At 69.1% G+C, this 53242-nt stretch carries 61 protein-coding genes and 1 pseudogene (2 of these 62 cut by a window edge); 38 read left to right on the plus strand and 24 right to left on the minus strand.

Features of this window, described 5'->3' with window-relative positions:
• Positions 1-778, minus strand: partial view of a phosphoserine phosphatase SerB gene (serB, locus tag ACYVIO_RS24855; protein WP_460653270.1) — the 5' portion only. 434 nt of this gene lie to the left of the window's left edge; 778 of the gene's 1212 nt are visible here — the first part of the coding sequence; its start codon is at positions 776-778; its stop codon lies beyond the left edge, outside the window.
• A 142-nt stretch (positions 779-920) separates the two neighbouring features.
• On the minus strand, positions 921-1655 hold the full coding sequence (locus ACYVIO_RS24860; protein ID WP_460653271.1) for a hypothetical protein: 735 nt from the start codon (positions 1653-1655) through the stop codon (positions 921-923).
• 232 nt (positions 1656-1887) lie between these two features.
• Here ACYVIO_RS24860 and ACYVIO_RS24865 point away from each other — a divergent pair, with 232 nt between their 5' ends.
• The 4 genes from ACYVIO_RS24865 (at position 1888) to ACYVIO_RS24880 (ending at position 5617) form a co-directional block, all read left to right on the plus strand.
• Positions 1888-2670 (plus strand): ABC transporter ATP-binding protein, encoded by a 783-nt coding sequence (locus ACYVIO_RS24865; protein WP_460653272.1) that lies wholly within the window; start codon positions 1888-1890, stop codon positions 2668-2670.
• Positions 2671-2862: 192 nt separating this feature from the next.
• Complete coding sequence (locus tag ACYVIO_RS24870) at positions 2863-3462, plus strand: NfeD family protein (protein WP_460653273.1); 600 nt, start codon at positions 2863-2865, stop codon at positions 3460-3462.
• 111 nt (positions 3463-3573) lie between these two features.
• On the plus strand, positions 3574-4725 hold the full coding sequence (locus ACYVIO_RS24875) for an SPFH domain-containing protein (RefSeq protein ID WP_460653274.1): 1152 nt from the start codon (positions 3574-3576) through the stop codon (positions 4723-4725).
• Positions 4726-4870: 145 nt separating this feature from the next.
• Positions 4871-5617: a sulfite exporter TauE/SafE family protein gene (locus ACYVIO_RS24880; protein ID WP_460653275.1), complete on the plus strand. Its 747-nt coding sequence runs from the start codon at positions 4871-4873 to the stop codon at positions 5615-5617.
• On the opposite strand, the gene ACYVIO_RS24885 is transcribed toward ACYVIO_RS24880, so the two are convergent.
• Entirely contained in the window at positions 5601-6248 is a 648-nt protein-coding gene (locus ACYVIO_RS24885; RefSeq protein ID WP_460653276.1) for a TetR/AcrR family transcriptional regulator, read from the minus strand. The genes ACYVIO_RS24880 and ACYVIO_RS24885 overlap by 17 nt on opposite strands.
• A gap of 75 nt (positions 6249-6323) precedes the next feature.
• On the opposite strand from ACYVIO_RS24885, the gene ACYVIO_RS24890 reads away from it, so the two are divergent.
• Entirely contained in the window at positions 6324-7277 is a 954-nt protein-coding gene (locus ACYVIO_RS24890; RefSeq protein WP_460653277.1) for a quinone oxidoreductase family protein, read from the plus strand.
• Positions 7278-7306: 29 nt separating this feature from the next.
• Positions 7307-7738 carry an organic hydroperoxide resistance protein gene (locus ACYVIO_RS24895; protein WP_460653278.1) on the plus strand — a complete coding sequence of 144 codons (432 nt, stop codon included), beginning with the start codon at positions 7307-7309 and terminating at the stop codon, positions 7736-7738.
• A 138-nt stretch (positions 7739-7876) separates the two neighbouring features.
• On the opposite strand, the gene ACYVIO_RS24900 is transcribed toward ACYVIO_RS24895, so the two are convergent.
• The 3 genes from ACYVIO_RS24900 to ACYVIO_RS24910 all read right to left on the minus strand — a co-directional run bounded on the left by ACYVIO_RS24900 (position 7877) and on the right by ACYVIO_RS24910 (position 9741).
• Positions 7877-8701 (minus strand): helix-turn-helix domain-containing protein, encoded by an 825-nt coding sequence (locus tag ACYVIO_RS24900; RefSeq protein ID WP_460653566.1) that lies wholly within the window; start codon positions 8699-8701, stop codon positions 7877-7879.
• Positions 8702-8902: 201 nt separating this feature from the next.
• Positions 8903-9439, minus strand: a complete 537-nt coding sequence (locus tag ACYVIO_RS24905) for a YbaK/EbsC family protein (protein WP_460653279.1) — start codon at positions 9437-9439, stop codon at positions 8903-8905.
• On the minus strand, positions 9439-9741 hold the full coding sequence (locus tag ACYVIO_RS24910; RefSeq protein WP_460653280.1) for a GNAT family N-acetyltransferase: 303 nt from the start codon (positions 9739-9741) through the stop codon (positions 9439-9441). The genes ACYVIO_RS24905 and ACYVIO_RS24910 overlap by 1 nt, the downstream gene beginning before the upstream one ends.
• Positions 9742-9879: 138 nt before the next feature.
• Here ACYVIO_RS24910 and ACYVIO_RS24915 point away from each other — a divergent pair, with 138 nt between their 5' ends.
• The 9 genes from ACYVIO_RS24915 (at position 9880) to ACYVIO_RS24955 (ending at position 18526) form a co-directional block, all read left to right on the plus strand.
• Complete coding sequence (locus ACYVIO_RS24915) at positions 9880-11493, plus strand: MFS transporter (RefSeq protein WP_460653281.1); 1614 nt, start codon at positions 9880-9882, stop codon at positions 11491-11493.
• A gap of 10 nt (positions 11494-11503) precedes the next feature.
• Positions 11504-12961 carry a cobyric acid synthase gene (locus ACYVIO_RS24920; RefSeq protein WP_460653282.1) on the plus strand — a complete coding sequence of 486 codons (1458 nt, stop codon included), beginning with the start codon at positions 11504-11506 and terminating at the stop codon, positions 12959-12961.
• A 30-nt stretch (positions 12962-12991) separates the two neighbouring features.
• Positions 12992-13555 carry a DinB family protein gene (locus ACYVIO_RS24925; protein ID WP_460653283.1) on the plus strand — a complete coding sequence of 188 codons (564 nt, stop codon included), beginning with the start codon at positions 12992-12994 and terminating at the stop codon, positions 13553-13555.
• A 108-nt stretch (positions 13556-13663) separates the two neighbouring features.
• Positions 13664-14539 (plus strand): RNA polymerase sigma-70 factor, encoded by an 876-nt coding sequence (locus ACYVIO_RS24930; RefSeq protein ID WP_460653284.1) that lies wholly within the window; start codon positions 13664-13666, stop codon positions 14537-14539.
• A gap of 33 nt (positions 14540-14572) precedes the next feature.
• Positions 14573-15694 carry a CaiB/BaiF CoA transferase family protein gene (locus tag ACYVIO_RS24935; protein ID WP_460653285.1) on the plus strand — a complete coding sequence of 374 codons (1122 nt, stop codon included), beginning with the start codon at positions 14573-14575 and terminating at the stop codon, positions 15692-15694.
• Positions 15695-15711: 17 nt separating this feature from the next.
• Positions 15712-16854 carry an acyl-CoA dehydrogenase family protein gene (locus tag ACYVIO_RS24940; protein WP_460653286.1) on the plus strand — a complete coding sequence of 381 codons (1143 nt, stop codon included), beginning with the start codon at positions 15712-15714 and terminating at the stop codon, positions 16852-16854.
• Positions 16855-16938: 84 nt separating this feature from the next.
• Positions 16939-17535 (plus strand): sulfite oxidase-like oxidoreductase, encoded by a 597-nt coding sequence (locus ACYVIO_RS24945; protein WP_460653287.1) that lies wholly within the window; start codon positions 16939-16941, stop codon positions 17533-17535.
• Positions 17505-18257 (plus strand): ferredoxin reductase, encoded by a 753-nt coding sequence (locus ACYVIO_RS24950; protein WP_460653288.1) that lies wholly within the window; start codon positions 17505-17507, stop codon positions 18255-18257. Before ACYVIO_RS24945 ends, ACYVIO_RS24950 begins: the two co-directional genes overlap by 31 nt.
• Positions 18254-18526, plus strand: coding sequence for a DUF6510 family protein (locus ACYVIO_RS24955; protein ID WP_460653289.1), 273 nt, complete (start codon positions 18254-18256; stop codon positions 18524-18526). Before ACYVIO_RS24950 ends, ACYVIO_RS24955 begins: the two co-directional genes overlap by 4 nt.
• On the opposite strand, the gene ACYVIO_RS24960 is transcribed toward ACYVIO_RS24955, so the two are convergent.
• Positions 18523-19263 (minus strand): MerR family transcriptional regulator, encoded by a 741-nt coding sequence (locus tag ACYVIO_RS24960; RefSeq protein WP_460653290.1) that lies wholly within the window; start codon positions 19261-19263, stop codon positions 18523-18525. The two genes, ACYVIO_RS24955 and ACYVIO_RS24960, sit on opposite strands and share 4 nt — an antisense overlap.
• An 88-nt stretch (positions 19264-19351) precedes the next feature.
• Between ACYVIO_RS24960 and ACYVIO_RS24965 the strand changes: the two genes are divergently transcribed.
• The 5 genes from ACYVIO_RS24965 to ACYVIO_RS24985 all read left to right on the plus strand — a co-directional run bounded on the left by ACYVIO_RS24965 (position 19352) and on the right by ACYVIO_RS24985 (position 25907).
• Positions 19352-20569 carry an acetyl-CoA C-acetyltransferase gene (locus tag ACYVIO_RS24965; RefSeq protein ID WP_460653291.1) on the plus strand — a complete coding sequence of 406 codons (1218 nt, stop codon included), beginning with the start codon at positions 19352-19354 and terminating at the stop codon, positions 20567-20569.
• Positions 20566-22710 carry a 3-hydroxyacyl-CoA dehydrogenase NAD-binding domain-containing protein gene (locus tag ACYVIO_RS24970; RefSeq protein WP_460653292.1) on the plus strand — a complete coding sequence of 715 codons (2145 nt, stop codon included), beginning with the start codon at positions 20566-20568 and terminating at the stop codon, positions 22708-22710. The genes ACYVIO_RS24965 and ACYVIO_RS24970 overlap by 4 nt, the downstream gene beginning before the upstream one ends.
• 127 nt (positions 22711-22837) lie before the next feature.
• Positions 22838-24118 (plus strand): ABC transporter substrate-binding protein, encoded by a 1281-nt coding sequence (locus tag ACYVIO_RS24975; RefSeq protein WP_460653293.1) that lies wholly within the window; start codon positions 22838-22840, stop codon positions 24116-24118.
• Positions 24115-25023: a carbohydrate ABC transporter permease gene (locus ACYVIO_RS24980; protein WP_460653294.1), complete on the plus strand. Its 909-nt coding sequence runs from the start codon at positions 24115-24117 to the stop codon at positions 25021-25023. Before ACYVIO_RS24975 ends, ACYVIO_RS24980 begins: the two co-directional genes overlap by 4 nt.
• Positions 25023-25907, plus strand: a complete 885-nt coding sequence (locus ACYVIO_RS24985; RefSeq protein ID WP_460653295.1) for a carbohydrate ABC transporter permease — start codon at positions 25023-25025, stop codon at positions 25905-25907. Before ACYVIO_RS24980 ends, ACYVIO_RS24985 begins: the two co-directional genes overlap by 1 nt.
• Before the next feature lie 42 nt (positions 25908-25949).
• On the opposite strand, the gene ACYVIO_RS24990 is transcribed toward ACYVIO_RS24985, so the two are convergent.
• Positions 25950-26480, minus strand: coding sequence for a YbhB/YbcL family Raf kinase inhibitor-like protein (locus ACYVIO_RS24990; protein ID WP_460653296.1), 531 nt, complete (start codon positions 26478-26480; stop codon positions 25950-25952).
• 145 nt (positions 26481-26625) lie between these two features.
• Between ACYVIO_RS24990 and cobT the strand changes: the two are divergent.
• The 4 genes and pseudogenes from cobT to ACYVIO_RS25010 form a co-directional block, all read left to right on the plus strand.
• Positions 26626-27783: pseudogene (gene cobT / locus ACYVIO_RS24995) on the plus strand (nicotinate-nucleotide--dimethylbenzimidazole phosphoribosyltransferase); the annotation flags it as partial.
• Positions 27784-27959: 176 nt separating this feature from the next.
• Positions 27960-29180 carry a uroporphyrinogen-III C-methyltransferase gene (gene cobA / locus ACYVIO_RS25000; protein WP_460653297.1) on the plus strand — a complete coding sequence of 407 codons (1221 nt, stop codon included), beginning with the start codon at positions 27960-27962 and terminating at the stop codon, positions 29178-29180.
• Entirely contained in the window at positions 29177-29356 is a 180-nt protein-coding gene (locus ACYVIO_RS25005; RefSeq protein WP_460653298.1) for a hypothetical protein, read from the plus strand. The genes cobA and ACYVIO_RS25005 overlap by 4 nt, the downstream gene beginning before the upstream one ends.
• The gene (locus ACYVIO_RS25010; RefSeq protein ID WP_460653299.1) at positions 29353-30204 is read left to right on the plus strand and encodes a TrmH family RNA methyltransferase; all 852 of its coding nucleotides are present in this window, start codon (positions 29353-29355) and stop codon (positions 30202-30204) included. The genes ACYVIO_RS25005 and ACYVIO_RS25010 overlap by 4 nt, the downstream gene beginning before the upstream one ends.
• A gap of 84 nt (positions 30205-30288) precedes the next feature.
• On the opposite strand, the gene ACYVIO_RS25015 is transcribed toward ACYVIO_RS25010, so the two are convergent.
• Positions 30289-30651, minus strand: coding sequence for an ACT domain-containing protein (locus ACYVIO_RS25015; RefSeq protein ID WP_460653300.1), 363 nt, complete (start codon positions 30649-30651; stop codon positions 30289-30291).
• A gap of 4 nt (positions 30652-30655) precedes the next feature.
• Entirely contained in the window at positions 30656-31720 is a 1065-nt protein-coding gene (locus tag ACYVIO_RS25020) for an erythromycin esterase family protein (protein ID WP_460653301.1), read from the minus strand.
• A 121-nt stretch (positions 31721-31841) separates the two neighbouring features.
• On the opposite strand from ACYVIO_RS25020, the gene ACYVIO_RS25025 reads away from it, so the two are divergent.
• Entirely contained in the window at positions 31842-32423 is a 582-nt protein-coding gene (locus ACYVIO_RS25025; protein WP_460653302.1) for a GNAT family N-acetyltransferase, read from the plus strand.
• Here ACYVIO_RS25025 and ACYVIO_RS25030 read toward each other — a convergent pair.
• Positions 32413-33450, minus strand: a complete 1038-nt coding sequence (locus ACYVIO_RS25030) for a LacI family DNA-binding transcriptional regulator (protein ID WP_460653567.1) — start codon at positions 33448-33450, stop codon at positions 32413-32415. The two genes, ACYVIO_RS25025 and ACYVIO_RS25030, sit on opposite strands and share 11 nt — an antisense overlap.
• A gap of 61 nt (positions 33451-33511) precedes the next feature.
• Here ACYVIO_RS25030 and ACYVIO_RS25035 point away from each other — a divergent pair, with 61 nt between their 5' ends.
• Positions 33512-34066 (plus strand): phosphotransferase-like protein, encoded by a 555-nt coding sequence (locus tag ACYVIO_RS25035; protein WP_460653303.1) that lies wholly within the window; start codon positions 33512-33514, stop codon positions 34064-34066.
• A gap of 3 nt (positions 34067-34069) precedes the next feature.
• Here the strand turns inward: ACYVIO_RS25035 and ACYVIO_RS25040 are convergent, their stop codons facing one another.
• Positions 34070-34540: a hypothetical protein gene (locus tag ACYVIO_RS25040; RefSeq protein ID WP_460653304.1), complete on the minus strand. Its 471-nt coding sequence runs from the start codon at positions 34538-34540 to the stop codon at positions 34070-34072.
• An 82-nt stretch (positions 34541-34622) separates the two neighbouring features.
• Here ACYVIO_RS25040 and ACYVIO_RS25045 point away from each other — a divergent pair, with 82 nt between their 5' ends.
• A complete protein-coding gene (locus ACYVIO_RS25045; RefSeq protein WP_460653305.1) occupies positions 34623-35843 on the plus strand; it encodes an NAD(P)/FAD-dependent oxidoreductase in 1221 nt (406 codons plus the stop codon).
• Between the two features lie 37 nt (positions 35844-35880).
• Here ACYVIO_RS25045 and ACYVIO_RS25050 read toward each other — a convergent pair whose 3' ends face one another.
• Together ACYVIO_RS25050 and ACYVIO_RS25055 are read right to left on the minus strand one after the other, a co-directional pair.
• On the minus strand, positions 35881-36333 hold the full coding sequence (locus ACYVIO_RS25050) for a hypothetical protein (protein WP_460653306.1): 453 nt from the start codon (positions 36331-36333) through the stop codon (positions 35881-35883).
• 29 nt (positions 36334-36362) lie between these two features.
• Positions 36363-36494: a hypothetical protein gene (locus ACYVIO_RS25055; RefSeq protein ID WP_460653307.1), complete on the minus strand. Its 132-nt coding sequence runs from the start codon at positions 36492-36494 to the stop codon at positions 36363-36365.
• A gap of 49 nt (positions 36495-36543) precedes the next feature.
• On the opposite strand from ACYVIO_RS25055, the gene ACYVIO_RS25060 reads away from it, so the two are divergent.
• Positions 36544-36963: a DUF3592 domain-containing protein gene (locus ACYVIO_RS25060; protein ID WP_460653308.1), complete on the plus strand. Its 420-nt coding sequence runs from the start codon at positions 36544-36546 to the stop codon at positions 36961-36963.
• Here ACYVIO_RS25060 and def read toward each other — a convergent pair.
• Positions 36953-37558: a peptide deformylase gene (def, locus tag ACYVIO_RS25065; RefSeq protein ID WP_460653309.1), complete on the minus strand. Its 606-nt coding sequence runs from the start codon at positions 37556-37558 to the stop codon at positions 36953-36955. The two genes, ACYVIO_RS25060 and def, sit on opposite strands and share 11 nt — an antisense overlap.
• 55 nt (positions 37559-37613) lie before the next feature.
• Here def and ACYVIO_RS25070 point away from each other — a divergent pair, with 55 nt between their 5' ends.
• Positions 37614-38183: a DinB family protein gene (locus ACYVIO_RS25070; RefSeq protein WP_460653310.1), complete on the plus strand. Its 570-nt coding sequence runs from the start codon at positions 37614-37616 to the stop codon at positions 38181-38183.
• A gap of 48 nt (positions 38184-38231) precedes the next feature.
• Here the strand turns inward: ACYVIO_RS25070 and ACYVIO_RS25075 are convergent, their stop codons facing one another.
• Positions 38232-39050, minus strand: a complete 819-nt coding sequence (locus ACYVIO_RS25075) for an LLM class F420-dependent oxidoreductase (protein ID WP_460653311.1) — start codon at positions 39048-39050, stop codon at positions 38232-38234.
• Positions 39051-39150: 100 nt separating this feature from the next.
• Between ACYVIO_RS25075 and ACYVIO_RS25080 the strand changes: the two genes are divergently transcribed.
• Positions 39151-39654 carry a DinB family protein gene (locus ACYVIO_RS25080; protein WP_460653312.1) on the plus strand — a complete coding sequence of 168 codons (504 nt, stop codon included), beginning with the start codon at positions 39151-39153 and terminating at the stop codon, positions 39652-39654.
• A 3-nt stretch (positions 39655-39657) separates the two neighbouring features.
• On the opposite strand, the gene ACYVIO_RS25085 is transcribed toward ACYVIO_RS25080, so the two are convergent.
• Positions 39658-39996: a winged helix-turn-helix transcriptional regulator gene (locus tag ACYVIO_RS25085; protein WP_460653313.1), complete on the minus strand. Its 339-nt coding sequence runs from the start codon at positions 39994-39996 to the stop codon at positions 39658-39660.
• An 89-nt stretch (positions 39997-40085) separates the two neighbouring features.
• On the opposite strand from ACYVIO_RS25085, the gene ACYVIO_RS25090 reads away from it, so the two are divergent.
• Positions 40086-40724, plus strand: coding sequence for an NADPH-dependent F420 reductase (locus tag ACYVIO_RS25090; RefSeq protein ID WP_460653314.1), 639 nt, complete (start codon positions 40086-40088; stop codon positions 40722-40724).
• Between the two features lie 9 nt (positions 40725-40733).
• The gene (locus ACYVIO_RS25095) at positions 40734-41714 is read left to right on the plus strand and encodes an SMP-30/gluconolactonase/LRE family protein (protein WP_460653315.1); all 981 of its coding nucleotides are present in this window, start codon (positions 40734-40736) and stop codon (positions 41712-41714) included.
• A 108-nt stretch (positions 41715-41822) separates the two neighbouring features.
• Here ACYVIO_RS25095 and ACYVIO_RS25100 read toward each other — a convergent pair whose 3' ends face one another.
• Together ACYVIO_RS25100 and ACYVIO_RS25105 are read right to left on the minus strand one after the other, a co-directional pair.
• Positions 41823-42605 carry a dioxygenase family protein gene (locus ACYVIO_RS25100; protein ID WP_460653316.1) on the minus strand — a complete coding sequence of 261 codons (783 nt, stop codon included), beginning with the start codon at positions 42603-42605 and terminating at the stop codon, positions 41823-41825.
• A 64-nt stretch (positions 42606-42669) separates the two neighbouring features.
• The gene (locus tag ACYVIO_RS25105; RefSeq protein WP_460653317.1) at positions 42670-44439 is read right to left on the minus strand and encodes a BCCT family transporter; all 1770 of its coding nucleotides are present in this window, start codon (positions 44437-44439) and stop codon (positions 42670-42672) included.
• A 143-nt stretch (positions 44440-44582) separates the two neighbouring features.
• On the opposite strand from ACYVIO_RS25105, the gene ACYVIO_RS25110 reads away from it, so the two are divergent.
• Complete coding sequence (locus ACYVIO_RS25110) at positions 44583-45437, plus strand: LLM class flavin-dependent oxidoreductase (RefSeq protein WP_460653318.1); 855 nt, start codon at positions 44583-44585, stop codon at positions 45435-45437.
• Here ACYVIO_RS25110 and ACYVIO_RS25115 read toward each other — a convergent pair.
• Both ACYVIO_RS25115 and ACYVIO_RS25120 read right to left on the minus strand, forming a co-directional pair.
• Entirely contained in the window at positions 45434-45934 is a 501-nt protein-coding gene (locus tag ACYVIO_RS25115; protein ID WP_460653319.1) for a DUF6328 family protein, read from the minus strand. The genes ACYVIO_RS25110 and ACYVIO_RS25115 overlap by 4 nt on opposite strands.
• 155 nt (positions 45935-46089) lie before the next feature.
• Positions 46090-46293, minus strand: a complete 204-nt coding sequence (locus tag ACYVIO_RS25120) for a cold-shock protein (RefSeq protein WP_012921273.1) — start codon at positions 46291-46293, stop codon at positions 46090-46092.
• A gap of 484 nt (positions 46294-46777) precedes the next feature.
• On the opposite strand from ACYVIO_RS25120, the gene ACYVIO_RS25125 reads away from it, so the two are divergent.
• Positions 46778-47050 carry a protealysin inhibitor emfourin gene (locus ACYVIO_RS25125; protein WP_460653320.1) on the plus strand — a complete coding sequence of 91 codons (273 nt, stop codon included), beginning with the start codon at positions 46778-46780 and terminating at the stop codon, positions 47048-47050.
• A 60-nt stretch (positions 47051-47110) separates the two neighbouring features.
• Here ACYVIO_RS25125 and ACYVIO_RS25130 read toward each other — a convergent pair whose 3' ends face one another.
• Together ACYVIO_RS25130 and ACYVIO_RS25135 are read right to left on the minus strand one after the other, a co-directional pair.
• Positions 47111-48736 (minus strand): beta-N-acetylhexosaminidase, encoded by a 1626-nt coding sequence (locus ACYVIO_RS25130; protein ID WP_460653321.1) that lies wholly within the window; start codon positions 48734-48736, stop codon positions 47111-47113.
• A gap of 58 nt (positions 48737-48794) precedes the next feature.
• Entirely contained in the window at positions 48795-49565 is a 771-nt protein-coding gene (locus ACYVIO_RS25135; RefSeq protein WP_460653322.1) for a fructosamine kinase family protein, read from the minus strand.
• A gap of 152 nt (positions 49566-49717) precedes the next feature.
• Here ACYVIO_RS25135 and ACYVIO_RS25140 point away from each other — a divergent pair, with 152 nt between their 5' ends.
• Positions 49718-50134, plus strand: coding sequence for a VOC family protein (locus tag ACYVIO_RS25140; RefSeq protein WP_184794550.1), 417 nt, complete (start codon positions 49718-49720; stop codon positions 50132-50134).
• Positions 50135-50195: 61 nt separating this feature from the next.
• On the opposite strand, the gene ACYVIO_RS25145 is transcribed toward ACYVIO_RS25140, so the two are convergent.
• A complete protein-coding gene (locus tag ACYVIO_RS25145) occupies positions 50196-50969 on the minus strand; it encodes a phytanoyl-CoA dioxygenase family protein (RefSeq protein WP_460653323.1) in 774 nt (257 codons plus the stop codon).
• A 94-nt stretch (positions 50970-51063) separates the two neighbouring features.
• Between ACYVIO_RS25145 and ACYVIO_RS25150 the strand changes: the two genes are divergently transcribed.
• The 3 genes in view from ACYVIO_RS25150 to ACYVIO_RS25160 are tightly spaced (at most 34 nt apart) and all read left to right on the plus strand, a layout consistent with a single transcriptional unit that may run on beyond the window.
• The gene (locus ACYVIO_RS25150; RefSeq protein ID WP_460653324.1) at positions 51064-51912 is read left to right on the plus strand and encodes a helix-turn-helix transcriptional regulator; all 849 of its coding nucleotides are present in this window, start codon (positions 51064-51066) and stop codon (positions 51910-51912) included.
• A gap of 16 nt (positions 51913-51928) precedes the next feature.
• The gene (locus tag ACYVIO_RS25155) at positions 51929-52825 is read left to right on the plus strand and encodes an alpha/beta fold hydrolase (protein ID WP_460653325.1); all 897 of its coding nucleotides are present in this window, start codon (positions 51929-51931) and stop codon (positions 52823-52825) included.
• Between the two features lie 34 nt (positions 52826-52859).
• Positions 52860-53242 carry the 5' portion of an ABC transporter ATP-binding protein gene (locus tag ACYVIO_RS25160; protein ID WP_460653326.1) on the plus strand. It continues 331 nt past the right edge of the window, so the window shows 383 of its 714 coding nt (coding positions 1-383); its start codon is at positions 52860-52862; its stop codon lies beyond the right edge, outside the window.

The raw sequence follows: 53242 nt of genomic DNA on the forward strand, positions 1-53242 counted from the left end.
CCCCCGGCGCGAGCTGGATCGCGGCGTACACCTCGTCGATCGCCGAGACCGGCAGCCCCTCCAGCGTGGCAACCCGGTGGTGCAGCGACTCGGCGAACTCGAGCTCCCCGCGCATCGCCTGCTCGGTGACCGCGGCAACCTCCGCCTCGCGCCCGGCGTGCGCCGCGAGCATCTCGATCACCTCGCCCTGGATCAGGGTCGAGTCGACATCCATCACGATCAGCCGCTTGGCGCGCCGGTACAACCCACCGGCCTGTACGGCGACGTCGAGCCCCTGCCGTACCCCTTCGAGCGCGAGCACAGTCCGCAGCGCGTTGGTGTCCGCACCGGACACGGCGATCTCGACGGCCGTCACCGGGTAGCGCGCCATGCGGCTGATCCGGTCGATGTTCGCGCCGGTGTCGGCGATCCGCCCGGCGATCGCGGCGAACCCCTCGGCAGTCAGCGGCGAACCGATCACCGTCACCTGCGTACGCCCCTTGCGGCGCGGTTCGTTGTCGCCGACACCCTTCTTCACGTCGATCTCGACGTCGAGCTGCTCGGCGAGGTCCTTCAGTTCCTTCTTCAGCTGCTTGTGATCCCGCGGCGCCGACAGCAGTACGCCGAGCACCAGCCGCCCCCGCAGCACGACCTGCTCGGCGTCGATCACCTCGAGCCCTCGGCTGGCGATCGTCGACAACACCGCCGACGTCAGCCCCGGTCGGTCCGTACCGGTCAACGTGACCAGCAGGGTCGGTCGATCCAACGGCGGCGTCTCGTGCTCAAGCTGTCCAGTCATCCCAGAACAGAAACCTATCCGAGCCGAGCCAATCTGTGGACGCCCGGTCCACATACCGACGCAGCCGCAGGTCCCCTCCCGTCGTCCCCAGCGGCTGGTGGGTGCACAAAGTGCGGTTCGGGGAAGGGATATGGAGGACGAGCTACTGCGGAGCGAACGGGCCGCAGGCGGCGACCAGGGCTCGGCGGGCGGAGGCTGCCAGTTCGGTGAGGGCTCGGCGGCGGGCGTCGGCTTCGGCGCCGGTGACGGCGGCGCCGTCGTCTTCGAGGGCGGCGTCGGCGATCGCCAGGCAGCGGCGAGCCGTGGCGGCGGCCTTGACCGCGCGGGCGTCGTACCCAGGGGCGAGGTCGTCGCCCTTGCCCTGGCCGATCTTGCGGATGTCGATCAGCGCGTCCGCGATCTCCGGCTTCCAGCGCGCGATGTCCAGCGCGGCCAGCGACTCGGCGGCCTCGATCAGCGCGGCCCGCAGTCCACGGTCGGCCTCACCGAGATCCGCCGGCGGCGGGCTCTGCGCGGTCAGCACCGACCACTGCACGGCCGGCCCGACGTACGCCGGAATGAGCCCGATCCCAGCACCGGACAGTACGACGGCCTCACCGGCCTCCAGCGCGGACTCGTTGAACGACGGGGGACCGGCCAGTCCGATCGGATCACCCGGCACGGGCAGCGCGAGATACGCCTCGCGCGCACCGGCGGCGCGCAGCAGATTGAGCGCCACCGGCAACGTCGCCGGCTCAGGATGCGCCGCAAGCCCGGCAACGTGGTGCCCGACGTCCGTACCGAGGATCCGGTGCGCGGCGGTGTCGGGATCGCAGGTCCCGGCAAGCATCGCGTTGGTCCACACGGTAAAACGCACCGAGGCGGCAGTGGTCAGCACGCCCACAAGTCTCCCACCCTCACCACACACTCCCGACATCCCCGCCCTCCCACCACCCACGACAGCCGACCCGCCCACCCCGCTGACTCTTCCAAGTACCGACCCTCGATCGGTGGCTGGTACTTGTTCCAGTTCAGGCCGCCACGCCATTCGCCCACGCACCCAGCCCGTAGGGCCGTCGCAGTGGAGGGTCCTGCCGCACCCCGAGCGACGACCCCGTAGGTTTTGCCTCATGACTGCAGTGGTGGAGCTGGCCGGCATCACGATCGTTCGGGGCGAGGCGCGTCTGCTGGACGGGATCGACTGGACTGTTGACGAGACCGACCGCTGGGTGGTGATCGGCCCGAACGGTGCCGGCAAGACCACGTTGCTGCAGGTGCTCGCGGCGCAGATGCACCCGACGGCCGGCGTCGCCGGACTGCTCGGTGAGGTGCTCGGTGCCGTTGACGTGTTCGAGCTGCGACCGCGGATCGGGCTGACGAGTGCGGCGCTCGCGGACAAGCTCCCAAGGTCCGAGCGGGTCTCCGACGTCGTCGTCTCGGCGTCGTACGCCGTGATGGGCCGATGGAACGAGGAGTACGACGAGCTGGACCACCAGCGCGCGAAAGAGCTGCTGACCGAGCTCGCCATCGACCACCTCGCCGACCGCACCTTCGGCACCTTGTCCGAGGGCGAGCGGAAGCGCGTACAGATCGCCCGCGCCCTGATGACCGACCCCGAACTGATGCTCCTCGACGAGCCCGCCGCCGGTCTCGACCTGACCGGTCGCGAGCAGCTCGTCCGTTCGCTCAGCTCGATCGCGACCGCCGAGGGCGCACCGGCGATGGTCCTCGTGACGCACCACGTCGAGGAGATCCCGCCCGGCTTCACCCACGCGATGCTGCTCAAGCAGGGCCGCGTCGTCGCCGCCGGGCCGATCGACCAGGCCCTCACGTCGGAGACCCTGAGCGACACCTTCGACCTGGCCCTCACCCTCCAGCACTCGGACGGCCGCTACACCGCCCGCGCCCTCTAGCCCGTACGGCGCCCGCCCGATCCCAGGACTCTCCCGACCTGCCGCATCTCGAGCGACGGGGGTTCTCCCCATCCCCGGAGTACTGTCGAACTCAGAGCATCTCAGTCACGGCTGGGGAATCCGGGAGACTTCGGGCTGCGTCCGACGGGTGGTGGACCTGCCAGAGGTCCCGATCGCGGATAGGGTTGGCAGATGATGGATTGGCTGCGCGAAAACGTCTGGGCCGCCTGGCTCGGAATCGCCGTCGTGCTCGGCCTGGCAGAGCTGGCCACGCTCGACTTCACCCTGCTGATGCTGGCGGCCGGCGCGCTCGCCGCGACCGGTGCCGCCGCACTCTTTCCCGGCCTGCTCTGGTTGCAGATCGTCGTCGGCCTGCTGACGGCCGGCGCGATGCTCGGCGCGATCCGCCCGCTGCTGGTCCGCAAGATCCACCACGGTGTGGAGATGAAGACCGGTTCCCAGCACGTGATCGGCCGGACCGGCGTGGTGGTGAAGGAGATCCACCCCGACAGCCTCGGCTCGATCAAGCTCAGCGGCGAGCTGTGGACGGCGCGGCCGTTCGACGACCTGACCACGATCCCGCCCGGGACGCGGGTCGAGGTGATGCAGATCGACGGCGCGACCGCCGTGGTGTACCCGATCGGCCTGCCGCTCGGTCACCACGAGCACGAAGCCATCCAGCACGAAGCCGCCCAGCACGAAGCGGTCCAGCCCGAGCCCGTCCAGCACGAGCGCACTCAGCCCGACGCGCAGGCGACCGACGGCAAACCGGACTCCGACCCGCCGCGCTGAGCGCCGTCCGGAGTTGGTCCGACCGACTCCGGATCGTGAGGGAACCGGGCTGGGCAGTGGCCCGTCTGTAGGAAAGACTGTCGATCCTGTTTCGTTCGAGTGGAGGGTCACGTGGAAGCGTTCCTCATCGTGCTGGCACTGGTTGCACTACTGGTGGTCGTCACGCTGATCAAGTCCGTCCGGGTCGTGCAGCAGCAGACCGTCGGCATCGTGGAACGGTTCGGGAAGTTCAAGGTCGGGCTGCAACCCGGGCTGAACCTGCTGACCCCGTTCGTCGACAAGGTGCGGTACACGATCGACATGCGTGAGCAGGTCGTCGCGTTCCCGCCGCAGGGCGTCATCACCGAGGACAACCTGATGGTGTCGATCGACTCCGTCATCTACTTCCAGGTCAACGACCCGGTGCGGGCGACGTACGAGATCTCCAACTACATCCAGGCGATCGAGCAGCTCACGATGACCACGCTCCGAAACATCATCGGTGGCATGGACCTCGAGCAGACGCTGACCAGTCGCGAGGAGATCAACGAGAAGCTGCGGTACGTGCTGGACGAGGCGACCGGCAAGTGGGGCATCCGGGTCAACCGGGTCGAGCTCCGCTCGATCGACCCGCCGCCGTCGATCCAGGACTCGATGGAGAAGCAGATGCGCGCCGACCGCGACAAGCGCGCGGCGATCCTGACCGCCGAGGGTATGCGGCAGTCGGCCGTCCTGTCGGCCGAGGGCCAGAAGCAGTCCGCGATCCTCACCGCGCAGGGTGACCGGGAGTCCCGGATCCTGCGGGCGCAGGCCGAGCGGGAGGCGCGGATCCTGAAGGCGCAGGGTGAGGCGCAGGCCATCACCACGGTCTTCAACGCGATCCACGCCGGCAAGCCCGACCAGGGTCTGCTCGCCTACCAGTACCTGCAGATGCTGCCGTCGATCGCCCAGGGCGACTCGAACAAGCTGTGGATCATCCCCAGCGAGATCGGCAAGGCGATGGAGGGTCTCGGCAGTGCCGTCGGCCAGATCGCCGGCATCCCGCAGAAGGCCGAGGGCCCGTTCCCGGAGCCGCACGAGGTCGAGCAGGCCGCTCCGACCCAGGAGCTGACCAGTACGCCGGATGCCGCAGTGGCCGAGGCCGACAACGCGGTGCAGGAGGCGATCGAGGCCGCGCAGAAGGCCGCGGTCAGCTCCCGCTCGCAGCAGTCGGCGCCGGCTCCGTCGACCTCGCCGACGCAGGACGTCGTACCGCCGACCACTCCGCCGCCCGCGGCCCAGTAGTCGGTTTCTCCTTCCAGACCAGCGCATCCGGCCCGGCCCTCACCCTCAGGTGAGCGCCGGGCCGGTGTGTCGTTGGCGACACTGAAGGCTCAACGACCGGACACGTGAGCCGCCTGAGGTGTCAGGTGCGTACAGTTTTCCAACGATGACATGGTTCGAGGCGCTATTCGTCCTGGTGGCGGGTGTGGGCGCGGGCACGATCAACGCGGTGGTGGGCTCGGGCACGTTGCTGACCTTCCCCGCGCTGCTCGCTGTCGGGATCCCGCCGGTGCTGGCCAACGTGAGCAACAGCGTCGGCCTCTCACCCGGTACGGCGGCCGGCGCGATCGGCTACCGGCGCGAGCTCGAGGGACAGCGCGGCCGGATGATCCGGCTGGTCCCCGCCTCGCTGGTCGGTGGTGTGGTCGGGGCCGTGCTGCTGCTGACGTTGCCGGACTCCGCGTTCCACGCCGTCGTACCGGTCCTGATCCTGCTCGGCTGCGTGCTCGTCGCTTTCCAGCCGTGGCTGTCGAAGTGGATCAGCGTGCCGACGCACACCCATCGCGGTGCCTGGTGGGTGATCCCCGCGGTCTTTCTCACCGGCGTGTACGGCGGCTACTTCGGCGCCGCCCAGGGCGTGCTGCTGATGGCGATCCTCGGCCTCGGCCTGGACGCGAACCTGCAGCGGATGAACGCGCTGAAGAACGTGCTGGCCACGTTCGTCAACACCGTCGCGGCGATCCTGTTCGTGATCGTCGCGGACGTCGACTGGCTGGCCGCGGGGCTGATCGCGGTCGGTTCGACGATCGGCGGTTTCGTCGGCGCGCGCTACGGCCGCAAGCTGCCGCCGATCGCGCTGCGCTGCCTGATCGTGGTGATCGGCGTCGTCGCGATCGTCACGATGCTGTTCTGAGGCCGCTGATCAGCAGGTCGAGTCCGTAGTCGAACTGCTCGTCGCCACCGGTCGTCCGGGCCAGCTCCGGCGCGAGCTCGACCACGGTCGGGAACTCGGTCGCCGACAGCGACTCCATCGTCGTCCGCAGCCGTCGCAAACCCTCCGGGTCGCGCTGCTCGGTCGCCATCTGGATCTCCCACGAGGTTGCCCCGAGCACGTACGTGAACAGCGTCGTGTGCGTCCGCGCGGCGATCTCCTTCTCGAACCCGGCCGAGTGCAGGACGCTCAGCAGTCCCTCGGCGACCCGCGCGGTCTCGTGCCCGATCAGCGGCCGGCTCGCGAGTAGTTGCGCGAGGCAAGGATGTTGGAGCATCAGGCGGCGCAGCCCGCGGCAGACGGCGCGGACCTGGTCCGGCCAGGCGGCGCCAGCCGGTACGGCGGGGAGCAGGCCCATCAGGTGGTCGCGGACGGCGTCGTACAGCTCGTCCTTGTTGCGGAAGTAGGTGTAGATCGCCATCGGACCGACACCCAGTTCACCGGCCAGCGCGCGCAGGCTGAAGCTGTCGAGGCCACGGCCTTCCATCAGCTCCAGAGCCTTGCTGATGATCAGGTCCGGGTTGAGGGTATTCCTCGGTGTCCGTGTCGGCATCGTCACCCTTCTCTCTCGCTAACGTACACTGTACAGTACGATGTAAGGAGACCAATTCGGAAGGAAGTGTCAGGCGTGCGTGCAGTGCAGATCACCGAGTTCGGCGGCCCCGAGGTGCTGAAGGTCAGTGAGGTGGACGCGCCGACCGCCGGCGACGGCCAGGTCCTGATCACCGTCGACCGGGCCGGCATCAACTACGCCGACACCCACCAGGTCGAGAACAGCTACCTCACCAAGGCGAAGCTCCCGCTGGTCCCCGGCGGCGAAGTTGTCGGCCGTACGGCGGAAGGCCGCCGCGTGGTCGCGCTCGTCGGCACCGGCGGGTACGCCGAGCAGGCGGTCGCCGCGAGCCAGTCCGTCTTCGACGTACCGGAAGGTGTGAGCGACGGTGACGCGCTCGCGCTCGTGGTCCAGGGCGCCAGCGCGTGGCACCTGCTGAGGACGTCGACCAACCTGCAGCCGGGCGAGTCCGTGCTGATCCACGCCGGCGCCGGGGGAGTGGGGTCGCTCGCGATCCAGCTCGCCAAGCTGTGGGGCGCCGGCCGCGTGATCGCGACCGCGTCCTCGGACGAGAAGCGCAAGCAGACCCTGGACCTCGGCGCGGATGTCGCGATCGACGGGACCCCCGACGGTCTGAAGGACCGGATCATCGAGGCGAACGGCGGCAAGCCGGTCGACGTCGTACTCGAAATGGTCGGCGGCCAGACCTTCGACGAGTCGTTCGAGGCGCTGGCGCCGTTCGGCCGGCTGGTCACCTTCGGTGCCGCGTCGGGTGAGGCCGCGAAGGCGCTCGCTCCCGGCCGGCTGATGAAGGGCTCCCGGACCGTGGCCGGCTTCTGGCTGGTCGACTGCTTCCGGCGGCCCGGGATGCTCGCCGACTCCCTGCAGGACCTGTTCGAGCTGGTCGCCGCCGGCAAGCTCCGCCCGATTGTCGGCGGCGAGTACGCGCTGTCCGAGGCCGCGAAGGCTCACGAGGACATGCGCGCCCGCCGTACCGTCGGAAAGCTCCTGCTCGACCCCACCCGCTGAACCCCTCTCTCACCAAGGAGAACACCCGCATGACCATCGCAGTCGAGAAGGTTCTGTACACCGCCCGCGCCACCGCTCAGGGCGGCCGCGACGGGCACACCGCCACCGACGACGGCAAGCTGGACGTCACCGTCGCGCCGCCGAAGGAGATGGGTGGCAACGGCGAAGGCACCAACCCGGAGCAGCTGTTCGCGGCCGGTTTCGCGTCCTGCTTCCACAGCGCGCTGAAGCTCGTCGTCCGCAAGGCCCGACTGGACAGCGAAGGCTCGACCGTCACCGCCGAGGTCGGCATCGGCCCGATCAACGGTGGCGCCGGCTACGGCCTCGAGGTCGCGCTAGTCGTCAGCCTGCCCGGGATCGAGCGTTCGGTCGCCGAGGAGCTGGTCGCGAAGGCGCACGAGGTCTGCCCGTACTCCAACGCCACCCGCGGCAACATCAAGGTCGACCTCAAGGTCGCCTGAGCCTCACCTCAGCCGCCGGTTGGTCAGAATACTGATCACCCGGGGGCTTCGCCGTTCCCGGCCGAGCGAGCGTGACCAACTGCTGTTTCGAGGCTGACGGTCAGGAAACTGGCGGCCGAACGATCAGGAAAGTGATCGTCAGTGCATGCGCTCGAGCGCGTCGAGCAGCAGCCGCTGGGTCTCACCGACCGGGGCCGCGGCGATGCTCAGCGCGTCCATGATCGCGGCGTACTCGTCGAGATCCTCGACCTTGTCGAGGTAGAGGGCACTGGCCGCGTGCTCGATGTAGACCACGTCCGGCAGGTCGCCCTCGGGGAAGCGCAGAATGCTGAACGCTCCGCCGGCACTCGGGTAGCCGACGCTGCTGAACGGCATCACCTGGAGGGTGAGGTTCGGCAGCTTGGTCATCTTGATCAGGTGCTCGATCTGCTCGCACATCGCCTCGCGGCCGCCGACCGGGCGGTGCAGGACGGCCTCGTCGATGACCACCCAGAGCTTGACCGGGTTGGCGCGGGTGAGGATCTGCTGGCGGGTGACGCGGAGGGCGACCCGCTGGTCGATCTCCTCCTGCGGCAGGTAGGCCTTGCCGAACTGGACGACGGCGCGGGCGTAGTTCTCGGTCTGCAGCAGGCCCGGGACGAACAGCACCTCGTAAGTGCGGATCAGTTTGGCGGCGACCTCGAGGCCGACGTAGTTGGAGAACCAGGCCGGCATCACGTCGCCGTACCGGGACCACCAGCCGGGGTTGTTCGCCGCCCGGGCCAGCTCCATCAGGCGTTCTTTCTCGCGCTCGTCGGTCAGCCCGTACAGCTTGAGCAGGTCGGCGACGTCGCGTTCCTTGAAGCCCACCCGGCCGAGCTCCATCCGGCTCACCTTGGACTCCGACGAGCGGATCTGCCAGCCCGCGTCCGCCCGGCTGATCTGCGCCGACTCGCGCATCCGGCGCAGGTGCCCGCCCAGCATGATCCGAAGGGCGGTCGGCCCGCCGTCGTCCCCGCCTGTCACGGTCACGACCTCATCACGCCTTCCCCAGCCTCCCTGCAGTCCCCTGTCCAGGGCAGGCAGCAGCTGCCTCTCACCCAAGACGCCCCCCGATGCTATCGCTCCCGAGCCGATCTGGCGCGGACTTCTTTCAGCCAGCCGCCCGTTGACCGAGCAGGAACCTCAGGCGGAGGGCGTCGCCAGGGCGAGGACTGTGGCGGTGGGGAGTTTGGCGAGGTCGGCGCCGTCGACGAGGAGTTTGGAGGCTCGGATGCCGCTGCCGATGACGACCAGGCCGGCGTGGGCCACCGACTCGTCGACGAGGACGGGCCAGTCGGTGGGGATGCCGATGGGGGTGATGCCGCCGTACTCCATGCCGGTGGAGGTGACCGCGTCGTCCTGGGCGGCGAAGGAGATCTTGCGGACGCCGAGGTGCTTGCGGACGACGCCGTTGACGTCGGCGCGGTCGGTGGCCAGGACCATCACCGCGGCGTACGTCGACTCGCCGGCGCGCTTGCCGTGCACGATCACGCAGTTCGCCGACGCGGCCATCGGTACGTCGTACTCGGCGCAGAACGCCGCGGTGTCCGCGAGGGACGGGTCGATCGCGACCGCCCACGCGGGCAGGTCGCCCAGCGCGTCGCGCACCGGCGCGGCGAGCAGTTCCGGTACGTCGGCCGCTGGCTGCCAGTCGAGCTTGCCGAGCTGCGGAATCGCCACTACGACGCCACCCCTTCCAGCAGGTCGGCGTACTCGGGGTGCTTCTCGAAGTACTGGATGTAGTACGGGCAGGCCGGCCGCACCTTGATCCCCGCCGCCCGCGCGTCCTCGAGCGACTTGCGGGCGACCTGGCCGGCGACGCCGCGGCCCTGGAACTCCGGCATCGTCTCGGTGTGCAGGAAGGTGATGTGCTCGCTGGTACGCCGGTAGGTGGCGATTCCCATCAGCGCTCCGGAGGCGTCGCGCGCCTCGTACCGGTGGTGCTCGGGGGCATCTGCGACGGTCACGTCGTCGTTGTCCATGCCGCCACTGTAGTCAGCCCGGCCGCTCCGACGGGAGCGATGCCCGCAGTCCGGAACCATCAGTGACGGATGAAAGGCCGACGCCTGGGTACCCGGTCAAACGGACAAATTCAAACCGGCCAGGAGGAGAGGCGGGGCATGAGCGAACACGCGTTGAAGGAGGGCAAGGCGATACCCAGCCTGGTGCCCGCCCGGATGGACCGGTTGCCGTGGACCCGCTTCCACTGGATGATCGTCGTCGGTCTCGGAGTCTCCTGGATCCTGGACGGGCTGGAGATCCAGCTGGTCTCCCTGGTCGGCAACGTGCTGAAAGAAGGCGCGACCCTCGGGCTGACCACCGCCGAGGTCGGACTGCTGGCCTCGATCTACCTCGCCGGCGAAGTCGTCGGCGCACTCTTCTTCGGCCGCCTGACCGACCGCTGGGGCCGCCGGAACCTGTTCATCATCACGCTCGTGGTCTACCTGGTCGCCTCCGGCGCGGCCGGCCTGAGCTGGGACTTCTGGTCGATCGCGCTCTGCCGGTTCGTGGCCGGGATGGGCATCGGCGGTGAGTACGCCGCGATCAACTCCGCGATCGACGAGCTGATCCCGTCGAAGTACCGCGGCCGCGTCGACATCGGCGTCAACGGCACCTACTGGGGTGGCGCGCTGATCGGGTCGGCGGTCGGTCTGGTCTTCCTGAACGACGACATCGTGCCGATCGAGTGGGGCTGGCGGCTGTGCTTCCTGATCGGGCCGGTGATGGGCCTGATGATCATCTACCTGCGCCGGCACATCCCGGAGAGCCCGCGCTGGCTGATGACGCACGGCCGGGTCGAGGAGGCCGAGCGGACCGTCGACCAGATCGAGGAGACGGTACGGCGCCAGGGCGGCGAGCTGCGCGAGGTCCGCGACGACGAGGCGATCAACCTGGTCGACTACCCGCCGGTGACGTACCGCGAGATCGCCCGCGTGATGCTGCGCGACTACCGCAGCCGATCGTTCCTCGGCTTCTCGATGATGGTCACGCAGGCCTTTCTGTACAACGCGATCTTCTTCACCTACGCGCTGGTGCTGAAGGCGTACTTCGGGCTGAACGACTCCAGCATCGCGCTGTACTTCTTCCCGTTCGCGATCGGCAACCTGGCCGGCCCGCTGCTGCTCGGCCACCTGTTCGACACGATCGGCCGGCGCAAGATGATCCTGTCGACGTACTCGATCTCGGCGGTCGTGCTGTTCATCACCGCGCTGCTGTTCAACGCGGGGTCGCTGAACGCGATGTCGCTGACCGCGCTCTGGTGCGTGGTGTTCTTCTTCGCCTCGGCGGGTGCGTCGTCGGCGTACCTGACGGTGAGCGAGATCTTCCCGATCGAGCTGCGCGGCCAGGCGATCTCGTTCTTCTTCGCGATCTCGCAGCTGACCGGTGGTGTGGTGGCGCCGTTCCTGTTCGCGTCGCTGATCGGTGAGGGCGACAACCCGGCGCGCGGCCCGTTGACGGTCGGCTACATCATCGGCGCCGCGGTGATGCTGATCGGTGGTCTGATCGCGTGGTTCTTCGGCGTCGACGCCGAGGGCCAGTCGCTGGAGAACGTCGCGACACCGCTGTCGGCCGCCGGCCGGGCCTCGGGAACCCGCTTCCAGGGCACGGCACCCCGGCTGCCGAGCACCGACGCGCAGGGGCGCCGGATCACGCCGGTCCTGCCGCCGGACGAGCAGGGCGAACAGCCCGCCGCCGACGCCACCGATCGGGACGACGGAGGGGACCGCACCTAATATCGCGGGTGTGAACTCGCTGCTGATCGCCGGTACGACCTCCGACGCGGGCAAGACGACCGTGGTGACGGGGTTGTGCCGGTGGTTGGCGCGTCAGGGCGTGCGCGTCGCGCCGTACAAGGCGCAGAACATGTCGAACAACTCGATGGTCTGCGCGGACGGCGCCGAGATCGGCCGCGCGCAGTGGATCCAGGCCGTGTCCGCCGGCGCCGAGCCCGAGGCCGCGATGAACCCGGTGCTGCTCAAGCCGGGCAGCGACCGCCGCAGCCACGTCGTGCTGATGGGAGAGCCCTGGGGCGAGCTCACCGCGCGCGGCTTCCTCACCGAGCGCGCGGAGCTCGCGAAGGCGGCCTTCGCGGCGTACGACGATCTGGCGAGCCGGTACGACGTGGTGATCAGCGAGGGCGCCGGCAGCCCGACCGAGATCAACCTGCGCCAGTCCGACTACGTGAACATGGGTCTTGCCCAGCACACGAAGGCGCCCGTTGTGGTGGTCGGCGACATCGACCGTGGCGGGCTGTTCGCCTCGATGTTCGGCACGGTCGCGCTGCTCTCGGCCGAGGACCAGCGGTTGATCAGCGGGTTCGTGGTCAACAAGTTCCGCGGCGACGTCTCGCTGCTCCAGCCGGGCATCGACATGCTGACGAATGTGACCGACCGGCCGACGTACGGCGTGCTGCCGTGGCTGCCCGAACTCTGGCTCGACTCCGAGGACGCGCTCGACATCCCCGCGCGCCGGACCGACCACGATCCCGACGTCCTGTCGATCGCGGTCGTGCGCTTCCCGCGGATCAGCAACTTCACCGATCTCGACGCGCTCGCGGTCGAGCCGACGACGAGCGTGTTCTTCACCGCGAGCCCGGCCGAGGTTCGCGATGCCGACCTCGTGGTCCTGCCCGGATCGCGCGCGACGACGTCCGACCTCGCCTGGCTGCGCGAGACCGGCCTGGCCGACGCTGTGCAGGCGCGAGTCGCCGCCGGGCGTCCGGTTCTCGGCATCTGCGGCGGCTACCAGTTGCTCGGCGGCGCGATCGACGACCCGTACGGCGTGGAGGGCGGCGGCCGGCACACCGGGCTCGGATTGTTGCCGGTGGCCACTGAGTTCGCCCGGGCCAAGGTGCTCGCGCGGCCGGCGCCCACGGCGTACGAGATCCATCACGGGGTGGTCGAGGTGACCGGCGACGCCGACGAGTTCCCCGGCGGCTGCCGGAGTGGAGTCGTCTGGGGAACGATCTGGCACGGGCTGCTGGACGACGACGCCGCGCGGCACGCGTTCCTCGCCGAGATCGCTTCCCTTGCGGGCAAGCGGGCGCCTGACGGGTCCGTCTCGTTCGCGGGGCTGCGCGAGGATCGGCTCAACCGGCTGGCCGACGCGATCGACGAGCACCTCGACACGGACGCCTTGCTCACGCTGATCGAGAAAGGCGCACCGAGCGGCCTGCGGTTCGTCCCTCCCGGTGCGCCCTGAATTGTCGGCGCTGTGGGTTAGCGTCCGGGCATGGACCTCAAGCCCGTGCTGCACGACTACCTGCGACACACCCGGGCGCTGATGCTCGCCAAGCTCGACGGGCTCAGCGAGTACGACATGCGCCGCCCACTCGTGCCCTCGGGGACGAACCTGCTCGGCCTGGTCAAGCACCTGATCGGCATCGAGCAGGTCTACCTCGGCATCAGCGTCGGCCGCCCGCCGGAGAACCGGCTCCCGTGGGAGGAGGACGGTTCGGTCTGGGACGGCGCGGACATGTGGGCGCTGCCGTCGGAGTCGAGTGAGTACCTGATCGGCCTTTATCAGCAGGCCTGTGAGCACAGCGATGCGTCGCTGGCGGCGCTCGACCTGGACACCGCGGCCGAGGTCCCGCACTGGCCGGAGGAGCACCGCAGTACTACGTTCGGCGCGCTGCTGGTCCGCGTCGTCGACGAGACCGCCCATCACGCGGGCCATGCCGACATCGTCCGCGAGCTCATCGACGGCAAGGGCGGCCAGGACGCCGACGCGCTGGACGCGGCGGGCTGGTCGGCGTACTACGTCAAGCTCCAGCAGGCGGCCGAGACGTTCCGCTGACCGGAGCCGCCGATCGCGAGGCGCCGACCCGAGCGCCAATCCCGATCCCGATCCGCTGACCGCGGACCGTTCGGCGGCTTCGCGCGCGTCGGCTGAGAGGATGGCCGGGTGAGTGACGACGTCTTCGAGCGGGAGCGTGGGCGGATGTTCGGCATCGCCTACCGGATGCTGGGCACGGTGACCGACGCCGAGGAAGTGCTGCAGGACGCGTGGTTGCGTTGGCAGGGCGTCGATCACGCGACGGTCGCGAATCCGACCGGCTTCCTGGTGAAGACCGTCACGAACCTCTGCCTCAACCAGCTCACCTCGGCCCGCGCCCGGCGCGAGACCTACCTCGGCGAGTGGCTGCCCGAGCCGGTCCTGACCAGTCGTCCCGGTCCGCTCGACGTGGTCGCCGAGCGGGAAGAGGTCTCGTACGCGCTGCTCACCGTGCTCGAACGCCTCACCCCGCCCGAGCGTGCGGCGTACGTACTGCGGGAAGCCTTCGGCTACTCCCACCGCGAGGTCGCCGAACTGATCGGCACCACCGAGGTGAACGCCCGCCAGCTCCACGCCCGGGCCCGCAAGCACGTCGCCGCCGAGGACACCCGCACCCAGCCGGTCGACCCCAAGCACTGGCAGAAGCTCGTCAACCGCTTCCTCGCCGCCGCCCACCAAGGCGACCTGGAAGGCCTGACCGAACTCCTGGCCGCCGACGTGGTCTCGCGCTCGGACGGCGGCGGCAAGGTCAACGCCGCGCGCAACCCGATCACCGGCGCGGAGCGCGTCGCCCGGTACCTGCTCGGTTCGCTGACGAAGTTCGGCGCCGACGTCGAGTTCACCTTCGCCGAGGCCAACGGCGAACCGGTCATGCTCGCCACCGACCCGACCGGCGTCCGCGCCGTCTGCTTCATCACCTTCACCGACGACCGGATCAGCACCCTCGACCTCGCGATGAACCCCGACAAGCTCCGGACGGTCGAGCAGCAGCTGACTGTTACTTGACGACTGTGACAGTGGGACTGTCACAATGGGGTCATGGGTCCACTGAGCGGGGTCAAGGTCGTCGAGCTGGCGGGGATCGGGCCGGCGCCGTTCGGGTGCATGCTGCTGGCCGAGCTGGGCGCGGACGTCCTCAGGGTCGAGCGGCCCGGCGGTGGGCTCGCGATGGGACCGCCGGAGTACGAGCTGGTGAATCGCGGGCGGCGCAGCGTCGCGCTGGATCTGAAGAAACCTGAGGCAGTCGCTGCGGTGCTGCAGTTGGTCGCGAAAGCTGACGTGCTCGTCGAGGGCTTCAGGCCTGGGGTCGCCGAGCGGTTGGGACTGGGTCCTGAGGACTGCTCGGCGGTCAATCAGCGGCTGGTCTACGGCCGGATGACTGGCTGGGGTCAGTACGGTCCGCTGGCGCAGTCGGCGGGACATGACATCGACTACCTCGGGCTCTCCGGCGCATTGCACGCGATCGGACGTGCGGATGGTCCGCCGCAGGTGCCGGCGAATCTGCTGGGCGACTTCGCCGGGGGATCGCTCTACCTCGTGATCGGCGTATTGGCTGCGCTGACCGAAGCGCGGACCAGCGGCCAGGGCCAAGTCGTCGACGCGGCGATCGTCGACGGCTCGGCGCATCTGACCACGATGCTGCTAGGTGCGTTGGCGAGCGGCGTATGGAAGCAAGAACGCGGTACCAACCTGCTCGACACCGGCGCGCCGTTCTACGACGTGTACGAGACGTCGGACGGCAAGCACATGGGCGTCGGCGCGATCGAGCCCAAGTTCTACGACGAGCTGATCAAGCTCCTCGGCATCACCCCGCCCGACCGGTACGACGTGACGACCTGGCCCGAGCTGCGCGAGCAGCTGACCGGCGCGTTCGCCCAGAAGAGCCAGGCCGAGTGGACCGAGATCTTCGACGGCACCGACGCGTGCGTTGCGCCCGTGCTCCCGCTGGCCGGCGAGCATCCGCATCTCGAGGCGCGCGGCGTTTTCGTCGAGCACCACGGCGTACGCCAGGCGGCTCCGGCCCCGAGGTTCTCCCGTACGCCGACCAGCCTCGGCGAGCCGCCGACCCGACCGGGGCAGCACACCCGTGAAGCCCTCACCGAGTGGGGTGTCGACGACGTGGACGAGCTGCTGCGCACAGGCGCCGCCGTACAGAACTGACCCCGAGGAGACCGCCCATGGAACGTCACCTGTTCGACGCCGACCACGACGCCTTCCGCGAGACCGCGCGCGCCTTCTGCGACAAGGAGATCGTGCCGCACCACGACGCCTGGGAGGAGGCCGGCATCGTCCCGCGCGAGGTGTGGACGGCGGCCGGCAGCGCGGGCCTGCTCGGGTTCATGATCCCCGAGCAGTACGGCGGGGGAGGCGTGCGCGACTTCCGCTTCAACGCGGTGCTGATCGAGGAGCTGACCCGCGCGCGGGCCAGCGGAGTCGGGTTCAGCATCCACACCGACATCAACTCGGCGTACCTGCTGGACTATGCGACCGACGAGCAGAAAGCGCGCTGGCTGCCGAAGTTCTGCAGCGGCGAGACGATCACCGCGATCGCGATGACCGAGCCTGGTGCGGGCAGCGACCTGCAGGGCATCCGTACGACGGCCATCCGCGACGGCGACGAGTACGTGATCAACGGGCAGAAGACTTTCATCTCCAACGGCATCCTGGCCGATCTCGTGGTCGTGGTCGCGAAGACCGATCCCGACGCCGGCTACCAGGGCATCTCGCTGCTCGTGGTCGAGCGCGGTACACCCGGCTTCGAGCGCGGCCGGAACCTGGACAAGATCGGCCTCAAGGCGCAGGACACCGCCGAGCTGTTCTTCGACGACGTCCGCGTCCCGGCGACGAACCTGCTCGGCCAGGAAGGCCAGGGCTTCGTCCACCTGATGGAGAAGCTGCCGCAGGAACGCCTCACGATCGCGGTCGTCGCCGCGGCCGCCTGCGAGAACATCCTCGAGTCGACCCTGGCGTACGTGAAGGAACGGACCGCGTTCGGCCGCCCGATCGGCTCGTTCCAGAACAGCCGCTTCGTTCTGGCCGAGCTGGCCACCGAGACCCAGATCGCCCGGGTCTTCGTTGACCGCTGCATCGAGGAGCTGAACGCCGGGACGCTGAGCGTCAGCGAGGCCGCGATGGCGAAGTGGTGGACCACCGAGCTGCAGAAGAAGGTCGTCGACCGCTGCCTGCAGCTGTACGGCGGCTACGGCTTCATGACCGAGTACCCGATCGCCAAGGCCTACCTGGACACCCGGATCCAGACCATCTACGGCGGCACCACCGAGATCATGAAGGAGATCATCGGCCGCACCCTGGGAATCTGACGACCAGGGAGTTGCCCAGGGTCTTTCCGCGTCCTGTCGTGTCAGACTGCTCCAGAGACGGTCTGATCCAGGGAGGTCGCGCTGATGGGAATCGTGTCGCCGGGGTTCACCGGGCGGCGGCGGAGCGGAACGGAACTGCCTCCGGGGCAGTACCTGACGCGGGACTTCCCGGTGCTGTCGGCCGGGCCGACGCCGCACGTGCTGCCCGAGCACTGGGAGTTCAGCATCGCCACCGAGTCCGGTGAGGTGCACAAGTGGGACTGGCAGGCGTTCCTGAAGCTGCCGGCCGAGGAGATCACGCGCGACATTCACTGCGTGACGCGCTGGTCGAAGCTGGAGTCGGAGTGGAAGGGCGTCTCGCTGGACACCCTGTTCGCCGACGTCGAGACCAGCGCGGACTACGTGATGGCGCACAGCTACGGCGGCTACACCACGAACCTGCCGCTGGACGACCTGCTCGACGGTCAGGCCTGGATCGCGTACGAGTTCGAGGGTGATCCGCTCGGCGCCGAGCACGGTGGCCCGGCCCGGTTGCTGGTGCCGCACCTGTACTTCTGGAAGAGCGCCAAGTGGGTCCGCGGCCTGGTGCTGTCCGACACCGACGACCTCGGGTTCTGGGAGACCGCGGGCTACCACGAGTACGGAGACCCATGGAAAGAACAGCGGTACGCCGGCGACTGACCTGGCAGGCCGGCACCGTCACGGAGATTCGCGAAGAGACCGCGACCGCCCGGACGATCGTGCTCGACCTGCCGGACTGGCCCGGGCACCTGGCCGGGCAGCACCTGGACGTCCGGCTCACCGCGCCGGACGGTTACCGCGCGTCGCGCTCGTACTCGATCGCCTCGGCGTGGACCGGTTCGACGGTCGAGCTGACCGTCGAAGTGGTCCCCGACGGTGAGGTCTCGCCGTACCTGGTGGAGGTCCTCAAGGTCGGCGACCCGCTGGAGGTGCGCGGACCGGTCGGCGGCTGGTTCGTGTGGCGCCCGGAGACGACCGGCTCGATCCAGTTGATCGGCGGCGGCTCCGGCGTCGTACCGCTGATCGCGATGCTGCGCGAGCACGCGCACGCTTCCAGTACGGCGCCCGCCCGGCTGCTCTACTCCGTACGGCGTCCGACGTCGGTGATCTACGCGGCGGACCTGAAGAAGCTGGCCATGTCCGACGACGTGGACCTGACCTTCGTCTACACCCGGGAGGCGCCGCCCGGCGAACCCCGGGTCGGCCGCGTCGACGCGGAGCTGCTCGCGGCGAAGTCGTTCGCCCCGGCCGACGACCTGACCACCTACGTCTGCGGCCCGACCCCGTTCGTCGAGGCGGTGGCCGACCTGCTGGTCGCCGCCGGCCACGACCCGGCCCGGGTCCGTACCGAACGTTTCGGACCGACTGGAGGACCGCGATGACCGCGGATGTCCCGACCTACCTGGACGGCAACGCGGCGGCGGGCGCGCTCAGCGAGGTGTTCGCCGTCGACCTCACCGCCGCGATCGGCCGCTGCGCCGGCTGCGGCCACACCGGCGTCTTCGCCGAGGTGCGCCTCTACACCGACGCGCCCGGCCTGGTCGCGCGCTGCCCAGGGTGCGAGGACGTGCTGATGCGCGTCGTCACGACCCCGACCGAGACCTACCTGGATCTGCGCGGCCTCACGTACCTGCGGGTGAGCAACAGCTAGGGCCGGCGCCGACGCCGTACCGTGTCGCGCTGGGTCTCGCCGACCGCGCGTTCGTACGCGAGCACGAGCCCCTGGATCGTGACCGGCTTGAAGCGCTCGACGAGTTGCTGGATGTACTCCGGCGGGCCGCCCGAGTCGCGGTAGTGCGGCCAGACCTTGGTGCGGAACACTTCGGTCAGCTCCTCGGCGACCGCCCGACCGTGGTCGGTGAAGATCCGCCCGGCCGCCAGCACGGCGTCCACTGGCAGATCGAGGTCGAGCAGTTCGACCCCGAGGCTGAGGTGTGCGGTCGCGACCTGGAACACGTCCTCGTCCGGCGTCGGCTCGACCACGCCGAGCGCGATCAGCATCTCGATGTCGTCGTCGTTCAGCTCCCGGCCGGTACGCCGTACGAGCGCCGGCCGGTCGAGCGTCTCGGGCAGGTCGCGCATCCACGGCGTCAGCAGCGTGCGGTGCAGGGCGATGTCCTGCGGCGACGCGTCGTCCGGGATCCGTTCGAGATAGCCCTCGATCGCCGACAGCGTGAAGCCGTGCGCCTGCAGTTCGCGGACCAGGTCGAGGCGGGCGATGTGCTCGGAACCGTAGTACCCGACGCGGCCGCGGCGGACCGGGGGAGGGATCAGTCCGCGGCCGGCGTAGAAGCGCAGCGTGCGAACTGTCATCCCGACCCGGGCCGACAGTTCGTCGACGGTGAGCGTCGCCTCGTCCGTACCGACCTCCGAGCTCGCTTCCGCCATGGTGCAGATCATAATCGCCCCGACTTGACGACTGTGACACCATCGCTGTCACAATCAGAACCGTCCACTCCAGACGACGGGACCCCCCATGACCGAAGCATTCCTGTACGACGCGATCAGGACTCCCCGTGGCAAGGGCAAGCCGACCGGCGCCCTGCACGAGGTGAAGCCGATCCAGCTGATCACCGGCCTGCTCACCGAGCTGCGCGCCCGGCACCCCGACCTGGACCCGGTCGCGATCGACGACGTCGTGCTGGGCGTGGTCACGCCGATCGGCGACCAGGGCATGGACATCGCCCGGACCGCCGTACTGGCCGCGGGGTACCCGGAGACCACCGGCGGCGTGCAGCTCAACCGCTTCTGCGCGTCCGGTCTGGAGGCGGTCAACCAGGCAGCGCAGCGAGTCCGCTCGGGTTGGGAGGACTTCATCCTGGCCGGTGGCGTCGAGTCGATGTCGCGCGTGCCGATGGCTTCCGACGGTGGCGCCTGGGCGATGGATCCGGAGACCGCGCTCGAGACCAACTTCATCCCGCAGGGCATCAGCGCCGACCTGATCGCGACGATCGACGGCTTCTCCCGGACCGACGTCGACACGTACGCCGCCGAGTCGCACGCCCGCGCCGCGAAGGCCTGGGCGAACGGCTACTTCACCCGTTCGGTCGTCCCGGTCGACGACCGCAACGGCCTGCGGATCCTCGACCACGACCAGCTCGTCCGGCCCGGTACGACGGTCGAGACGCTGGCCGGCCTGCCGCCGTCGTTCGCCGCGATCGGTGAGCACGGCGGGTTCGACGCGGTCGCACTGGAGAAGTACGTCAAGGTCGAGCGGATCGAGCACGTGCACCACGCCGGGAACTCGTCAGGCATCGTCGACGGCGCCGCTTTGGTGGCCATCGGCAACGAAAAGGCCGGCGAGGCGCTCGGCCAGGCACCGCGGGGCCGGGTGGTCGCGGCCGCGGTCAGCGGTGCCGACCCAACCATCATGCTGACCGGCCCGGCGCCCGCCGCCCGCAAGGCGCTGGCCAAGGCCGGCCTCGACGTGAGCGACATCGACCTGTTCGAGATGAACGAGGCGTTCGCCGCCGCGGTCCTGCACTTCATGGCCGACCTCGGCGTACCGCACGAGAAGGTGAACGTGAACGGCGGCGCGATCGCCCTCGGGCACCCGCTCGGCGCGACCGGCGCGATGCTGATCGGAACCCTGCTGGACGAGCTGGAGCGGCGCGAGCTCCGCTACGGTCTGGCCACCCTGTGCGTCGGCGGCGGGATGGGCGTCGCGACCATCATCGAGAGGCTGGCGGCATGATCTCCTGGCAGAGCGACAACGGGATCGTCACGCTGACGATGGACGACCCGGACGCGTCGGCGAACACGATGAACGACGCCTACGTGACCGCGATGGCCGCGACGGTCGAGCGCTTGCAAGCTTCGGCCGACGAACTCAAGGGTGTGGTGATCACCAGCGCGAAGAAGACGTTCTTCGCGGGCGGCAACCTGCAGCTGATCTCGCAGGCGCAGCCGGAGGACGCCGCGCAGGTGTTCGAGACGGTCGAGGAGGTCAAGCGTCAGCTCCGCGCGCTGGAGACGCTCGGCGTCCCGGTCGTTGCCGCGATCAACGGCTCGGCGCTCGGCGGCGGGCTGGAGATCGCGCTCGCTTGCCACCACCGGATCGTTGCCGATGACAACCGGATCGAGCTCGGCGTACCCGAGGTGACCCTGGGTCTGCTGCCCGGTGGCGGCGGCGTGACCCGCACGGTCCGGATGCTCGGCCTGCAGGACGCGTTGATGAAGGTGCTGCTGCAGGGCCAGCGGATGAAGCCCGCGCACGCGCAGTCGGTCGGCATCGTCGACGAGGTGGTCCCCGCCGACGAGCTGCTGTCCAGCGCAACGGCCTGGATCGAGTCGTACGACGGTGACGCCAAGCAGCCCTGGGACCGCGACGGTTACAAGATCCCGGGCGGTACGCCGTCCTCGCCGAAGCTGGCCGCGTTCCTTCCGGCCTTCCCGGCGAACCTGCGCAAGCAGCTCAAAGGCGCGCCGTACCCGGCGCCGCGCGCGATCATGAGCGCGGCGGTCGAGGGCGCCCAGGTCGACTTCGCGACCGCGTCCCGGATCGAGTCGCGCTACTTCGTCTCGCTGGCGACCGGGCAGATCGCGAAGAACATGATCAACGCGTTCTTCTTCGAGCTGCAGGCGATCAACGCGGGCGCGTCGCGGCCTGACGGCGTACCGGCGTACGGCGCGCGCAAGGTCGGTGTGCTCGGTGCGGGGATGATGGGCGCCGGGATCGCCTACTCCTGCGCGAAGGTGGGCATCGAGGTCGTGCTCAAGGACGTCACGCTCGAGGCGGCCGAGAAGGGCAAGCAGTACTCCGAGAAGCTGCTCGCGAAGCAGCTCAAGAAGGGCCGGACCACGGCGGAGAAGACGGAAGCGTTCCTCAGCCTGATCACGCCGACCGCCGACCCGAACGACCTGGCCGGGTGCGACCTGGTGATCGAGGCGGTGTTCGAGAGCGAGGAACTGAAGCAGAAGGTCTTCGCCGAGATCGCCGGCGTGGTCGAGCCGGACGCGCTGCTCTGCTCGAACACGTCGACCCTGCCGATCACCTCGCTGGCCGACGGGATCGACCGGCCGGACGACTTCATCGGCATGCACTTCTTCTCGCCGGTCGACCGGATGCCGCTGGTCGAGCTGATCGTGGGGGAGAAGACCTCGGACCGCGCGCTGGCGAAGGCGTACGACGTGGTCCGCCAGATCAAGAAGACGCCGATCGTGGTCAACGACAGTCGCGGCTTCTTCACCTCGCGGGTCTTCGGCACGCTGGTGATGGAAGGCGCGGCGATGGTTGCCGAGGGCGTCGACCCGGTGACGATCGAGCGGGCCGCGACCCAGATGGGCTTCCCGGCGCCGCCGTTGGCGATGCTGGACGAGGTCACGTTGACGCTGCCGCAGAAGATCCGCGACGCAGCGCGGGCCGCCGGCGACAGTGCGGGCGCGTTCGACGAGCACCCGGGGATGGCCGTCGCGGACCGGCTCGTGACCGAGTTCGACCGCAAGGGCAAGGCGGCCGGGGCCGGCTTCTACGAGTACCCGGCGGACGGGCCGAAGCACCTGTGGCCCGGGCTGTGGGAGCACTTCGGGGACGGCAGTGCCGACGTACCGCTGATCGATCTGCAGGAACGTCTCGCCTTCGCGATGTCGCTGGAGACCGTCAAGTGTCTCGACGAGGGTGTGCTGCGCTCGGTGGCCGACGCGAACATCGGCTCGATCTTCGGCATCGGCTTCCCACCCCTGTACGGCGGTGCGCTGCAGTACATCAACCAGTACGCCGGCGGCCTGCCCGGCTTCGTTGCCCGCGCGCGCGAGTTGGCGACGGCGTACGGGCCGCGCTTCGAGCCGTCGTCGCTCCTGGTAGGCCTGGCCACGAAGGGTGAACGCTTCGTCTGAGAGCCTCTCCGGTCTTGCGCCGGAGAGCGTTTTCGGCCATTGTCGGAACACTTCTCCAACGATTCACCTGACCGCAGTCCCAGGTGGGTCGTTGGGTTCCGGACGCCTGCACTCGGAGGTGGAGTCGATGGCCGCTCGTCGCCCGAACACCGGTCTGACCCGACGTGATCTGCTCATGCGGACCGGCGGACTGGCCGCCCTCGCCGCGTTCACAGCCGCCTGTGGTGGGAACACCGGGCGACCAGCGGACAGCGGGGGAGGTGGCAGCAAGGCGGCGCTCGCGCAGTGGTACCACCAGTACGGCGAGACCGGGGCGCGGGAGGCGGCGCTCAAGTACGCCAAGGCCTACGGCGACGCCGCCGTCACCGTGCAGTGGACCCCCGGCGACTACGGGGCGAAGCTGTCGTCAGGCCTGCTGTCCAGCAAGGGCCCGGACGTCTTCGAGAGCCAGCTGAACATCGCGATGGTGAAGAGCAACCAGATCGTCGCGCTCGACGATCTGCTGGAGGGCGTGAAGGACGACTTCAGCGAGGAGGACCTGGCCACCAACACGGTCGACGGCAAGGTCTACGGGATCCGGATGATCGTCGACCCGCAGGTGATCTACTACCGCAAGTCGCTGTTCGAGAAGGCCGGGATCCAGCCGCCGAAGACCATCGACGACCTGATCGCGGCGTCCAAGGAGCTCACCACCGACAAGGTCAAGGGCATCTTCGTCGGCAACGACGGCGGCGTCGCGCTCGGCGGTCCGGCGCTCTGGTCGTCCGGCGGTGCCTATCTCACCAAGGACAACAAGCCCGGCTTCACCGACGGACGCGCGGCGCAGGCCTTCGGCAAGCTGCACGAGCTGTACGCGAGCAAGTCGACGTTGCTCGGCGCACCGACCGACTGGACCGACCCGAGCGCGATCATCCAGGGCCTGGTCGCGATGCAGTGGATCGGGATGTGGGCGCTGCCGGCCATGCAGAAGGCGTTCGGCGACGACCTCGGCGTGTTCGCGTTCCCGGCGCTTGACGCGCAGGGCACACCGGCGGTCTACTCGGGCGGCTGGACCCAGTTCGTGTCGGCCAAGAGCGCGAACGTCGACGCGGCGAAGAAGTTCGTCAAGTGGCTGTGGATCGACCAGGCGGAGTACCAGGAGGACTGGTGCCTGAACTACGGCTTCCACATCCCGCCGCGCAAGAGCCTGGCCGCGAAGGCCGCCAAGCTGCAGGACGGCGCGGCCGCGGAGACGGTGAAGCTGAACGAGCAGTACGGCAAGACCGACAACCCGGCCTGGACACCGAAGATGGCAACGGCGTTCGGCGACATGCTCACGAACGTCATCCGCAAGGGCGCCGACCCAGCGGCGGAGATCGGTAAGGCGGAGAAGACCGTCGGGACGGAACTGTCCCGGCTGTTCGGATGAGTCCCCGCACCACCACGAAGGGGATCCGCGGCAACACCCTGTGGTTCTGGGTGTTCGTCGGCCCCTTCGTGGTCGGCCTGCTGATCTTCAGCTACCTGCCGATCCTGTGGAGCCTGGTCCTCAGCTTCTTCGAGGCGCGCAACACGGTCACCCCGACCGAGTTCGTGGGCCTGCGCAACTACGTCGACATGCTGACCGACGCCAACTTCCTGAACAGCCTGGGCACGTTCTCGGTCTTCGCCCTGTTCATCGTGCCGCTCACGTTCGTGCTCTCGCTCGCGCTGGCGCTGCTGGTCAACCAGGTCAAGATCGCCCGAGCCTTCTTCCGTTCGGTCTTCTTCCTGCCCACGGCCTGCTCGTACGTCGTGGCGTCGCTGATCTGGAAGCTCTCGATCTTCAACGGCGTCCGCTTCGGCCTCGCCAACACCGTGCTCGGCTGGTTCGGCGTCGACCAGATCGCCTGGCTGTCGACCGTCGACCCGCCCTGGTTCTGGATCCCGATCGTCACCGTCCGGCTCTGGTTGCAGCTCGGCTTCTACATGATCCTGTTCATCGCCGGGCTGCAGCGGATCTCGCCCGCGCTGTACGAGGCGGCGTACGTCGACGGCGCGAAGCCCGGGTGGCAGATCTTCCGCCACATCACGCTGCCGCAGCTGCGGGCGACGGCGGTCGCCGTACTGATCCTGAACCTGATCGCGGCGTACCAGGCCTTCGACGAGTTCTACAACCTGCTCGGCAACGTCAACTTCGCGCGGCCGCCGCTGATCTACCTGTACGGGATCTCGCTCGGCACGATCCAGGACCTGGGCCACGGCAGTGCCGGCGCGCTGATCCTGGCGGCGATCATCATGATCGTCACGCTGCTGCAGAACAAGATCTTCGGCTTCGGGAAGGCGAACGACTGATGGCCGCCGCGGAACGCACGTCCGGTACGCCGGAGCCGATCGGCTACTCGCGCAGCGGCATCGGCCGGATCACGCTGGTGCTGCGCTGGATCGCCCTGGCGATCGCGGTGATCCTGTTCCTGCTGCCGTTCTACCTGATCCTGCGCAACGCGCTGTCGACCGAGGCCGACATCACCGCGCCCGAGTGGACGCTGTTCCCCAAGGATCTGCAGTGGGGCAACATCTCGGAGCTGTTCAACGACGAGAGCGTGCCGATCGCGCGCGCCCTGTGGAACTCCGCGGTCGTCGGCGTTCTCGGGACAGCGGGACAGTTGCTGCTGGCATCGATGGCCGGCTACGGCCTGGCCAGGATCCCGTACAAGCACGCCGACAAGGTCTTCTACGCCGTGGTGGCGACGCTGATGATCCCCGGCGCGGTGACCTTCATCCCGAGCTTCATCGTGGTCTCGTCACTGGGCTGGGTCAGCTCGTTGCGCGGCCTGATCATCCCGACGCTGTTCAGCGGGTTCGCCGCGTTCCTGTTCCGGCAGTACTTCCTGAACTTCCCGCGCGAGCTCGAGGAAGCGGCGCGCGTCGACGGCGCCGGGCACTTCGGGACGTTCTGGCGGATCGTCGTACCGAACTCCCTGCCGTTCTTCGCCGCGCTGGCCGCGATCACCTTCATCGGCAACTGGAACTCGTTCCTCTGGCCGCTGGTGATCGGCCAGGACTCGTCGTCGTGGACGATCCAGGTCGCGCTCTCGACCTTCGTCACCGCCCAGACGATCAACATCCACCAGCTCTTCATGGCGGTCGCGGTCTCGATCCTGCCCCTGGTGCTGATCTTCGCGTTCCTGCAGCGCTACCTGATCCAGGGCGTCACCCAGTCGGGCATCAAAGACTGACGGCAGTACGGCGGGGAGCCGGCCTCCCCGCCGTACCGACTGCTACTCGGGGTTGGCGTAGACCGGGGTCGCGATCGCGCGGGCCAGGGTGTGGAACGCCAGGTTGAAGCTGACCACCGCGGCGCTCGCCTCGTCGTCGACGTCCAGCTTCTCGACGTCGAGGGCGTGCACGACGAAGTAGTAGCGGTGCGCCGGGTCGCCGGCGGGCGGGGCCGCGCCGCCGAAGTTCTTCGTGCTGTAGTCGTTGCGGACGTGGAACGCGCCGTTGTCCAGCCGCGGCGTCGTCCCGGCACCGGCCGGCAGCTCGGTCACGTCGGCGGGCAGGTTGACCAGGATCCAGTGCCAGAACCCCGACGGGGTCGGCGCGTCCGGGTCGTAGCAGGTCACCACGAAGCCCTTGGTCTCCGCCGGGAACCCGCTCCAGCTGAGCTGCGGCGACGTGTTGCCACCGGCAAACACCTGCGCGTCGTCGAGCGTCTCGCCCGCGGCGAAGTCGGTACTGCTGAGCGTGAACGAGCCCACCGTGGGCAGCTTCTCGTACGGGTCCTGCGCGACCGGCCGTTCGAGCGACATCTGATGATCCTCCCGGGATCTCGCGTGTGGTGATTCCGACATTACTGGCCCCGTCCCACGGACTCCGGCCGGGGCGCGGCGGCAGAGATGCGAAGATCAGGGTTGGCCGCGTCCAGACGGCCGACGACGACGATGGAGGAACGCGGTGGACGAGATCCTGGCCCGGATCGAGCCGGCGGACGAGTCAGCAATGGCCGCCGCCACGCAGCGTCAGCAACTGCTGACCAAACCAGCAGGCTCACTCGGCGTACTGGAAGACCTCTCGATCCGCGTGGCGGGGATGACAGGGCCGGACGGCGCGCGGGCCTCAGGGCGCGGCGAAGCCGCAGCCCTCGGGGGCGCGGCTACCTCCTCAACCCCCACCGGATCTGGGCGCGGCGAAGCCGCAGCCCTCGGGGGCGTCGGCTCCTCCTCCACCCCCTCAGGTGTGCCGGCCGTTCCGGCTCCCGCCGTTGTGACTGTTTTTGCGGCTGACCATGGGGTGCACGCGCAGGGTGTCTCGCCCTGGCCGCAGGAAGTGACCGCCGCGATGCTGGCGAACTTCGCCGCCGGTGGTGCCGCGGTGAACGCCTTCGCGACCAACAACCGGGTCGACGTACGGGTGGTCGATGTCGGCGTCGCATCCGACGTGGACGAGCTGGACATCGTGCACGCCAAGGTCCGTCCCGGCACCCGCGACCTGTCCGTCGGCCCCGCGCTGACCGACGACGAGGTGCTGGCCGCCGTCTCCGTCGGCTTCGAGCTCGCGGACAAGCTCGTCCTCGACGGCTACCGCTGCCTGCTCACCGGCGACATGGGCATCGCCAACACAACGGCCTCCGCCGCGCTCATCGCCACGTTCACCGGCGCGACCGCCGACCAGGTCACCGGCCGCGGCACCGGCATCGACGACGCCACGCTCGCCCACAAGACCCGCATCGTCGAAGCCGCCCTCGTTCTCCACGAGGTCCCCGCCACCGAACCCCTGAAGGCCCTGGCGGCGTACGGCGGCCTCGAGCACGCCGCCCTCACCGGCTACATCCTCGGCGCGGCCGCGAACAAGGTCCCCGTCATCCTCGACGGCGTCATCGCCGGCGCAGCGGCGTTGGTCGCCCAGGCCCTGCACCCGTCATCCATCGACTACTGCGTAGCCGGCCACCGCTCAGCCGAGCCAGGCCACGCCGTAGCCCTCAAGTCCCTGGGCCTCCAGCCCCTGGTAGACCTCGACCTCCGCCTAGGCGAAGGAACAGGCGCCGTACTGGCCTACCCCATCCTGACCTGCGCAGTCCGAGCCCTAGCCGAAATGGCCACCTTCGAATCAGCGGGAATCGCCTCCGGCGACGAGGGCGCTGAGGCCGGCTCTGCCTCCACCGCACCCGGCGACCGCGCGAGCGCAGCGCCGGACGCGACCGGCGAGGAGACCTTCGCCAACTCCACGAACGCGACCGGCGAGGAGACCTTCGCCGACTCCACGAACGCGACCCACCTGGGAGGCGACGCGTGACCGAGCCCGCTCCGTACCTGTCCGGTCTCGTCCTCACCGATCGCCGCGTGGTGGTCGTCGGCGGCGGGGGAGTGGCCCAGCGCCGCCTCCCGCGCCTGCTCGAGACCGGCGCCCAGATCGACGTCATCTCACCCGCGATCACCCCCACCATCGAGGGCCTGCTCACCAACCCCGACCTCCGCTGGGTCGAGCGCGGCTACACCGCCGGGGACCTGGAGGGCGCCTGGTACGTCGTCGTCGCCACCGACGACCCCGCCGTCAACGACCAGGTCTCGGCCGAGGCCGAGGAGCGCCGCATCTTCTGCGTCCGCTCCGACGACCGCTCCCGCGCCACCGCGTGGACCCCGGCGTCAGGCCAGCACGACCACGTCACCATCGGCGTACTGGGAGCAGGCGACCACCGCCGCTCGGCCGCCGTACGCGACGCAATCCTCGAAGAGCTCCGCACCGGATCCCTCGGCGCCCGCGACTCGCTCGACAAACAACCCGGCGTCTACCTAGTAGGCGGCGGCCCAGGCGACCCCGACCTGATCACCGTCCGCGGCCGCCGGCTCCTCGCCGAAGCCGACGTGGTGGTCGCCGACCGCCTGGCCCCGCAGCAGCTCCTCGACGAGCTCCACCCCGAGGTCGAACTCATCGACGCCGCCAAACTCCCGCGCGGCCGCTCGGCCCAGCAGGAGGAGATCAACCGGATCCTCGTCGACCGCGCCCAGGCCGGCAAGCTCGTCGTACGGCTGAAGGGCGGCGACCCGTACGTCTTCGGCCGCGGCTTCGAGGAAGCCATCGCCTGCGCCGAGGCCGGTGTCACGTGGACGGTAGTCCCCGGCATCACCAGCTCGATCTCGGTCCCCGCAGTCGCGGGAATCCCGGTCACCCACCGCGGCGTCACCCACGAGTTCACCGTCGTCTCCGGCCACATCCCGCCGGACCACCCCGACTCCCTGATCAACTGGCAAGCCCTAGCGCAACTCTCCGGCACGCTGGTCCTCCTGATGGCCGTCGAGAACCTCCCCAAAATCACCGCCACCCTCCTGACCCACGGCCGCCCCGCCACCACCCCCGCCGCGGTGATCGCCGACGGCACCCTCCCGTCCCAGGAAATGGTCACCGCCGACCTAGCCACCATCGCCACCACAGCCCAGTCCGCCGGCATCGGCGCCCCAGCGATCGTCGTCATCGGCAACGTAATAGAGGTGTCCAAGCAGGTCCGCGGATGACGCACACCCCAGTACGCCGCCAGACGCATAGGCCGGAGCCGGCCGCCAGCCGAGCTGTCGCCCCGCACGGCGTCGGTCGGGTTGCCGGCCGGCGCGGCGCCGGTCGCCGGCTGGGACTTCGCGCACGCCGTCACGGCGTACTCGTCGAAGGCGCCCAAGTAGTGGTGTTCGAGTGATCATCGAGGTCGATCAGGCCGACGACCCACGCCTTTCCGACTACGTGCAGTTGCGCGAGGTCAACCTGCGGCGTCTGCTCGAGGAGGAGCACGGGCTCTTCATCGCCGAGGGCGACAAGGTCATCCGCCGAGCAGCCGAAGCCGGCTACGAGCCCCGCTCGTTCCTCCTCGCACCCCGCTGGCTGGAGACCTTGGCCGACGTACTGGAGAAGTGGCCCGAGGCACCGGTCTACCTCGTCACCGAGGAACTGGCCGAGCAGGTCACCGGCTTCCACGTCCACCGCGGCGCGCTCGCGTCGTACAAGCGCCAACCCCCGGCCGACCTGGACACCCTCCTGAACACGGCGGCCAACAGCCAGCCGGGCAGCGCCGCGACCGCCAGCACCAGCCGGATCGCGATCTTCGACGACATCGTCGACCACACCAACGTAGGCGCCGGCTTCCGCGCCGCCGCCGCGATGGGCGTCGATGCAGTCCTGGTGACCCCAACCTGCGCCGACCCGCTGTACCGCCGCTCGGTCAAGGTCTCGATGGGCACCGTCTTCCAGGTCCCATGGACCCGCCTGACGTCCTGGCCCGGCGACCTGGCCAAGCTCACGGCCCACGGTTACACCACCGCGGCCTTCGCCCTCACCGACGACTCGATCACCCTCGACGCCCTCACCGCCCGCCACGACGAGAAGCTGGCGTTGATCTTCGGCACCGAAGGCCACGGCCTCAAGCCCCACGTCCTAGCCGAGTCCGACCTCACCGTCCGCATCCCCATGTCCGGCGGCGTCGATTCCCTCAACGTAGCCTCCTCAGCCGCAGTAGCCTTCTACGCCACCCGAGTCACCCCGCAGCCCTAGCCGCCGCCCGCGCAGCCGGCGCCCTCGGGCTACCCCACCCGGGGCGCCCCTCAGCCGAAGGCGACGGTCGTGTGGCCGGGGGCTTCAGGCGACGATGGTGTGGCCTGCGGCTTCGAGGGTTGCTATGGCTTGGTCGAGGGAGGCGGCTGCGACGAGGACCAGGTCGGCCTGGTACGTCGAGGAGGCGAAGACCGACAGCCCTGCGTCTGCGAGCGGCTGGACGATCGCGGCCAGCATGCCTGGCTGGTCGAGGTCGTGGGCAGCGTGGTTGTAGAAGGCACGCCACGGCTCAGCTGAGCTGCCGTCAGCCAGCTCGGCGAGGACTGTGGTGCCCTCTGGCGTCCTCGACATTGCCCACCAATCGCCGCTCGGGATCTCCGGTGCTGCACCGGAATGGTGCTCGATGCTGAAGGTCGGCCGGAGGAGGGTCAGAGTCTGCGCTGGCATGAGCTCATTCTCCATCGACCACGGGCGGGCTCGTGTCGGCGGCCACCGGCAGGATGGAGTCGGCGACTACGGGCAGGATTGCGTCGGCTGCCTCGGCGGTGGTTGGGTCGAGCCCGTCGGGGTCGAGGGTGCTGATGACCACGGCGTACCGGTTGCCGATCAGCGAGTTGAGGATGGCGCCGGCCGAGTTCCAGGTCAGGGTCATGCCGCCCATCTGCAGGGTGCTCCGGTTGCGTTGCAGGTGGGCGTTCTGGGCGCAGACCAGGGTGCGGCCGCGGCGGTCCTCGAGGGTGCGGATGTCCAGCAGGTTCTGGGCCATGGTGACGTCGCGTACGGCGAGGAGCCCGGAGATGCGGGTGGTTTCGTCGGTCTGCTGGGCAGCCTGTCGGTGGTAGCGAAGCAGACCGAGGGCCGCGGTGCAGTGGGTGCGGGCTCGGTACCAGGCGGCGTGCGAGGTCGCGGCGATCAGCTCGGGTGCGCGGGTGTAAAGCGTGGTGAGCAGATCGTCGGCGATCGCTCGCAGGCGAACGGCCTCCGCGCTGGCGCCGATCGACATCGCCGAATTGAGGATCGCCTCCTGGCGACTCCACCGCTCATCGGGGCCGAGCAGACCAGCGAGATCGATGTGGTCTCCCAGATCGGCGAGGTCGAGATTCAGGTAGTCGAGGGCGTGTTCCAAGTACAAGCGCGGACTGGGCGCGCTGGTGCTTTCGGTCGGTGCATCGAAGCCGTGAAACGACAAGCGTTCGTCAGCCGGCAGACCCTGGTTGTACTCGCGCATCCAACCAACCAGTTGGCGGTTTGCTTCCACGTCGCCGAAGCCGTGGGAGAACCCGTCGCTCATCACCGCTTCGAGCGTCCCAACCCCATCCCGCACGAAGTCGTCAACCGCCAGCGCAGCAACGCGATCCGTCTCCAGAGCGATCGACCGAAAGCCCAGCTGCACAAGGGACCCAAACAGCTCGTTGCGGATCGGCCCGAAGGACGCATCCTGCGTGGGATGCGCCGGTTCACCAACAGCCAGCAGCTCACACGGCCCGGTCGCAAGCTCTCGAATGTCCTGTCTCATACGGCTCAATCATATTATTGAAGTGCTATGTAGAAGCTTTCATAAGAGTCCCAGCGGCGAACGACCGCAAAGTCTCAAACCGTCGATCGACCTGGGCCGATCGCTGGATAGCCTCCACCGCATGGGTGAGCTCGAGGCCTGGGTGACGGTCCGGCTCAGCGCACCCGCCGGCCTCAATGAAGCCCTGCTCAAGCGCGGCGCCGAGCTGGGCGACACGTACGACGTACTGGCGATGCCCCTGCCGGCCCACCTCAAGACGCCCGAGATTCCAGGACTCGAGCTGCGCTGGGCGACCACCTTCGAGGTCGTGCGGGACGTCAACGCCGTCGGGACCGTGATGTTCGGCGGGACCAGGGCGTCCGACGACGTCCTCACCCAGCGAGCGGCGGAGGAGCAGGAGAAGTTCGCCGCGGGAAGAGGAAGTGGGCTGGCCGCGTACCTCGACGGCGCGCCGGTTGCCATCGGAGCCATCGAGGTCGCTGATGGCGCGGCCCGGCTGTGGGGCTCCGGAGTGCTGGAATCGCACCGCGGCAAGGGGATCTACAGGGCGATGGTTGCCCAGCGCCTGGCGTACGCCGAGGAGCGCGCCGCCACAATGGCACTGTCGCAAGGAATCATCAGCACCAGCTCCCCGATCCTGCAGCGGCTCGGATTCGTTGCCTACGGCCAAGAACGCGCCTACCGGCTCCCGCTCACCGACTAAGCGGCGGAGTGCTCGCGCGGACGACCGGGTACGCCGGGACAATGCGCCGGGTTAGCTCGCTGTCCGCGGTTGTAGCGCGATAGATCGCTTCCTCGGCGACCGCGTTCAGCGCGACATGCACAGTCGTCAGCTTCGGTACGACGTCGCGCAGCGTGCTGATGTCGTCGAACCCGGCGACACCGATGTCCTCAGGGATTCGCAGCCCGCGCTCGCGCAGCCCGTCGAGGGCACCGAGCGCCATGTCGTCCGTGATCGCGAACACCAGTTGGAGATCGCGCAGTTCGTCGTCGGTCAGCGACAGCACGAAGTCGCGCGCACCGACCCAGCTGAAGTCGAGGTGTTCGACCCGCGGATCACTGACGCCGGAGTCACGCAGGCCCTCGACGAACCCCTCGACCCGTTGCTGCATCGACAGCAGGGGAGTGGCGATCCCGAGGACCAGGCAGCGGCGGTACCCGAGCCCGGCCAGCTCGCGCGCCAGCGACCGCGCACCTTCGTGGTTGTCGAAGTCGACCGTCTCGAACGGGAGATCGTTGCGGCTGATCAGTACGACGCGCCCGCCAGTCTCCTCGTACCGGCGCAGCTCGTCGACGAGCTCCTGCTCCGACGGCGGGTCGACGTACCCCGTCCCGGCGAGGATGATCGCGCGCGGTTGCTGGCCGCGCAGCTCGCGGACCAGGTCGAGCTCGCGCTCGGCGTGCCGCTCGGTGACGGCGATCGACACGTGCAGGCCGATCGCCTCAGCCTGCTTCATGATCTCGGCCGCCATCGCGGAGAAGTACGGGTCGGAAATCAGGCTGATCACCAGCGCGATCGTGCGCGAGGTGCCGCGGGCCATCGCCTGGGCCGGGAGGTTCGGGGTGTAGCCGAGCTGACGAGCCGCGGCGAGGACGCGTTCGCGATAGCTCTCGGCGACCTTGCGGGCGCTGCCGTTGAGCACCCGGGACGCCGTCGGCTGCGACACTCCGGCGTACCGCGCCACGTCGTCGAGCGTGACCGGGCGCTTGGACCCTGGGCCGCTCTGCATCGATGGCACCCGGGCAGCTTATCGACGAAAAGTGCTGGACGGGCGTGATGGGATTGGCCACATGCGGAAAGTCGTTCTGATCACCGGCATGCAGGCCGCGGGCAAGTCCACCATCGCGCCGCTGCTCGCGTCGCGCCTCGGCCCACCGGCCGCGACCCTCGACGGCGACGTCTTCCACAACGGCGTCGTCGCCGGCGCTGTCGGGATGACGCCCGATCCTTTGCCTGAAGCCGTTCGCCAGCTGGACCTCCGGTACGCCGCGACCGCCAAGATCGCCCAGCACTACGCCGACGCCGGCTTCGACTTCACCTGCTCCGACATCATCCTCGGCCCCGACATCGAACGCTGGTTCGCCGCGTTGCACGACGTCGAGCCCCACCTGGTCGTCCTCGTCCCGTCCGTCGACTCCATCGTCGAACGCGAACTGGGCCGCGGCTCCACGTCGTACCGGGACTGGCAGCCCGAAGGCGGCACCCTCGCCGACGCCGTCCGAGCCCTCCAGCAAGACCTCGCCATCACGCCCAAGCGAGGCCTCTGGCTCGACACCACCCACCAGACCCCGGCCGAAACCATCGAAGCCATCCTGGAGAACGACCTCAAGTCCTCGCGCTGGTAGCCGTCACACCAAGGGGTCGACACGCATCGGCTCGGGATGCACCCGCACCCACCCGGGCCGCACGGCCTCGATCTCCGTGGCGAACGCCGGATCGTGGCGATCCAGCCCAACGACCAGGAACCCGGTCTCCGAGTCCGGCCAGGTGACGCTGATCTGCCCATGCCCGGGACCCTCGGCCCGCATCGCCCGCACCTGCTTGCGCAGCCGCTCGATCTCCGCCGGCTCAGGCATCCAGCGACGCACCCGCAGGTGTTCCGGCCGGGAGAGCGTGGCCGCGAGCTCGTCGCGCGTGCGTCGTACGGCGGAGTGGTCGTGGAGCAGGACGACCAGGAGGACGTGGCCCGCGTTCGAGTCGTACGCGTCGTGGTCGACGAGCGCCTCGGCGCCGAGGGCGGGGTGCTGGGCGATCCAGCGCTCGATGACCGGGAGGTCGAGGTCGATCGTCGCCTGCTCGTAGGCCGACAGTTCGCGCATCTGTCCACGGTACGGGGTCGCGCGTTGACGGGGAGGGGTGGTGATTCTAAAGTCGAAGACAATCGTCTTTAGAAGGAGATCCATGAGCAGCTTTGTCATCGTCGGGGCCAGTCTGGCGGGCGCGAAGGCGGCCGAGACCTTGCGGGCCGAAGGGTTCGACGGGCGCGTCGTCCTGATCGGTGACGAGCGGGAGCGGCCGTACGAGCGCCCGGGGCTGTCGAAGGGGTACCTGCTCGGGAAGGACGAGCGGGACAAGTCCTTCGTGCACGACGAGGGCTGGTACGGCGAGCACAACGTCGAGCTGGTGCTCGGGGACCGGGTGACGGGACTGGATCGCGCCGCTCACGAGGTGTCCCTCGAGAGTGGCGAGCGGATCTCGTACAGCAAGCTGCTGCTCGCGACAGGAGTCTCGCCGCGGCGCCTGAAGGTCGACGGGGTCAAGCTCGACGGGATCCACTACCTGCGCCGGATCGGGCACTCGGACAAGCTGCGCGAGGCCATTCGCGCCGGCGGACGTGTCGTGGTCGTCGGCGCTGGTTGGATCGGGCTGGAGACTGCGGCCGCTGCGCGCGAGTACGGCTGCGACGTGACGGTCATCGAGCCGCAGGAGACGCCGCTTGCCGCCGCGCTCGGCGGTGAGATGGGTGCGTTCTTCGCGTCGCTCCACCTGCGCCACGGCGTCGACCTCCGGCTCGGGCAGTCCGTGTCCGGGTTCCGCGGGACCGACAAGGTCGAGGCCGTGCTCACCGAGGACGGCAGCGAGTACGCCGCCGACGTCGTCGTGATCGGCATCGGTGCCCGTCCGAACACCGAGCTCGCCGAGCAGGCCGGCCTGACGGTCGACAACGGGATTGTCGTTGACGCGTCTTTCCACACCGATGATCCCGACGTGTACGCCGTCGGTGACGTCGCGAACATCCAGAACCCCTTCTACGGCGAGCGTCTGCGCGTCGAGCACTGGGACAACGCACTGAACGGCGGCCCCGCCGCGGCGAAGTCGATGCTCGGCCAGGAGGTCAGCTACGACCACCTGCCGTACTTCTTCACCGACCAGTACGACGTGGGCATGGAGTACTCCGGCTGGATCGGCGGCGGCTACGACCAGCTCGTCACCCGCGGCGACGTCGAGAAGCAGGAGTTCCATGCGTTCTGGCTCTCTGGCGGTCGCGTCGTCGCCGGCATGCACATCAACCGGTGGGACGACGGCATCAAGCCGACCCAGGAGCTGATCCGCTCCAAGCAGCAGGTCGACCCCGAGCGCTTGGCCGACCCGGGGACGCCGCTGTCCGACGTACAGGCTTAGATACCGGACCGTTGCCCTCGTTGCTGAGGGCAACAGTTCACCGCTCGATGTCGTGCCAGTCCCCGTCGAACGGCTCCCGCAGTACTTGCACCCACCCAGGCCGAATCCCCTCCAGCTCCGCCGCGAACACCGGATCCCACCGATCCAGACTCACCTCGACCACCGGACTCGACTCGCTCGTCACACTGAAGGTCACCCGCGCAATCCCCGGCCCTTCCGCGTTCCGCAGCTGCATCACGGTCTGCTGCACCCGCCGCTTCTCGTCCGAGTCCCCGGTCCACTCCCACACCCGAAGCCGTTCCGGCGCACGCATCGCCGCGGCGAGCTCCTGCTCGGTACGCCGTACGGCATCACGATCCCGCAGATAAACCACAATCCGCGTCGACCCGTTCCCCGACAGAAACCCCAAGCAGTCCAGCACAACCTCAGCCCCCAACCCCGGCCGCGCCGCCACCCAAGCAATAACCACCGGCAGATCAACCCCAACCACCCGAGCCTCATACGGCGGCAGTTGCCGCATCACGAGGGCCCACCAAACGATTGCTCGTACGGCGGAAGCCCGCGCGACGCCAGCTCCCACACCCGCCGGCTCAGCACTTCGAGCTCGGGCAGGTCGAGCGTTGCCTGTTCGTACGGTGGTAGGGCGCGCATGGCGTCACCTCACGGGGAACCGGGGGTCTGCGTCGATAGTCTCACCGGCATGCGGTGGAGTCTCGGGGATTTCCGGTCACCTGTGCGGATGGTCGGGTGTCTGGCGGCGGCGGTGGTCGTGCTGAGCATCGGCGCGAACGCTGTGGTCGAGTTGGCTCGGCTGGACGGGCGGGGAGTGCGGGTGACGGCGACCGTGCTCGACGGGCCGTCGGCGGGGGTGCGGGCGCAGGGGTCGTTCACGGCGCGGTACGTCACCGCGTCGGGGGAGCAGATCACCACCGAGATCAGTCGGTACGACGTCGCGCCGAAGGCCGGTGACCAGGTAGAGGTCGTCTACGACCCGGGCGACCCGAAGGTCGCCAAGACCGTGGACGCGTGGGAGTCGCCATGGCTGCCGGGGATCGCGTACGGCGGCGGGGCCGCCGTACTGGTATTGATCGCCCTGCGCCGGCAAAGGGCTACTCGCTGACCGGCTGGCCCTCGTGCTCTTCGGGGTTGAGCATGGGGGAGATCGGCCAGTCGCTCGGGTAGTCGCCGGCGAGCTCCTCGGCCTCGGCGAACAGGCGGCGCTTGTACTTGCGGGAGAGGCGGTCGCCGAAGACCATGCCCTGGGTGTGGTCGGTCTCGTGCTGGAGGCAGCGCGCGAGCAGGCCGTCGCCCTCGTACGTGACGGGCTCGCCGTGCTGGTCGACGCCGCTGACCCGCGCGAAGTCGGGGCGCGCGCACTTGGTGAACGCGCCGGGCAGCGACAGGCAGCCCTCCTCGCCCTCGTCGAGCTGGCGGTCCTTGCCCTCGGGCAGGTCGATCGTCGGGTTGCAGACGACGCCCTGGTGGCGGTTGCCGTCCTTGTCCGGGCAGTCGAAGACGAACAGCTGCAGGTCGACGCCGACCTGGTTCGCGGCCAGCCCGACGCCCTCGGCCGCGTTCATCGTCGCGACCATGTCGGCGACCAGCTTCTGCAGGTCGTCGCCGAAGTCGGTCACGGGCTGGTTCAGCCGGTGCATGACGTCCTCGCCCCACCGCGTGATGGGCAGCACCGAACCGTTCGTAGGCAGCGTAGACATGCGGGAAATCCTAGCGAAGCACCGGCCGAGCCGAACGCCCGCCTAGGGTGTGCGCGTGGATCCCAAACTGACGCTGCACAACTACCTGCGCTCGGTGCGCGAGGCGATGCTGTGGAAGCTCGAAGGACTCTCCGAGTACGACGTACGCCGGCCGCTCACGCCGACCGGCACGAACCTGCTCGGCCTGGTCAAGCACCTGACGATCGTCGAGGCCGGGTACTTCGGTGACACGTTCGGGCGGCCGTTCCCGCAGCACCTGCCGTGGTGGGACGACGACGCCGAGCCGGAGGCCGACATGTGGGCCACCGAGGACGAGTCCCGCGACCACCTCACCGACCTCTACCGCCAGGTCACCGCGCACTCCGACGCCACGATCGACGCCTTGGAGCTGGACTCGATCGGCACCGTCCCGTGGTGGCGCGAGGGCGAGGTCACGCTGCACCAGATCCTGGTCCACGTCGTCGCCGAGACGAACCGCCACACCGGCCACGCCGACATCGTCCGCGAGACGATCGACAGCGCCGTCGGCCTCCGCGCGAGCAACCCGAACATCGAGGACCGCGACCACACCTGGTGGAAGAACCACCAGACAAGACTCCAGCAAGCCGCCGAAGCCTTCCGCTGAACACCTGTGCCCGTGCTCGAAGGAGAGCACGGGCACAGGTAACAAAGGTCAGGCCTTGGCGTTGACCTCGTCGCGCCAGGCGAGCCAGTCGCGGACCAGGCCGAGGTCGTAGTCCGGGCCGGAGGTGTGGATGGTGAACAGCCGGCTGCCGACGTCGTACAGCGCCTTGGCGGCCTCTTCCGGCTTCTTGTCGCCGACGGCGACCGAGCGCTCGATCTCGCCCGGGTTGCGGCCGATCGTCGCGCAGTGCGCGTCGAGTACGGCGTGCTTGTGCGCCATCGTCTCGGCGTCGCCGAAGCCGTGCCAGATGGTCGCGTGCTGGGCGACGAGCTTCAGCGTCTTCTTCTCACCGCCACCGCCGATCAGGACCGGGATGTCGCGGGTCGGCTTGGGGTTCAGCTTGGCCCAGCGCTGCTCGATCCGCGGCAGGGCCTCGCCGAGCGCGTCGAGCCGTCCGCCCGCCGTACCGAACTCGTAGCCGTACTGGTCGTAGTCCTTCTCGAACCAGCCCGACCCGATGCCGAAGATCAGCCGGCCGTTGCTGATGTGGTCGACGGTGCGCGCCATGTCGGCGAGCAGGTCGGGGTTGCGGTAGGAGTTGCAGGTCACGAGCGCGCCGAACTCGATCCGCTCGGTCGCCTCGGCCCACGCGGCGAGCATCGTCCAGGCCTCGAAGTGCAGGCCCTCGGGCTCACCGGACAGCGGGTAGAAATGGTCCCAGTTGAAGACTACGTCGACGCCGAGCTCCTCGACCTTGGCGACGGTCCGCCGGATGTCGTCGTACTGGGCGTGCTGGGGCTGGATCTGAACACCGATGCGAACCGGGAAGCTCGCATAGGGGCGATCGGTGGACTCAGTCGATGTCATGCCGAGAATTCTAACGGTCGTATCGGAGGACCCCTCCGGTACCCGGGACACCGTGACCCGCCGACTGCTCGGCGCGACCGACCCGCGATAGTTGCCGACCATGGACCTCCACGGACGTGTCGACCCGCCGTACATCGCCGACGAGATGGAGACGCTGCTCGGGTTCCTCGACTTCCAGCGGGGCACGTTCCTGTGGAAGTGCGAGGGGCTGACGCCGGAGCAGCTGGGGACGGCGGTCCTGAAGCCGTCGCCGCTGACGTTGCACGGGATGGTCCGGCACCTGACGGAGGACGAGCTCGGGTGGCTCGTCGGCCCGTTCACGGAGGGCCCGACGCCTTATCCGTACGGGTCCGAAGCGGTGCCTGGTGCCGCGTGGTCCGACCTGGACCCGGCCAAGTACGAAGAGGATGTCCAGCGCTACAAGGACTCCATCGACCAGGCCCGTACAGCGATCGCCGGGCTGCCGGGCGACCACGTCTGCGTCGACGAAGGAACGTCGTACAGCCTGCGCTGGATCGTCACGCACATGATCGAGGAGTACGCGCGGCACAACGGGCACGCCGATCTCCTCCGCGAACACCTGGACGGCGCGACGGGGGAGTAGCGGTCAGGCGGACTCCTGCGCGTCCAGGACCGTCGACGCGTGCTTGGCGGCCCAGTCGCCCAGCGCCTCGATGGGGACGAGCAGGTCGCGCCCGGCCTCGGTGAGCGAGTACTCGACCCGCGGCGGCGCTTCGGCGTACCGACGGCGTTCGACGACGCCGTTGTGCTCGAGGCGGCGCAGCGTGTCGGTGAGCACCTTCTGGCTGATGCCGCCGATCTTGCGGCGCAGGTCGCCGGGCCGGGCCGGGCCTTTGGACAGCGAGTAGATGACCACCATCGGCCAGGTCCCGCTGATCAGGTCGGCGGCGATCCGGGCCTGGCAGTCCGCGTAGAACTTCGTCACCGGTCCAGTGTGCACCCGGCAAAAGGCACCAGGAGGTGTGTTTCGTCCCGGCTAGCGTCACGGCCTCCAACACCTCAGGAGGAGTGAGCATGCGGATCGGGATCCTCGGCAACGGATTGATGGCGGAAGCGCTCGGTGGTCAGTGGGCGAAGGCGGGCCACGAGATCTTCGTCGGCGGGAGGTCGGTCGAGCGGGCACGGAAGGCCGCCGACCAGATCGGCTCAGAGGGCGGCACACAGCGGGAGGCAGTGCGGGCCGGCACCTTGCAGGAAGCCGCGGAGTTCGGCGAGGTCGTGCTGCTCGCCGTACCGGCTGAGGCGGCGGTCGCCACCGTCCAAGCACTCGACCTCGGCAACAGCACCCTGATCGACTGCACGAACGCGATCACCCACCCGGGCATCATGCTCGCCGTCGACGCGATGGCCGAGGCGATCAGCGAGTACGCCGGCCAAGCGCGCGTCGTGAAGGCATTCAATCTTGCGGCCGACTCCGTCTGGCGTCGCGCCCCGCTGCCCGGTCAGCCGCTCGGCGTACCGATCTGTGGCGACGACCGAGAGGCCCTCGACCAGGTCGCCCACCTGGTCCGCGACCTGGGCTGCGAGCCGGTGAACGCGGGCGGTCTCGAGCGTGCCCGGTTGCTGGAGGCAACGGCCGCGTTCGCGATCGGGATCTGGTTCGGCGGCGGGGACACGCGTGGACTGTTCCCACCGAAGGACCAAGCCTTCTAGGCTCAGGCCATGAAGTCGCGCATCGAGCCGGTCCGCTGGACGCCCCCGCCCGTACCGCCGACCCGGCAGGCCGCGCCGATCACCGTCGAGGTCGTGGCCGTACCGGGCGACGGCCCCGAGGACACGCTGATCGACGAGGACGGCAGCGTCCTGACCGGCCTGCGCGACGGCCGCATCCTGCGCGTCAGCGCGGACGGGCTCACGATCACCACGCTGGCCGACACCGGCGGGCGCCCGCTCGGTCTGGAGTGGCTGGCCGACGGCAAGGTTCTCATCTGCGACGCGAACCGCGGCCTGCTGACGATGGACCGCGACGGCCGCGTGACCACGCTGCTCGGTGAGATCGACGGCCAGCCGATGCGCTTCTGCAACAACGCGGACGTCACCGACGACGGCACGATCTACTTCACCAACTCGTCGACCCGGTTCGGCGTGCACGAGTGGATGGCCGACCTGCTCGAGCACTCGGCGACCGGCAGCGTCTACCGGCTCCGTCCGGACGGCGAGCTGACGCAGCTGGCGACCGGCCGTCCGTTCCCGAACGGCGTCGCGCTGAGCGGTGACCAGCGGACGCTGTTCTTCGCCGAGACCGCCGGCTACGGACTCTTCAAGCTCGACCTCACCACCGACGACGCCGTACCGGAACTCGTCGCGCCGATCCCGGGCCTGCCGGACAACATCTCCCGCGGCTCCGACGGCCTGATCTGGGTCGCGATCGGTTCACCGCGCAACACCGTGCTCGACACGTTGCTGCCGAAGGCGCCGGTCTTCCGCAAGCTCGTCTGGAACCTGCCCGACGCGCTCAAGCCGAAGCCCGCCGACATCATCGAGATCCAGGCGTACGACGACGCCGGCCACCTCGTGCACGACCTACGTGGCACGCATCCGCAGTTCCACATGCCCACCGGCGTCCGCGAGCGCGACGGCAAGGTCTGGATCAGCAGCCTCGGTACGACGACGATCGCGCACTTCCCGACCCCGACCCACTGAGTCGCCCCCTGATCGTTTGATGGGTTAACCCCGCACCTGCACTGTTGGCCCACCGAAATCCGGTGGGCCAAGGGGCAACTTGATGGGTTAACCCACCAAATGCGGTCGTCAGCCGATCTGCCAGGAGCGCTTCGACAACCCGTACCAGAACCCGTCGATCACCGTCTCCGCCGTACCGAGCGACTCCTCGGCCGCGCCCAGCGACACGAACAGCGGCGCGAAGTGCTCGGTCCGCGGGTGGGCGATCCCGGCCGCCGGCGCCTTGTGCAGGAAGTCGATCAGCGAGTCGACATCTTGCGCGGCGAGCGCCCGCCGAGCCCAGTCGTCGAACTCCACCGACCACCCAGGCGCCGGAGCTCCAGGGGAACCCGCCAGGTTCACCGCGCGCAGGTTGTGCGTCGTGAACCCGCTACCCACGATCAGCACGCCCTGGTCGCGCAGCGGCGCCAGCTTCCGCCCGATCGCGAACAGCGCCGCGGGATCCAGCGTCGGCATCGACACCTGCAGGACCGGGATGTCCGCGTCCGGGTACATCTCCTTCAGCGGCACGTAGGCGCCGTGATCGAGCCCGCGCGACGGATCGTCGTACACGGGAGTGCCCGGCACCTGCAGCAGCTTCCGCACCTGCGCGGCGAGCTCGGGAGCGCCTGGCGCGGCGTACTGGACCTGGTAGTAGCGGTCCGGGAAGCCCCAGAAGTCGTACAGCAGCGGCACGGTCTCGGTCGCGGCGAGCGTGAGCGTGAGCGGCGCCGCTTCCCAGTGCGCCGACACGATCAGGATCGCGGTCGGCCGCTCGATGCCCGCGGACACCGCCGCCAGCTCGGACGTCCACTCGTGGTCGTCGGCCAGCGGCGGTGCGCCATGGCTCAGGTACAGCACGGGGCTCTTCATGGGGGTCCACCTCTCGGAAGTCGTACCACTCCCAATGTAGTTGAACCCTCAATCTATTCCCAGCTCAGCCCTTCGGAGGCGGTACGACGTCGCGTGGCTGCGTCGGCTCCGGCACCCGGGTGCCGTCCTCGTCGCCGTTGCCGGTGACGACCAGCGAGAAGTCGTCGCCGTGCGCCGAGACACCCTCGATCACCGCGTTCTCGACCGCCTCGGTCCCGATCTCGCGCCGGAGCATCAACGGGTCGGTGCGCAGGTCCTTGGCCAGCGCGACCGCCAGCCCGACCATCACCAGCGCGAACGGCAACGCCGCGACGATCGTCAGGTTCTGCAAACCCTGCAACGCTTCGGCCCCACCGCCGCCGGCCAACAGCATCACCGCCGCGACCGCACCGGTCAGCACACCCCAGAAGACCACCAGCGGCTTCTTCGGCGTGATCGCTCCGCGCTCGGACAGCGTGCCCATCACGATCGAGGCGGCGTCGGCCCCGGAGACGAAGAAGATCGCGACCAGGAGGACCACCACGATCGTCGCGACCGACGCGAGCGGGAACGTGTCCAGCAACCCGAACAGCTGGCCCTCCGGCGTCGACTGCCCGGCGATGTCCGTGCCGTTGCGCTGGGCGTTGATCGCGGCACCACCGAACACGCAGAACCAGACCAGGCTCACCAGCGACGGCACCAGCAGGACGCCGGTGACGAACTGCCGGATCGTCCGGCCGCGGCTGATCCGGGCGATGAACATGCCGACGAACGGCGTCCACGAGATCCACCAGGCCCAGTAGAAGACGGTCCAGCCGGACAGCCACTTGGCCATCGCGTCGCCGCCGCTGGCCTCGGTCCGCGCCGCCATGTCGGCCAGGTCGCGGAAGTAGTCGCCGATGGCCGTCGGCACCAGGTTGAGGATCAGGACGGTCGGTCCGACCACGAACACGAAGACGGCCAGGACGACGGCCAGCACCATGTTGATGTTGGACAGCCATTGGATGCCCTTGGCAACACCGGAGACCGCCGACGCGACGAAGGCCGCGGTCAGGATCGCGATGATCGCGACCAGGACGCCGTTGCCGGCCTTGTCCATCCAGCCGAGGATCTGGACGCCGGAGCCGATCTGCAACGCGCCGAGGCCCAGCGAAGCGGCCGACCCGAACAGCGTCGCGAAGATCGCGAGGCTGTCGATCACCTTGCCGATCGGCCCTTCGGTACGACGGCCGAGCAGCGGCGCGAACGCCGAGCTGATCAGCTGCGAGCGGCCGCGCCGGAAGGTGCCGTAGGCAATCGCGATGCCGACGACGGCGTAGATCGCCCACGGGTGCAGGGTCCAGTGGAACAACGTCGTCGCCATCGCCGTCTCGAGCGCCTGCGACGAGCCGGCTTCGACGGTCCCCGGCGGGGGAGCGGTGAAGTGCGACAGCGGCTCGCTGACGCCGTAGAACATCAGGCCGATGCCCATCCCGGCGCTGAACATCATCGCGACCCAGGAGACGGTCTTGAACTCGGGCTGCTCGTCGTCGGCGCCGAGCGGGATCCGCCCGTACCGGCCGGCGGCCAGCCAGATCACGAAGACCACGAATCCCGAGGCCAGCAGGACGAACAGCCAGCCGGTGTTGTGCTCGACCCAGGTCAGCGCGCTGTCGGACGCCGTACCGAGACCGCCGGAGTCGGCGAATCCCCAGGCCACGAAGGCCAGGGCGATGACCGCGGTGACGCCGAAGACGATTCGGTCCAGCCCTGAGCCGCGACTTCGGCTGCCAGGTGGTGGTGGGGTGGCAAGTGCAGGGTGCTCGTTCTCGTGATCGGGGGACAGGTGCTGCTGATCCTCGATGTCGATCGCCACGGCTGCTACACGCCTCGCTTCGGCGCGCCTCCTGTTCAAGGGTGTCGGGGGGACTGCCTTACGACCGTGTCGAAGATCGTGGAGAAATGCAACTATCGTGTGGGCCCGGCCACATGTCGATCGTGCGGACTAGTGTGCGAGGCATGCGATTCGGAATCACGATCCTGCCCGAGTACCGCTGGAGCGAGGCCGCGCCGAAGTGGCGCGCGGCCGAGGAGCTCGGCTTCGACCACGCCTGGACCTACGACCACCTGACCTGGGGCGGCCTGCAGGACTCACCGTGGTACGGAACGACGCCGACACTGACCGCCGCCGCCCTCGTCACGTCGACGGTCAAGCTCGGCACCTTCGTCACCTCGCCGAACTTCCGTCACCCGCTCGCGCTGACCCGCGAGATCCTCGCCCTGGATGACATCTCCGACGGCCGCTTCCTGTGCGGCATCGGTGCCGGCGGCGGGATCGACACGACCATCCTCGGCGGTCCGGACCTCACGCCGCGGCAGAAGGTCGACCGGCTGACCGAGTTCACCGAGCTGCTCGACAAGCTGCTGACCACGGACGGTGTCGACCACCACGGCGAGTACTACGAGACCCGCAACGGCCGCACGCTGCCTGGTTGCGTCCAGCAACCACGCGTCCCGTTCGTGATGGCCGCGAACGGTCCGCGCTCGCTCCGCCTGGCGGTCAAGTACGGCGCCGGCTGGGTGACCACCGGCGGCAAGGGTGACGACCTGGACAGCTGGTGGGGCTCGGTCGCCGACCTCAGCCACCGGATGGACGACGTACTGGAAGGCCGTTCCTTCGACCGCTACCTGTCGCTGGACTCGACCGTCTACGCCCTGTCCAGCGCCGACGCGTTCGAGGACGCCGTCACCCGCGCCGCGAAGCTCGGCTTCACCGACGTGATCACCCACTGGCCCCGCCCCGAAGGCATCTACGCCGGCACCGAGGCGGTCCTGGAGCAGGTCGCCACCGAGGTCATGCCCCGCCTGCGCTAGCCCTTCCCGTTCTTGCTCGTACGACGGACGTACGCCGGCAGGATGTACCAGAACGCGAGGAACCAGACCAGGACGATCGCCACGACGACGATCGCGACCGTGCGGCTGAGGACGACGTCGAGGGCGAGCAGGACACCGCCGCACATCGCGGCGATCAGGAAGACCAGGCCGGCGCTGGCCAGGTGGTGCGCGATCGGGACGAGCCGGTCGCGCAGCCGCTGCTGGAACAGGATCCGGTGGAACGAGACCGGGGCGAGGAACAGCGCGACGGCCAGCGCGGCGGCGACCAGCGTGCCGGCGTAGACGTCGTGGGTGAAGGCGTCCGCGTCCTGGAACCGGTCCTGGAAGGCGATGCCGAGCAGGAAGGCGAACAGGATCTGCGTACCGGTCTGGGCCAGCCGCAGCTCCTGGAGCAGCTCGTTCCAGTGCCGGTCGAGCTGCTCGCCCTTGTCCTCGTCGTCACGGCTGTAGCTGGCGGCGCGGTCCTGCTCGGTCATCGGTCTCCTCAGGGGGCTGCTGTGGCCGAACTGGTACCCCGATTCAATCCCACCGCAATCGCGCGCGGAACAGCTCGGGGAACAGCGAACGGGCCGCCCACCGAAGTGGACGGCCCGCTCGTTTGCCGTGCTGAAGAGCTGATCAGATCCGGGGATCAGATCGGACGGATGTTCTCCGCCTGCAGGCCCTTCTGGCCCTGGGTGATCTCGAACTCGACGCGCTGGTTCTCGTCCAGCGAGCGGAAGCCCGAGGTCTGGATGGCCGAGTAGTGCGCGAACACGTCCGCGCCACCGTCATCCGGGGTGATGAAGCCGAAGCCCTTGTCAGCGTTGAACCACTTGACAGTACCGACAGCCATTTGTGTCTATCTCCTTGATGGCTTGTAACAAACCGCGACCCACACCTCATGGGCCACGTGTCGCCGAAAGGCCCCAGATAGACAGAACCGGCCATGCAGCACAGCGAAAGTCAATGGGAGTCCAAAACTGCAACGCGATAACTGTAGCCGATCTGGAGCCTCGTGGAAGGGGTGACCACGAACACGTGTCGCGTAAAGTTGCCGCCCGCCACGTTCTGTGACCGGGTCCTGACGGGCCTCACCGGCGGTCGCCGCGTCGTCCCGGAACCGCCGCAGGACAACGAAACCCCCGGCGACCTGCTGAAACGTCGCGGCACCTGCCGCTGTGAGCGTTTCCAGTCCGGGACAAGGTAGGACACCGATTCCTGTACGCCGGGTGATGGCGTTGGCGGTGGCGCCGAATTCGTCGGCGTGTCGCGCGAAGGTGGACAGAACCGGCCAGGTCCGGAAAGGTTTGGGCAGACCACGACCCGGGGAGTATTCGGTGTTTCTCAAAGTCAGCCGCAGTGGTGGATTCGCCGGATTGAAGACCAGTGGCGAACTGGACACCTCCGGTGAGCCCGACGCCGAGGTGCTCGAGGCGGTCGCCGTACGGCTGACCGAGCAACCGCCGGGCACCGGGCGTCCGCAGCCCGACCGGTACGTCTACCGGCTGGAGCTCACCGCCGGCGAGCGGGTGGCCGCGGTGGTCGTCGCCGAGCAGGATCTGGACCAGGACGCCGCCTGGTTGCTCGAACGGGTCCTCACGCAGGAGTAGGGCCCCCAGAACGAGCAGGGCCCCAGAGAGCGCGCTCTCCGGGGCCCTGGTCTCGCGTACCTACCGCCAGGCGATCTCAGGCGCGCGGTAGAAGTTCACGCTGAGCGCGTCCCAGCGCGAGCCCTGACCGGCCAGCCGGTCGGAGTACGTCGTCCAGTCCAGCGCGGAGGCCGGCGACCAGCCCAGCTCGGCGATGCCCGGCAGCCGAGGGAACGCCATGTACTCGAGCTTGTCCACGTCGTCCAGCGTCTCGGTCCACAACGGCGCCTCGACGCCGGCGATCGCGCTCTCCGGCAGGTTCGGGATCAGCGTCGACGGGTTCCAGTCGTACGACTTCTGGACGCTGACCAGACCGGCCCAGTCCTGCCCGATCGGCGTGCTCTCGTCGTACTTCATGTCCATGTACGCCCGGTTCGCCGGCGACATGACGACCTTCGCGCCCTGCGCCGCGGCCTTGCGGGCCAGCTCACGGGACCGGCTGTCGTCGGTGCCCCAGTACTGCGCGATGCTGCCCGGCGGGAGCGGCGTCTCGGCGATCTCCTGCCAGCCCATAACCTTCTTGCCCTGCTGGGTGACCAGCGCGGACGCCTTCGGGACGAAGGTCAGGTAGTCCGAGTGCGGCGTCGAGTGCGCCTCGTCGCCGCCCAGGTGCAGCACGCTGCCCGGGTTCTGCTCGGCGACCTCGCGGAACACGTCGTCCAGGAAGTCGTACGTGATGTCCTTACCGACGCACAGCGAGCTGAAGCCGACCTCGGTGCCGGTGTAGAGCGGGGGAGCGACGCCGTCGCAGTTCAGTTCGGCGTACGACGCCAGTGCCGCGTTGGTGTGACCAGGAGTGTCGATCTCGGGGATGACCTCCATGAAGTGGTCGGTCGCGTACTGGACCAGCGCGGCGTACTCCGCCTTGGTGTAGGAGCCGCCGGGCGTCCCGGTGGTCTCCAGGCTCCCGCCGTACGTCGTGAGCCGCGGCCAGCTGTCCACCTGGATCCGCCAGCCCTGGTCGTCGGACAGGTGCAGGTGCAGCTTGTTGAGCTTGTAGAGCGACGCCAGGTCGATGTAGCGCTTCACCTCCGCGACGGAGAAGAAGTGGCGGGACACGTCGAGCATGGCGCCGCGGTAGCCGTACCGGGGCGAGTCGGAGATCGCAGTACCGCTGATGCGCCACGGTCCGGCCTGACGGGTCTTCGACTCCGCCTTGGCGGGCAGCAGCTGCCGCAGTGTGGTCACACCGCGGAACAGGCCCTCCGGCGTAGCCGCTACGACGCTCAGGGTCGAGCGGTCCGCGCGCAGCTGGTAGCCCTCCGCGCCGAGCGAGGCAGGGCCGTTGGTGGAGAGCTTCACATCGACCAGGCCGGGGACGGCCGGGATGATCGGGAGCGGGTAGCCGGTCGAGCGGCGCAGCTGGCTGGTGAGCCCGTCGGCGACCTTCCTGGCCGCGCGGCTCTCCTTGGCGCTCGTCTCGAGGCCGACGAGGGACCAGGGCTGCAGGGCGAAGCTCTGGCCGGGCAGTGCCTGCTGGTTGGAGGGCTTGGGGATCAGCGAGGGCGCAGTGCTCGCAGCGGGCTGCGGCTGGCCCGTCGGCTCGGCTGAAGCGGGCGAGGTGGCTAGGAGTGGGGTCGCCAGCAGGGCGGCTGCGGCGAGTCCGGCCAGGGTGACCTGACGTCTGGGGCGGGCGAGTCGTGTCATGACCGGAAGTGTTCGTCCGCTCACAGCGGGAGTCAAGACTTTCCGACAACTCCCTGCGTTAGTAGTGGTGAGCCACGGCCAGCGCGCGGGGGACGTAGGCCGCGCCGAACATCACCACGTGGGTCAGCAGCGGGTGCAAGCGGTGCAGGTCGACGCGCTCGCGCCAGCCGTCGGCCAGCGGGTGCGCCTCGTCGTACGCGCGCAGGACGCGCTCGACCTGTGGCATGCCGAACAGCTCGAGCATGGCCAGGTCGGTCTCCCGGTGACCGCCGTGCGCGGCCGGGTCGATCAGGTGGACGCCGTCGGCGCACCAGACGACGTTGCCGGACCACAGGTCGCCGTGCACGCGGCTGGGCCGTTCCGTCGGGTCGTCGTACGCGCCTGCTTCCAGCTTGTGGCAGAGGCGTTCGAAGACCTTCAGGTGGGCGCTGTCGATCGTGCCGGCGTCGTACGCCGTCCGCAGGTACGGCCGGAGGCGCAGGTTGGCGTAGAACGCGCCCCACGTGTCCAGCGGGTCGAGGCTGTGCGGCAGCTCGATCGTGCCGATGAAACCGTCGGTGTCCCAGCCGTCCGGCGGTACGCCGTACCAGCGGGCGCCGGCAGCGTGCGTGACGGCCAGGAGCCGGCCGAACTCGTCGGCGGCCGCACCGGTCGGCGGGACGGTGTCCAGGTGTGGTGTGGTCATGCTGGTCGCGGTGACCTCGAGCGGCGGCGCGACCGGGACTCCGCCGGGCACGGCCAGCCAGCGCAGTCCGGCGGCCTCGACCTCGAAGAACCCCGGCGGGGCGTCATGCCGGTGCTTCACGAACGCGGCGGGCGGCCTGGTCATGGGCGCACTCTGCCAGGTCCGCGGGCGCCGGATCACCCTGACGTGGAAACCATGCGTGTCGGAAGGTGCGCGATGGGCCGGTGACCTGTCATGGTGTTCCGGGCCTTCTGACCAGGACGGGCCCAACTCCTGACAAGGAAGCTGGAGGACAGATGACGCAGGTGGCAGAGCAGCCGGGCAGTACCGCCGGGCGGCTCGGCTCGGTGGTGCTGGACTGCCCGGACCCACTCGAGCTCGCCCGGTTCTACTCGACGCTGTTCGGTCTGGAGATCGACGAGCACGGTGACGACGACTGGCGCAGCCTCAGCGGCCCCGGTTCGACGCTCGGCTTCTCGTCGCTCGCCTTCCGGCGCTCGGAAGACTACGTACCGGCCACCTGGCCGGGCACCGACGCCCTCGAGCTTCACCTCGACCTGATCGTCGAGGACCTGTCCAGCGGCCACGCGGCCGTCGTCGCCCTGGGCGCCGAGCCCCTGGACCCGGTCGACGCCCCGCCCGCCGAGAACGCCCGCGGCTGGCGCGTCTACGCCGACCCGGCCGGCCACCCGTTCCGGATCTGCCTGGAGTGACCTCGTACTGAGTTGTCGAACTGGCCGGTGTCCCGTGACGGGACACCGGCCTTTCGATGTTCTAGGCCCAGTCCGCGCTGCCGGCGAACGGGTAGTCGCGGCCTTCGACGTACGACGGACGTGGCTGGTAGGCGTTGACGCCGGGGGAGCCCTGCAGGTGGAACGCGCTCGGGTACGGGACCTCCGGATCGGTGATCCGGGTCGAGGTCGGGATGTAGCGGATCGTCAAACCGCAGCGCCGGTCCGGCGAGGTGTTGGCGTTGCTGCCGTGCACGATGTTCGGGTGGTGCACCTCGACGTCGCCGGGCGCGAGCACCATGTCGACCGCCCGCGACTCGTCCACCGCGACCGCGATCTCCTGGCCGAGAACGCTCTCCACGCTGGTGTTCTCGCGCATCGCCAGCACCGGCTCGCGATGGCTGCCGGGGATCAGGCGGACGCACCCGTTCCGCGGCGTCGAGTGGTCGACCGCGAGCCACAGCGTCACGACGCTCATCGGGTCCAACGGCCAGAACGCGGCGTCCTGGTGCCAGAGCACGGGTTGTCCCGAGTACGGCGGCTTGGAGATGTAGTGCGACGCGAACAGCGCGAGGTCAGGCCCGACGAACTGTTCGGCGATCGCCAGCAACCGCGGATCGCTCACCAGCCGCACCCAGAACGGGTCGTCCCGCAGGAACACATGCCCCAGCTGCTCCGGGCGCACCTCGGGATGCCGAGCCTGCAACCAGTCGACATGCCCGTTCACTTCCTTGATCAGCTCAGGATCGAGCACGTCCCGGAACACGACGTACCCGTCCCGCTCGTACGCCGCGAGCTCGCTTGCTGTGGAAGTCATCCCAGGCTCCTTCGAGTTTGTCCTGCGTCGATCGTCGACCGCCCCGGCTGGTCGGCGCTAGCAACGGACTGACGTGAACTTGTACTCTCGTGACATGCCCCAGGCGTTGCGTTTCGAGCGGTGGGCACTCGGCCGCCCGTACCACGCCGCCCGGGTCCGGTTCGCCGCACGCGCCCGGGACTCCGAGCTGCACACGCACGCGGACTTCCACGAGCTGATGGGTGTGGTGTCGGGCCGCGGCGAGCACCTGATGCCGACCGGGACACAGCCGCTGGCCGCCGGCGACGTCGTACTGGTTCGGCCGCACGACCGGCACGCGATCCGCGGTGGTGCGCCGGACGGGCTGGAGTTCGTCAACATCGCGTTCCCGAGCTCGGCGTGGCAGGGTTTCCTCAACCTGACCAGGACCAATCCCGGCAGCAGCTGGGACGCCGCGCGGCAGCCGATCACCTTCCGGCCCGCCGATCCCGCGGCGGCGATCGAGACCTTCGAGACCGCGCTCTCCCGCTTCCAGGCCGAGCCCGCGCAGTACGACCTGCTGCGTTTCTGGATCGACCTGCTCCCGCTCGTCTCGCCCGACGAGCTCACCACCTCGGCCGGCCGCCCGATCCCCGCCTGGCTCGGCGAGGCCTGTACGGCGATGCGCGCCGAGGACAACCTCCGCGGCGGAGTCCCACGCCTGCAAGAGTTGGCCGGCGTCAGTGCGGCCCACCTGTCGCGCTCTCTCCGGACCGCCTACGGGATGACGCCTACCGAGTACGTCACCGACCTCCGTCTCGAGCATGCCGCGTCGTTGCTAGCAGCAACCACACTGCCGGTCGCGACCATCGCCACCCGCTGCGGTTTCAGCAGCCAGTCCTACTTCACCCGCCGCTTCACCGCAGCTCACCACCTCTCCCCGAGAACCTTCCGCCACCAGTCCCAACGCGCGTTCGTGCCGTGACGTTTACGGTGGGGCGATGGGCCTGTTCGAGGGTTTCGACGAGTTCACGGTGACCACCTCGGCCACCACGATCCACGGGCGCCGTGGGGGAGTGGGGCCACCGCTCCTGCTGCTGCACGGGATTCCGCAGACGCACCTGATGTGGCATCGCATCGCACCGCGGTTGGCTGAGCGGTTCACCGTGGTGGCGACCGACCTTCGCGGGTACGGCGGCAGCGGTACGCCGGAGAGCGCTCCCGACCATTCGCCGTACAGCATGCGGACGCTCGCGATCGACCAGGTCGAGGTGATGAGCGCGCTCGGCTTCGACGACTTCGCGGTGGTCGGCCACGACCGGGGTGCGCGGTGCGCTTACCGGATGGCTCTTGATCATCCCGATCGGATCACCAAGCTCGCCGTGCTGGACGTCGTTCCCACGGGCGACGCGTTCGAGCGTGCTGGCAAGGAGTTCGCCGTCGGCTACTGGGTCTGGTCGTTCCTGGGCGCGCCCGAGCCGATCCCCGAGCAGCTGATCGCGGCGGCTCCCGACGTACTGGTCGAGCACATGCTCGACACGTGGTCGAAGGACCGGACGACGTTTCCGGCCGACGTACGGGCTGCCTACGTGGAGCAGTTCCGGGATCCGGCGCGGGTGCATGCGATCTGCGAGGAGTACCGCGCGGCGGCGACGCTGGACTGCGAGCACGACGCGGCCGATCGCGGGACGCGGAAGATCGCGTGCCCGGTCCTCGCGCTGTGGGATCCGGCCGGTGCGGTCGGCAGCTGGTACGACCCGTTGGCGATCTGGCGCGGCTGGGCGGACGACGTCCGGGGCTACCCGGTCGACGGCGGCCATTTCTTGGCCGAGGAGGCGCCTGACGAGACCGCCGAGCGGTTGATCGAGTTCCTGGCCGGGGGTCCATCGATCGGTTGATGTTGCGGGCTCCGCGGGACGGGAGCCTCGACGTATGACAGTGATCGAGGTCGAGAAGCTCAGGAAGAACTACCGGTCGAAGCCCGCGGTCGACGGGATCTCGTTGCGCGTCGAGCGCGGCCAGATCGTCGGGATCGCGGGCGCCAACGGAGCCGGCAAGACGACGCTGGTCGAGTGCCTGTCCGGGCTGCGGCGGCGCGACGGCGGCGAGTTGCGCGTGCTGGGGATGGATCCGTGGACCGAGCGGCGCCGGTTGCAGCAGCGGATCGGCGTACAGCTGCAGGAGTCCGCGCTGCCGGACGCGTTGAAGGTGGGCGAGGCCTTTCGTCTGTACGCCGCCCTGTACGACGGCGGCGACTGGCGAACGGTGATGGCGGACTGGGACCTGGCGGACAAGCAGCGGGTCAGGTTCGGGAG

Source organism: Kribbella endophytica (genome assembly GCF_054781295.1).

Bases quoted from the DNA above. Each gene is read 5' to 3' on its own strand.
- ACYVIO_RS24865 (WP_460653272.1), top strand. From the start codon at position 1,888: ATGACTGCAGTGGTGGAGCTGGCCGGCATCACGATCGTTCGGGGCGAG.
- ACYVIO_RS24870 (WP_460653273.1), top strand. From the start codon at position 2,863: ATGATGGATTGGCTGCGCGAAAACGTCTGGGCCGCCTGGCTCGGAATC.
- ACYVIO_RS24880 (WP_460653275.1), top strand. From the start codon at position 4,871: ATGACATGGTTCGAGGCGCTATTCGTCCTGGTGGCGGGTGTGGGCGCG.
- ACYVIO_RS24885 (WP_460653276.1), bottom strand. From the start codon at position 6,248: ATGCCGACACGGACACCGAGGAATACCCTCAACCCGGACCTGATCATC.
- ACYVIO_RS24895 (WP_460653278.1), top strand. From the start codon at position 7,307: ATGACCATCGCAGTCGAGAAGGTTCTGTACACCGCCCGCGCCACCGCT.
- ACYVIO_RS24900 (WP_460653566.1), bottom strand. From the start codon at position 8,701: ATGCTGGGCGGGCACCTGCGCCGGATGCGCGAGTCGGCGCAGATCAGC.
- ACYVIO_RS24910 (WP_460653280.1), bottom strand. From the start codon at position 9,741: ATGGACAACGACGACGTGACCGTCGCAGATGCCCCCGAGCACCACCGG.
- ACYVIO_RS24915 (WP_460653281.1), top strand. From the start codon at position 9,880: ATGAGCGAACACGCGTTGAAGGAGGGCAAGGCGATACCCAGCCTGGTG.
- ACYVIO_RS24925 (WP_460653283.1), top strand. From the start codon at position 12,992: ATGGACCTCAAGCCCGTGCTGCACGACTACCTGCGACACACCCGGGCG.
- ACYVIO_RS24935 (WP_460653285.1), top strand. From the start codon at position 14,573: ATGGGTCCACTGAGCGGGGTCAAGGTCGTCGAGCTGGCGGGGATCGGG.
- ACYVIO_RS24940 (WP_460653286.1), top strand. From the start codon at position 15,712: ATGGAACGTCACCTGTTCGACGCCGACCACGACGCCTTCCGCGAGACC.
- ACYVIO_RS24945 (WP_460653287.1), top strand. From the start codon at position 16,939: ATGGGAATCGTGTCGCCGGGGTTCACCGGGCGGCGGCGGAGCGGAACG.
- ACYVIO_RS24950 (WP_460653288.1), top strand. From the start codon at position 17,505: ATGGAAAGAACAGCGGTACGCCGGCGACTGACCTGGCAGGCCGGCACC.
- ACYVIO_RS24955 (WP_460653289.1), top strand. From the start codon at position 18,254: ATGACCGCGGATGTCCCGACCTACCTGGACGGCAACGCGGCGGCGGGC.
- ACYVIO_RS24960 (WP_460653290.1), bottom strand. From the start codon at position 19,263: ATGGCGGAAGCGAGCTCGGAGGTCGGTACGGACGAGGCGACGCTCACC.
- ACYVIO_RS24965 (WP_460653291.1), top strand. From the start codon at position 19,352: ATGACCGAAGCATTCCTGTACGACGCGATCAGGACTCCCCGTGGCAAG.
- ACYVIO_RS24970 (WP_460653292.1), top strand. From the start codon at position 20,566: ATGATCTCCTGGCAGAGCGACAACGGGATCGTCACGCTGACGATGGAC.
- ACYVIO_RS24975 (WP_460653293.1), top strand. From the start codon at position 22,838: ATGGCCGCTCGTCGCCCGAACACCGGTCTGACCCGACGTGATCTGCTC.
- ACYVIO_RS24980 (WP_460653294.1), top strand. From the start codon at position 24,115: ATGAGTCCCCGCACCACCACGAAGGGGATCCGCGGCAACACCCTGTGG.
- ACYVIO_RS24985 (WP_460653295.1), top strand. From the start codon at position 25,023: ATGGCCGCCGCGGAACGCACGTCCGGTACGCCGGAGCCGATCGGCTAC.
- ACYVIO_RS24990 (WP_460653296.1), bottom strand. From the start codon at position 26,480: ATGTCGCTCGAACGGCCGGTCGCGCAGGACCCGTACGAGAAGCTGCCC.
- ACYVIO_RS25005 (WP_460653298.1), top strand. From the start codon at position 29,177: ATGACGCACACCCCAGTACGCCGCCAGACGCATAGGCCGGAGCCGGCC.
- ACYVIO_RS25015 (WP_460653300.1), bottom strand. From the start codon at position 30,651: ATGCCAGCGCAGACTCTGACCCTCCTCCGGCCGACCTTCAGCATCGAG.
- ACYVIO_RS25020 (WP_460653301.1), bottom strand. From the start codon at position 31,720: ATGAGACAGGACATTCGAGAGCTTGCGACCGGGCCGTGTGAGCTGCTG.
- ACYVIO_RS25025 (WP_460653302.1), top strand. From the start codon at position 31,842: ATGGGTGAGCTCGAGGCCTGGGTGACGGTCCGGCTCAGCGCACCCGCC.
- ACYVIO_RS25030 (WP_460653567.1), bottom strand. From the start codon at position 33,450: ATGCAGAGCGGCCCAGGGTCCAAGCGCCCGGTCACGCTCGACGACGTG.
- ACYVIO_RS25035 (WP_460653303.1), top strand. From the start codon at position 33,512: ATGCGGAAAGTCGTTCTGATCACCGGCATGCAGGCCGCGGGCAAGTCC.
- ACYVIO_RS25040 (WP_460653304.1), bottom strand. From the start codon at position 34,540: ATGCGCGAACTGTCGGCCTACGAGCAGGCGACGATCGACCTCGACCTC.
- ACYVIO_RS25045 (WP_460653305.1), top strand. From the start codon at position 34,623: ATGAGCAGCTTTGTCATCGTCGGGGCCAGTCTGGCGGGCGCGAAGGCG.
- ACYVIO_RS25055 (WP_460653307.1), bottom strand. From the start codon at position 36,494: ATGCGCGCCCTACCACCGTACGAACAGGCAACGCTCGACCTGCCCGAG.
- ACYVIO_RS25060 (WP_460653308.1), top strand. From the start codon at position 36,544: ATGCGGTGGAGTCTCGGGGATTTCCGGTCACCTGTGCGGATGGTCGGG.
- def (WP_460653309.1), bottom strand. From the start codon at position 37,558: ATGTCTACGCTGCCTACGAACGGTTCGGTGCTGCCCATCACGCGGTGG.
- ACYVIO_RS25075 (WP_460653311.1), bottom strand. From the start codon at position 39,050: ATGACATCGACTGAGTCCACCGATCGCCCCTATGCGAGCTTCCCGGTT.
- ACYVIO_RS25080 (WP_460653312.1), top strand. From the start codon at position 39,151: ATGGACCTCCACGGACGTGTCGACCCGCCGTACATCGCCGACGAGATG.
- ACYVIO_RS25090 (WP_460653314.1), top strand. From the start codon at position 40,086: ATGCGGATCGGGATCCTCGGCAACGGATTGATGGCGGAAGCGCTCGGT.
- ACYVIO_RS25095 (WP_460653315.1), top strand. From the start codon at position 40,734: ATGAAGTCGCGCATCGAGCCGGTCCGCTGGACGCCCCCGCCCGTACCG.
- ACYVIO_RS25100 (WP_460653316.1), bottom strand. From the start codon at position 42,605: ATGAAGAGCCCCGTGCTGTACCTGAGCCATGGCGCACCGCCGCTGGCC.
- ACYVIO_RS25110 (WP_460653318.1), top strand. From the start codon at position 44,583: ATGCGATTCGGAATCACGATCCTGCCCGAGTACCGCTGGAGCGAGGCC.
- ACYVIO_RS25115 (WP_460653319.1), bottom strand. From the start codon at position 45,934: ATGACCGAGCAGGACCGCGCCGCCAGCTACAGCCGTGACGACGAGGAC.
- ACYVIO_RS25120 (WP_012921273.1), bottom strand. From the start codon at position 46,293: ATGGCTGTCGGTACTGTCAAGTGGTTCAACGCTGACAAGGGCTTCGGC.
- ACYVIO_RS25130 (WP_460653321.1), bottom strand. From the start codon at position 48,736: ATGACACGACTCGCCCGCCCCAGACGTCAGGTCACCCTGGCCGGACTC.
- ACYVIO_RS25135 (WP_460653322.1), bottom strand. From the start codon at position 49,565: ATGACCAGGCCGCCCGCCGCGTTCGTGAAGCACCGGCATGACGCCCCG.
- ACYVIO_RS25140 (WP_184794550.1), top strand. From the start codon at position 49,718: ATGACGCAGGTGGCAGAGCAGCCGGGCAGTACCGCCGGGCGGCTCGGC.
- ACYVIO_RS25145 (WP_460653323.1), bottom strand. From the start codon at position 50,969: ATGACTTCCACAGCAAGCGAGCTCGCGGCGTACGAGCGGGACGGGTAC.
- ACYVIO_RS25150 (WP_460653324.1), top strand. From the start codon at position 51,064: ATGCCCCAGGCGTTGCGTTTCGAGCGGTGGGCACTCGGCCGCCCGTAC.
- ACYVIO_RS25155 (WP_460653325.1), top strand. From the start codon at position 51,929: ATGGGCCTGTTCGAGGGTTTCGACGAGTTCACGGTGACCACCTCGGCC.